Origin of the sequence: Pseudomonas anguilliseptica (assembly GCF_021375795.1) — a bacterium.
Lineage (GTDB): Bacteria > Pseudomonadota > Gammaproteobacteria > Pseudomonadales > Pseudomonadaceae > Aquipseudomonas > Aquipseudomonas anguilliseptica_A.
In genome coordinates this window covers 1-54,825 of the sequence record NZ_JAEIOI010000003.1, presented here as the reverse complement: position 1 = coordinate 54,825, position 54,825 = coordinate 1, and the positions used below count along the sequence as shown (strand labels likewise).

Genomic DNA, 54,825 nt, shown 5'->3' with positions numbered 1-54,825 from the left:
AAGGCTGATGCGACCCGCGATGAGACTCGTCGATTGCAGACCGAAGGCCTATCTAAAGCTGATATCGCGCGTCAGTTAGGCGTTACGGTGAGGACAGTCGAGCGTTATTGGGTCAAGCCTGCCACTCAGAAGTGACTAGGCGGCATTTAAATTGGGTTTCACGTCTTATGCGACATCGTCCGTGTGTTGCTGCGGGAGAGTGCGACAGCTCAAGTGAGTCGCAAACGAGGTGCGGCAATACTCACTGCGTGTCGCGCTTCCGGCAATACGCAGCTCCTTTCTCCGGCCTGAACACCTAATCCCGTACCCGTTTGGGCGGTAGCACAAGCCCATTGGCGTGCTGCCTGGGTGTCGAGCTGCGAGCTAAAGCGCTCGTTTCGTTCCGTCGCAGCAAAAAAGAAACGGTACGCAAAACGGTACGCAAATTTTTTATCGAGCCCATAAACGAAAAAAGCCAGCACGGTGGCTGACCTAAGTCGTTGTTTTATATGGTGGGCCCACACGGACTCGAACCGTGGACCAAAGGATTATGAGTCCTCTGCTCTAACCAACTGAGCTATGGGCCCTCAGAGGCGGGCGGATTATACCGGTGCCTTCTCGGCAGCGCCAACCGAATGGCGCGGGCTGAGGAAGTTTTGTGCGAAGGCGTCCGCATGGATCGCGCGGCTGATGACGAAGCCTTGGATCTGTTCGCAGCCTTCGGCGGCGAGGAACAGTTCCTGGGCTTTGGTTTCCACGCCTTCGGCGATTACGGTCAGTTGCATGCTGCGGCCCAGGGCGATGATGGCGCGCACGATGGCGACGTCGTTGCTGTCATTGGGCAAGCCGCGCACGAAGGACTGGTCGATTTTCAGGGTGTCGACTGGCAGGCGTTTGAGGTAGCTGAGGGAGGAGTAGCCGGTGCCGAAGTCGTCAATGGCCAGCTGGATGCCGAGGTTCTTGAGCTGGAGCAGCAGTTTCAGGGCTTCTTCGGCCTGATTCATGATGAAGCTTTCGGTGATTTCCAGTTGCAACAACTCGGCCGGCAGGTGGTGTTCTTCCAGCAGGCTGGAGATGCGTACCAGCAGGTGCGGTTGGCGCAGTTGTACGCCGGTGAGGTTGACCGACAGCGGGCCGAAGGGCGCGTGTTGCTGCCGCCACTGTTGCATCTGCCAGCAGGCCTGGCGCAGCACCCAGTCACCGAGGGTGATGATCAGGCCGGTTTCTTCGGCCAGCGGGATAAAGCGGTCTGGCGGAATTTCGCCGAACAGTGGGTGGTGCCAGCGCACCAGGGCTTCAGCGCCAATCAGGCGGTTGCTGCTCAGGCAGCGTTTGGGTTGGTAGTAAAGCAGCAGCTGTTCCTGCTCGATGGCGCGGCGCAGTTCACGTTCCAGGGCCATGCGTTCGGTGGCCTGGAAGGTCAGGTCGCGAGTATAGAGCTCCACGCGGTTGCGCCCGCGCGCCTTGGAGCGGTACATGGCGGCGTCGGCGTTCTTCACCAGGGTGGCAACATCCTGGCCATCTTCGGGGTAGCGACTGATGCCGATGCTGGCGCTGATAAACAGTTCTTGCCCGTCGAATTGGAAGGGCTGGTTGAAGCATTCGAGCAGTTTGTGCGCCACCAGTTCGGCGTCGTCTTTCTGTGGCAGGCCGGGCAGCAGGATGATGAATTCGTCGCCGCCCAGGCGTGCGACGGTGTCGATGTCGCGCAGGTGGGCCTTGAGTCGTTCGGCGATGCTCTTGAGCAGCTGGTCGCCGACCGGGTGACCGAGGCTGTCATTGATGTGCTTGAAGCGGTCGAGGTCGATAAACAGCACGGCGCCCATGCGCTGGTCGAGCAAGGCATCTTCGATGGCGGCGCGCAGGCGGGTTTCGAACAGGGTGCGGTTGGGCAGGCCGGTGAGTGGATCGTGGTGGGCCTGGTGATCCAGGCGCGCCTGGGCGTGCTTGAGTGAGCTTATGTCGGCGAAGACCCCAACAAAGTGGGTGATGTGTTCGCTGCTGTCACGCACTGCGCTGATGGTCAGCCATTCGGGGTAGAGCTCGCCGTTTTTGCGTTTGTTCCAGATCTCACCTTGCCAGTGCCCCGAGGCGCTGAGGTTGTGCCACATAGCGGCGTAGAAGGCGCTGTCGTGGTTGCCGGAGGCCAGCAGGCGCGGTGATTGACCGAGGGCTTCGGCTTCGCTATAGCCCGTGATGGTGGTGAAGGCGCGGTTGACTGCGGTGATGCGCTGCTGCAGATCGGTGATCATTACGCCTTCGGCGGTACTTTCGAAGACAGTGGCCGCTTGTTGCAGATTTTCCTGCATCTGCTCGCGTTCGGTGACGTCGCGGGCGATGGTCAGCATGCAGGTTTCGCCTTCGATGGGGATCGGCTGTACTGACATTTCACAGGTGCGCATGTTGCCGTTTCGGGTGCGGATCAGTGCGCGGAAGTCCTTCACGTAGCCGTGCTGTTGCACCTGGGTAATCATCTGCGTGCGGTCATCCGGATTGGCCCAGATGCCCAGTTGCAGGGTTGAACTGTCGGTGGCTTCATCCATGCTGTAGCCGGTGATGCGGCTGAATCCTTCGTTGACGTCGAGCAGCCGGCCATCGCTGAGGCGGGTGATCAGCAGCCCGTCGGGGGAGGCGTGGAAGGCTTTGGCGAATTTGTCTTCTGAGAGTTGCAGACGCTGCTGGGTGTCCTTCAGTTCGCTGATGTCGCGAGCGGCGACGACCAGGGTGCTGTTGTTATCCAGGGTGACTTTCTGCGCAGAGATCAGTGCCGTGAACTGGCTGCCATCGCGGCGGCGGAAGGTGCCTTCGATATTGTGCGAGTTGCCGACAAGCAGTCGCTGCAGAATACGCGGGCCGCTGCCTTGCTCGATCCACAGGTCCAGCTCCGAGGTGGTGCGGCCGATGGCCTCGTTGGCACTTATGCCGAACTGCTGCTCGAAGGTGCTGTTGATGGCCAGCAGGCGACCATCCTGTGCGTTGAGCAGGGCGATAATGTCCGGGCAGTTGTGGAACACCGAGGCGAACTTCTGCTCGGACAGGGCCAGGGCTTGCTCGGTGCGTTTGGTTTCGGTGATGTCGATCAGCAGGCCACGCAGCATCTGCCTGCCGTTTGCAGGCGACAGGGTAATGATGTCGCGCACCCAGACTTCACGGCCATCGGTGGCCAGCATGCGGTAGTCCATGCTGTGGTCGCGGCCAGCCTCGGTTTCGCTGCGGCAATAGTCGAGGGTGCGGCGGGCGTCATCGGGGTGCAGGACGCGCTCGATAAATCCCGGCTGCAGCCAGTCCTGTGCGGGGTAACCGAGCAGTTTTTCCGCCTGGGGGGCGACGTAGGTGAAACGGTAGTCGTGCAAGTCCATCTGCCAGGCAACGGCGTTGAGGCTTTCCACCAGGCCGCGATAGTGTTGTTCGCTGTTGCGCAGCTCATCTTCCAGTGTGGCGCGACGATTCATTTCGCTGCGCAGGCGATGATTGATGCGCAGGATGCTGAAAATGATCAGCAGGGCTGCCAGCAACCCGGGCAGGCCGAACAGCAGCAGGCTGCGCCAGAAGGGTCGCTGATCAATAGGCTCACCCATCCAGCGCTGTTCGATCTCGGCAATCTCAGTGGGCGTAAGCTCGCCTAGCAGTTTGTCGATGATCCCGGCCAGGGTGTCCTGATCCTTGGGTACGGCCATGGCCAGTTGGTAACGGTAGGGGGTTTGCCCACTTATAACGATGCCGTCGAGCTTGAGTTGGCGCAGGTGCCAGACGCTGGAAGCCAGGTCACCCACCATGGCATCAGCCTGGCCGGCGGCCAGGGCCTGTAACGCTGCGGCGACGTTCGGCCGTGGCCAGAGGCGCAGCTCGGGGTGTTTTTCGCGCAGCAGTTCGTGGGTGGCATAGCTGTCAACCACAGCCACCCGTAATCCTTGCAGCTCACGTAGTTTGCGCGGTTGCGGGCCTTGCTCCTGGGTCAGGATGACAATCGGGAAGTCCAGGTAGGGGCGGGTGAAGGTCAGGTACTGGCGGCGCTCCGGTGTGGCCATCAGGCTGGGTAACAGCTGTATCTTGCCGGTTCGGGCATCAGCCAGTACTTCACTCCAGTTGCGTGCGGGTGCGGGTGCGGGGCGTAGCTTGATCGGCAGGCGTTGTTCGAGCAGTGCGACGTAATCGGCAGCCAGGCCTTGGTAGCGTTCGTTCTCGTCGATGAACTCATAAGGCGGCCAGTTGTGATCGACCCCGAGGCTGAGTTCAGGACGTGCTGCTAGCCACGCCTGCTCCTCTGCAGTCAGTTCCAGACTGACTGCGGGCAGGGACCAGCAAGCCAGACACAACAGGAGAGTGGCCGAAACACGCGACATGGGCGGGCTCGTTCTTATGGGCGTGGGAAAAGTGTAGACCTGCCCTGCCGGCCTGGGTAGCTGGCCATAATGCAAAACCCCCGACAGGGCCGGGGGTTCTGGTGTTACTCGTCGAGGAAGGAGCGCAGGTGCTCGCTTCTCGTCGGGTGGCGCAGCTTGCGCAGCGCCTTGGCTTCGATCTGACGAATCCGCTCGCGGGTTACATCGAACTGCTTACCAACTTCCTCAAGGGTGTGGTCGGTATTCATGTCGATGCCGAAGCGCATGCGCAGTACCTTGGCTTCACGTGCAGTGAGGCCGGAGAGTACTTCGCGGGTGGCTTCCTTGAGGCTTTCCACGGTCGCCACGTCGATCGGCGATTGCATGGTGCTGTCCTCGATGAAGTCGCCCAGATGCGAGTCTTCGTCGTCGCCGATCGGGGTTTCCATGGAGATCGGCTCTTTAGCGATCTTCAGTACCTTGCGGATCTTGTCCTCAGGCATTTCCATGCGCTCGCCCAGCTCTTCCGGGGTCGGCTCGCGACCCATTTCCTGCAGCATCTGCCGGGAGATGCGGTTGAGCTTGTTGATCGTCTCGATCATGTGCACCGGAATACGGATGGTGCGCGCCTGGTCGGCGATCGAGCGGGTGATCGCCTGGCGAATCCACCAGGTGGCGTAGGTCGAGAACTTGTAACCGCGACGGTATTCGAACTTGTCCACCGCCTTCATCAGGCCGATGTTGCCTTCCTGAATCAAGTCGAGGAACTGCAGGCCACGGTTGGTGTACTTCTTGGCAATCGAGATCACCAGACGCAGGTTCGCTTCAACCATCTCTTTCTTCGCGCGACGGGCCTTGGCCTCGCCGATCGACATGCGACGGTTGATGTCCTTGATTTCAGCCAGGCTCAGCTCGCACTCGGCTTCCAGGGCAGACAGCTTTTGCTGGCAACGCTGGATGTCGGCTTGCAGGTTACCAATGGCTTCGGCGTACTTGGCCTTGCCCTTGGCCAGTTGCTCGGCCCAGGTCTGGTCAACTTCATTACCAGGGAACAGGCGCAGGAAGTCGGCGCGCGGCATGCGGGCATCACGTACGCAGAGTTGCATGATGGCGCGCTCCTGAGCGCGCAGGCGCTCCAGGGAGCTGCGCACACGCACGACCAGTGCATCGTACTGTTTAGGTACGAGCTTGATCGGCATGAACAGCTCGGCCATGTCTTTCAGCGCGGCATTGCCTTGCTTGCTGTTGCGGCCGTGCTTTTTCAGGGCCTTCTTGGCGAGTTCAAGGGCTTCGCCGATCGCGGTGAAGCGGCGCAGGGCCTCTTCTGGATCCGGACCGCCGTCGCCTTCTTCTTCCTCGTCCTCGCTGTCGCCGTCTTCTTCGTCATCGTCCTTGTCGTCGGCGGCATCACCGTCGCTGGCCGGAACAGGAGCTGCGGCTTCGGCGGGTACGCTGCCGTCATCCGGGTCGATATAGCCGCTAAGGACTTCGACCAGGCGACCACCTTCGGTGGTGACGCGGGTGTACTCAGCCAGGATGCTGTCGACAGTGCCCGGGAAGTGAGCCACTGCACCCATGACTTCGCGGATGCCTTCCTCGATGCGTTTGGCGATTTCGATTTCGCCTTCGCGGGTCAGCAGTTCCACGGTGCCCATTTCACGCATATACATGCGTACGGGGTCGGTGGTGCGGCCGATATCGGTTTCAACGGCCGCGAGTGCGGCAGCGGCTTCTTCAGCAGCTGCTTCGTCGGTGTCGGCTTCCGCCAACAACAGGGCGTCCGCATCCGGAGCACTCTCGAATACGTTGATCCCCATGTCGTTGATCATGCGGATGATGTCTTCCACCTGTTCCGGATCGGAAATATCCTCCGGCAAGTGGTCATTGACCTCCGCGTAAGTCAGGTAACCCTGCTCACGACCGCGGCTGATCAATTCTTTCAAACGAGACTGCTGTTGCGCTTTTCCGGACATAACACCCTATCCACTGAAGGTCTTGGCGGGCAAAAAACAAGCCGCGGATTATACCCGAGTAACACCCCTAAGCGCCAGTTGGACTCGGGATTACCGGTGATGCATTACGGCTCAGCAAGCTGCGCAGCTGATCTTTCTCTTCTGCGCTCAACTCGCTTTGACGGGCTTTGCGCAGCAAATGTTCCAGGCTGCGCTCGCGTTGGCGGGCTACAAGACTAGTTATAGTGTCGAAAAACTGTTGTTCAAGGTTGTCGGCCGAAATCAGCCATTCCTTTTCTGCCAGGGCGCGCAGCAGGCGGCCCTGTTCCGTGCCGTGCCAGCGTGCAATCAGTTGCAGCGAGCGCAGTCTGGGGTTCTTTTGCAGGGCGCCGAGCAGGGCGACCAGCAGTTGGGCGTAGGTGTCGTCTTCGGCAGCGAAGTGGCTGACATCCTCGACCTTCTGCGCCAGTTGCGGGTGGTGCAGCAGGGTGCGCAGGGCGCTCAGGTGCGGTGATTCAACGCTGACAGCGGTGTGCGGTGCGCGTGGGGCAAAATCGCCCTGGCCCTTTTTGCTCCATTTGCCGCCGTCTTTCTTCCAGTTTCCTTTGCCTGGGTTGCGCTCGAAGGTTGGCGCAGGGCTGGGGTTTTCGTATTCGTTGTTGTGTGGCTCGACATCGTAATAGGCGCTGTCGGGGATGTCGGCGTAGTTCGGGTGATCGCTCGGTGGTGCGCTGTTGTGGTTGGGCTGGCTACTGCGTGCGCCGGGTGCCATTTGTTGCAGGGCTTCGCCGGACAGGCCGGTGATCTCGCTCAGGCGCTGACGCATCAAGGTGCGCAGGTTGTTGCCGGGGATCTTGTCGATCAGCGGTGCGGCGAGGGTCATCAGGTGCGCTTTGCCTTCCAGAGAGCGCGGGTCGGCTTCTTCGCTGAGTTGCTGGAAGAAGTAATCGGCCAGGGGTTGAGCGTGCTGGTTGATGCGTGCGCGGAAGGCGTCAGTGCCTTCGCTGCGTACCAATGTGTCGGGGTCTTCGCCGTCGGGCAGGAACAGGAAGCGCGCGCGGCGGCCGTCCTGCAGGTTCGGCAGGGTGGCTTCGAGGGCGCGCCAGGCGGCGTTGCGTCCTGCTGCGTCGCCGTCAAAGCAGAACAATACGCTGGGCACCAGGCGGAACAGGCGCTTGAGGTGTTCTTCACTGGTGGCGGTGCCGAGGGTGGCCACGGCATTGCGCAGGCCTTGCTGGGCCAGGGCGATGACGTCCATGTAACCTTCGACCACCATGATTTCGTCGAGGTCGCGGTTATGTTTGCGCGCCTCGAACAGGCCGTACAGTTCCTGGCCTTTATGGAAAACCGGGGTTTCCGGGGAGTTCAGGTATTTCGGTTTTTCGTCGCCCAGTACTCGGCCGCCAAAGGCGATCACGCGGCCACGGCTGTCGCGAATCGGGAACATGATGCGGTCGCGGAAGCGGTCGTAAACCCGTTTGGTTTCGGCGTTTTCGATCAGTAGGCCGGCATCGATCATGGCCTTCTGTTGCAGGCTGTCGCCCCCAAGCTGTTTGAGCAGGTTGTCCCATCCGGGCGGGGCGAAGCCCATGCCGAAGTCGCGGGCGATCTCGCCGGACAGGCCGCGACCTTTAAGGTATTCAATTGCGGCTTTGCGCTGCGGGTGGCTTTTCAGCGCTTGTTTATAGAATTCGGTGGCGGCGGTCAGTAACGGGTAGAGCGGTGAGTCAGTGGGTTGTCGCGGTTTGTTGCTGCGCGTGCCTTCCTCGCGCGGTATTTCCATGCCGGCGCGTTTGGCCAAGTCCTCGACGGCCTGGAGAAAATCCAGTTGGTCGTGATCCATGACAAACCCCAGGGCGTTGCCGCCGGCGCCGCAGCCAAAGCAGTAATAGAACTGCTTGTCCGGGCTGACGCTGAACGAGGGGGTTTTCTCTTTATGGAAGGGGCAGCAGGCGGTGTAGTTCTTGCCGGCCTTTTTCAGCTGGATGCGCGAAGCGACCACATCGACGATGTCGGTGCGGTTGAGCAGGTCATCGATAAAAGACTGTGGGATCAGGCCGGCCATAGGCGCTCAGAATACTGTTATGCGCTGGGGCAGAACAGGTCAGGGCAAAAACTAAAAGACTCCGGTCGTCACCCGAAGGTGGCGCGGAGTCTAAAAGCGAAACCCGGCCGAAGCCGGGTATCAGGCAGTGCGCGTGTAACTAGCGGTGGGCGTTAGCCCGCTGCTTAGTACAGGCGAACGCTGCGGCGCTGCTCGCGCTGCACTTTCTTGGCGTGACGCTTAACAGCAGCAGCTGCTTTGCGCTTACGCTCGGAAGTCGGCTTTTCGTAGAATTCACGGCTGCGAACTTCAGCCAGAACACCGGCTTTTTCGCAGGAGCGCTTGAAACGACGCAGAGCTACGTCGAAGGGTTCGTTCTCTTTAACTTTGACGGCTGGCATCCAGGGCGTACCTTCTTTATTACCGGGGGTAACGTTGCTCCTGGCATTAGGCGCTGGAGAACGTAGGTTTTTAAGGGTTGCGGATGTTACCGCCTCATCGCGAGGAATGCAAAGCCTCTGATCGAAAAGCGCTGGCCGGCTCGCGTCAGCGGCCATTATCATGCGCGCCTTCGAAGTTGCACACATTACTACAAGGCACTGCCCATGCTGGTTCTGGGATTGGAAACCTCCTGCGACGAAACCGGTGTCGCACTGTATGACAGCGAGCGCGGCCTGCTGGCGGACGCGCTGTTCAGTCAGATCGATCTGCACCGTATCTATGGTGGCGTGGTGCCCGAATTGGCCTCGCGCGACCACGTCAAACGCATGCTGCCGTTGATCCGTCAGGTGCTCGACGAGGCGGGAAAGGACAAGGCTGACATCGACGCCATCGCCTACACCGCAGGCCCTGGCCTGGTCGGTGCGTTGCTGGTTGGCGCTTCCTGTGCGCAGGCGCTGGCCTTTGCTTGGGGGATTCCGGCGCTGGGCGTACACCATATGGAAGGCCACCTGCTGGCGCCGATGCTGGAAGAGCAACCGCCGGCCTTTCCGTTCGTCGCCTTGCTGGTTTCAGGCGGGCATACCCAGCTGGTGCGTGTGGATGGCATTGGCCAGTACCAACTGCTCGGCGAGTCCCTGGATGATGCGGCAGGTGAGGCCTTCGACAAGACGGCCAAACTGATGGGCTTGCAGTACCCCGGCGGGCCGGAGATTGCCCGGTTGGCGCTGAATGGCACGCCGGGGCGCTTCAAGTTCCCCCGACCGATGACTGATCGACCGGGGCTGGAATTCAGCTTCAGTGGTCTGAAGACCTTTACCCTGAATACCTGGCAGCAGTGCCAGGCTGAAGGGGACCATTCCGAGCAGACTCGTTGTGATATCGCCTTGGCATTCCAGCAGGCGGTGGTCGAGACCCTCACCATCAAATGCAAACGTGCGCTCAAGCAGACTGGGCTGAATAACCTGGTGATTGCTGGTGGTGTGAGCGCCAACAAGGCGCTGCGTCAGGCGCTGGAGCAGATGCTCGCCGAGTTGAAGGGGGCGGTGTTTTATGCGCGGCCGGCGTTTTGCACGGATAACGGCGCGATGATCGCCTATGCCGGCTGTCAGCGTTTGCTGGCGGGGCAGCACGAAGATCTGGCGATCAAGGTGCAGGCGCGCTGGCCGATGGAGCAACTGCCAGCGCTATAAGCGGTGGCATGATGAGCCAGATTCAGGTTGGGCGTTAGAAATGCCGCTCACGGCCGGCGAACAGATCGCGTAAATTGCCGCGATGGCGCCAGACGATCAACCCGGTGAGGGCGCACATCGGCAATAAGGCTGCTGGTTGTTGCCAGGCCAGCAGTGGCAGGGTCAGCGGCGTGGCAATTAGTGAGGCCAGCGAGCTGGTACGGGTCAGTGCGAATGTCAGGGCCCAGGCAGCGAGTGCCAGCAGGGCGGCCGGCGGGTAGAGGCCGAGCAGCATGCCGGCGGCAGTGGCCACGCCCTTGCCGCCCTGGAAGCGAAAATACACCGGGTAGAGATGGCCGATCACGGCGGCGAGGCCGATCCAGGCCTGCTGTTGAACGTCGAGGCCGAGCAGGTTGGCGGCCAGTACGGGCAATAAGCCTTTGCACAGATCGCCGAGCAGCGTGAGGATGGCCAGGCGTTTGCCGGCGACGCGCAGCATGTTGGTGGCGCCGGGATTCCCCGAGCCACTGGCACGCGGATCCGGTCCGCCGGCCAGGCGGCTGAGCAGAATGGCGAAGGACAGCGAGCCGAGCAGGTAGGCGAGGGTCGCCAACAGCCAAAACATGGTATCCATTCCGGGCGAGGGAGCCCTGATTCTAACTAGGTGCGACAGCCTTGTCGTGCCACGGAGAGCGTGCTTGGACACAGTTTTTATTGAGGGTCTGGAAGTCGACACGGTGATTGGTGCCTACGACTGGGAGCGCACCATTCGCCAGTGCCTGCGTCTGGACCTGTACCTGGGCTGGGACAACCGCCCAGCTGCTGCGGGTGATGACCTGGACAAGGCGCTGGATTACGCCCGCGTGTCGCAACGCATCCAGGCGTTCGCCAGCGAATCGCAGTTCATTCTGGTGGAAACCTTTGCCGAGCGACTGGTTGAGTTGCTTATGGCTGAGTTTCAGATTCCCTGGGTGCGGCTCAAGCTGACCAAGCCCGGCGCCGTGCCGGCGGCCAGTGGTGGGGTGGGCGTGGAGATCGAGCGCGGATGTCGCTAACTCCCGTTCTGCTTGGCATGGGCAGCAATATCGGCCGTGAGGCGCACCTGTGCGCCGGCTTGGAGGCGCTCGCCGGGCTGCTCAGCGAGATGCGCTGCTCGCCGGTGTTCGAAAGTCAGGCGGTCGGCATCAAGAGCGGGCCGTTCTTCAATCTGGTGGTGGCCGGCTACAGCGAGTTGCCATTGGGCGAGCTGGACCGCCGGCTGAAATTTATCGAAGCCGATAACGGCCGCTATGCGCCTGAACGCAAGGGCCTGCCGCTGGATATCGACGTGCTGCTGTACGGCGATCTGGTCGGCAATTTCGATGGTCTGATCCTGCCGCGTGCGGAAATTCTGAAAAACGCCTTCGTTCTCTGGCCGCTGGCTCTGCTGGTGCCAGATACCCTGCACCCGGCGCAGCAGCGCAGCTTTGCCGAGCTGTGGCAGGCGGCGCAGATTGACCAGCAGTTGTGGCCGGTGGCGTTCACCTGGCGTGAGCAGCAGCTGACGCCGCCCGCGCTGTGTGCCGAGTTCCCCGCCAACCCCTGATCAGGGCGTGCTGACGATAATCGCCACGCGGCGGTTTTCGCTGCGTCCTTCGGCGGTGTTGTTGTCGGCAATTGGTTTGCTCTGCCCGAGGCCGCGGGTGGTAATCAGTCGCGCATCCATCCCTGCGCCTTGCATCACGGTCGCCACTGTCTTGGCCCGGCGCAGCGACAACTGTTCGTTGTAGGCCGGCTGGCCGACGTTATCGGTGTGGCCTTCCAGGCGTACCTGCTGAATGCCGACGCCAAGCAGCGCCTGGGTGATTTTGGTCAATTGTGTGGTGCTGGCACTGGATACCACCTCGGAGTCGGTGTCGAACAGCACCTTGCCGGAAAGTCCCAGTTCCCAGCCGTCCTCGGTCCACTGGAATCCGTGGCTCTTGAGCAGGGCGACCTGTTCGGCGCTGAGGCCCTTGGGTGTGCTCTGGCACCCGCTGAGGAGTGCCACGCCGAGCGCGCTGATAAAGATCAATCGCAATAAGCTGCGCAAAGTGAAGCTCCTTGTTTACTGGGGCAGAGGATCTTGGCTTTTGGCCATGGTGCGTCCGCCCTGGCTGCGTTTGGCGTGGTACATGGCGACATCCGCCTCATGCACCAGCGCTTCGGGGTTGTCGGCATGCTCTGGGTACAGCGCGATGCCGATGCTCAGGGAGGTGGTGATGCTGCCGCCTTCGGGCAAGGCGATGGGGGCGTGCATGCTGTCGATGATCTTGTCGGCAATCAGCACGGCATCGTCTTCGTGATGAATGGGTTTGAGCAGCACGGCGAATTCATCGCCGCCCAGGCGGGCGACGGTATCGCCTTCGCGCAGTTGTGCGCGTAGGCGCTGGGCAATGGCGATAAGCACGGCATCGCCAGCGGCGTGCCCTTGCTGGTCGTTGATTTCCTTGAAGCGGTTGCTGTCGAGAAACAGTACGGCCATTTGCGTCTGGCTATCGCGGGCTTCACGCATGGCGCCAAGCAGGCGAGACTCGAAGAAGGCGCGGTTGGGCAAGCCAGTCAGCGCGTCGTGGCTGGCCTGGTGCGCCAGTGAGGCGTTCTCGCGCTCCAGCAGGTGCTGCCAGGCTTCGAGTTGATCGAGCAGGGCGTTGAAGTCTTCGGCCAGCTCGTTGAGGTCGGCGATATGGGTGGCCGGCACGCGCTGGTTGAACGTGCGGTCCACGGAAATGCTGTGCGCCACCTCGGACAAGTTGCGCAGTGGGCCGGTGATGGCACGCTGGATGCGTTTGGAACCGTAGGCCGCGCCCAGGGCGCTGAGCGCCAGGCTGGCGAGCAGGCCGAGTAGGCCAAAGAACAGGAAGCGCAACAGGGTGGTGCCCTGGCCACGAAGGTGCAGCGCGCCTATCTGCTGGCCCTGGTAGGTGATCGGCTGGACGACAATCTCCGGCAGCAGCAGGCGGGCAATCGACTGTTCGGCGCTGCTGAGCATGCTGTTGCTGGGGGTATCCAGGCTGGCGAGCAGGTTGCCGGTATCGTCGAAGACCGCCACCGCTGCGATTTCTTCGGTCTTGCAGATCTGCTCCAGGGTTTCCTGTATGGCCACGCGGTCGTTGAACACCACGGCGGCTTCCAAGGTGTAGGCCAGCGAACGGGCAATCAGTTGCAGGTTGTGGCCGGCATAGGTGCTCAGCGCCAGTAGGCTGACCAGGGTCAGCGACAGGCCGGTCAGGCCCATGGCCAACAGGGCCACGCGCAGGTGGGCGTGATGCAGGAGGCGGCGCAGGCTTGGGCGCTGCTGGGCGGCTTGTGGCTTTCTGCGGTTCATGGCTGCGGCCCTGCGCGTTTGCCCAGTTGCAGCACGTTGGGGTGAATGCGGATGCCACTTCGCGCGACGGCATCGAGGTTGACCTTGAAGGCGACATGCTCATCGCTGATGTTCAGGCAGAACAGGCTGCCCTCGCTGCAGGCTTTGCTGCTTTCGCTGATGGTCAGGATAGGTTTACCGACCAGGCGGTTGAACAGTGCGAGGCGCTGATTCTCCTCAATCACGCCGAGGTATACGGCGTCGCACTCGGTTTCCAGCTGCGGGCTGTCTACCAGCAAGCGGCGCACCTGTACCGGCTGGCGCGATTCCAGTTCGTGGTTTTGCCACAGTTGGTCGGTGTATTCGGTTGGCGCAATCACGCACAGGCGCAGGGTGTCGTGCTGCTGAGGCCAGCGGGCGTAGCTGAGGATGCCGTGAACCACATGGGCAACCTGATTGGCGCGCAGAGTGGCACTGTCCGGTGTGGCCGCTTCGGCGCGAGCCAATGCCGGCAGGAATGCGAGCAGTACACTACAGAGCAGATGTCGAGGTGTGCGCATAAACAGAATACGGGTCAGGTACAAAGTGAAGGTCTCCGGCGTGGCCTGTTCAGTGCTTGTGTGCCGTACGGGTTGGGTGCACAAGCAGGCTCTTGTTGAGTAAAGCGCATACGCTTAGATTTTGGCGTCAAAATTTATGCGTGATTGGGCTGGAGGCCTAGTGCTGCAAGGGCTCCAGCCTAACAGTGTGTTGCGCGGAACGCTACGTTCGAGGGTGTGCCTGGCAGAATTGCTGCACTGCCTGCAGACGTTCTTCCTGCAGGGCGTTGCCCAGTTCGGCGCCTTGCAGGCCACGAGCCAGCAACGGCTGTACGGCCACTGCCCGCGCGGCATGCATGGCAGCGCGCAGGTAGTCCGCTTGTGGGTAGGGCCGTTGCTCCAAACCGAGGCGGCCGCGGGCGTCCATCTCGCAGGCGGCGATAAACTCTTCAAAACGCTGCGGGCGGCGGAACACGTCGAAACCTTGCAGCAGCTTGAGCAAGGTCGAGGGTTTGAGTTCCAGGGCGCGGTGGCCGTGGGTGTGGAACTCGCCGACCTGTAGAGCCAGTTCCTGACAATCCTTGGGCGCCTTGCAGCGTTGGTTGATCGCCCGGATCAGTTTCAGGCCCTTGTGTTCATGGGCGATGTGGCGTGGCCACTCGGCCTCGGGCGTCAGGCCCTTGCCGACATCGTGCAGCAGGCAGGCCCAACGCACCGTCAGCGGTTGTTGGTGTTCGGCGCACTGGCGCAACACGCTGAGGACATGCACGCCGGTGTCGATTTCCGGGTGATGGGCCGGTGGCTGTGGGATGCCGAACAGCACGTCGACCTCCGGCAGCAGAACGCGCAGCGCGCCGCAGTCGCGCAGCACCTGAATAAATACATCCGGGCGCGGTTCCATCAGCGCGCGGGAGATTTCCTTCCAGCTGCGTTCCGGCGTCAGCGCCGTGAGTTCGCCGGATTCGCTCAGTTCACGCATCAGCGCCATGGTTTCTGCGGCCACGCTAAAACCCAGGGGCGCATAGCGGGCGGCAAAACGGGCGACGCGCAGCACGCGCAGCGGGTCTTCGGCAAAGGCCGGGGAGACATGGCGCAACAGCTTGGCGGCCAGGTCTTGCTGGCCGCCGTAGGGGTCGATCAGTGTGCCGTGATCGTCCTCGGCCATGGCGTTGACGGTCAGGTCGCGGCGGATCAAATCCTCTTCCAGGGTGACTTCTGGACTGGCGAAGAAGGTGAAACCGCCGTAACCGCGCCCGCTCTTGCGTTCGGTGCGCGCCAGGGCGTATTCCTCGCCTGTCTGCGGGTGCAGGAACACCGGGAAGTCCGCGCCTACCGGACGGTAGCCCAATTCAAGCATCTGCTCGGCGCTGGCGCCGACCACGACCCAGTCGATCTCGCTGACCTCGCGGCCCAACAGGCGGTCGCGCACAGCGCCGCCCACTTTGTAAATCTGCATGGCTCATCCTCCGTTGTGCAGAGCATAACGGCTGGATGCCGGGGTTGTCCGGTTAGTGCTGTGGCTTGGTGACGTTCTGAAGGGGGCTGGATTGCACTGGCTACGGGCTGGCCGTGGGAATCTGCTGCAGGAGTGCTTGGGTGGCGCGCTCGAGCAGTTCGGCGCTGTCTTTGGCCGGGCTCAGGCCGGTGCTGACCAGGCCCTCCCAAAGGGTTTGCTGTTCTGGGGTCGTCAGGCGGATGCGTAGGGTACCGGTTTCATCTCGCAGACGATGGATCGCCTGGTAGGGGCCGAGTGGAGTGGGCGGGGCTGCGTCGACCTTGAAATCCAGTGGGCTCTCCTGCACGGCCAGCCAGTAATAGACCTGAATTTCTGCTCTCGGGCTGGCTTGGTAACCGCGGTTGCTCAGGCCTTCGCGCAGCAGTTGCTCAAGCTGTTCATAGCGCTCGGCAAAGGGTACGTCACCCTCTACCGCCTGCTCGGCAGCGATCAGGCTGAAGCTGCGTTTACTTGCCAGTTCGGCGCTGGCGGGGGTCAGGACCTGGGCGCGCGGTAGCTGGCTGCTACAGGTGGCCAGGGCCAGGCACAGCAGTAACACGGTAAACAGGCGCATCAGCAGACTCCCGGTTGCTCTGCTGCGCATGCTGGTGTTCGACATGGTGCCTGCGCAACCGATCAAATGGGCGGAATCATCAGATCGAGGCGTGGGTAGTCGTTGTCATGCTCGTTCTCATGTTTGGGCGGCACGTGCTGGGTGCTGATCAGTTGTTCGCCCTGATAGATCTCCAGGTGGATGTTGAAGCTCCACAGACGGTGCAGGTGCTTGAGCACTTCCTCGGTCGAATTGCCCAACGGTTTGCGGTCATGCTGCTGATGGCGCAGGGTCAGTGAGCGGTCGCCGCGCCGATCAATGCTCCATATCTGCACGTTGGGTTCGCGGTTGCCCAGGTTGTATTGCGCCGCCAGGGTTTCGCGGATGCTGCGATAGCCGGGCTCGTCATGGATAGCAGGGACGTACAGTTCGTCTTTCTGGTCGTCGTCGAGAATGCTGAACAGCTTGAGGTCGCGGATCACCTTGGGCGACAGGTACTGCAGGATAAAACTCTCATCCTTGAAGCTGGTCATGGCGAACTTCAGGGTGCTCAGCCAGTCGCTGCCGGCAATGTCGGGGAACCAGCGGCGATCTTCTTCGGTGGGTTCTTCGCAGATACGGCGGATGTCGCGGTACATGGCAAAACCCAGGGCATAGGGGTTGATGCCGCTGTAGTAGGGGCTGTCGAACGGCGGCTGGTAGACCACGCTGGTGTGCGACTGCAGAAACTCCATCATAAAGCCGTCGGTGACCAGGCCTTCGTCGTACAGGTCGTTCATCAGGGTGTAGTGCCAGAAAGTGGCCCAGCCTTCGTTCATCACCTGGGTCTGGCGCTGCGGGTAGAAGTACTGGGCGATCTTGCGCACGATGCGAATGATCTCGCGCTGCCAGGGCTCCAGCAGCGGCGCGTGTTTTTCCAGGAAGTACAGGATGTTTTCCTGCGGTTCGGCAGGGAAGCGCTTGCTGTCTTTGCCATCACCTTTGCTGGCGCTTTTCGGGATGGTGCGCCAGAGGTCGTTAATCTGCTTCTGCAGGTGTTCTTCACGATCCTTCATGCGCCGCCGTTCCTCTTCGGCGGAGATCGGGTAGGGGCGTTTGTAGCGGTCGACGCCGTAGTTCATCAGGGCGTGACAGGAATCCAGTAGGTCTTCCACCGCATCGATGCCGTGGCGCTCCTCGCACTGCATGATGTACTGCTTGGCGAACACCAGGTAATCGATGATCGAGCTGGCGTCGGTCCAGGTGCGGAACAGGTAGTTGCCCTTGAAGAAACTGTTGTGGCCGTAGCAGGCATGTGCAATCACCAGGGCCTGCATGCAGATGGTGTTTTCTTCCATCAGGTAGGCGATGCACGGATCGGAGTTGATCACGATCTCGTAGGCCAGGCCCATCTGTCCGCGCTTGTAGCCTTTTTCAGTGCTGAGGAAGTGTTTGCCGTAGGACCAGTGGTGGTAACCCAGCGGCATGCCCACTGAGGCGTAGGCATCCATCATCTGTTCGGCGGTGATCACTTCGATCTGGTTGGGGTAGGTGTCCAGCGCATAGCGCTCGGCGATGCGCGCGATCTCCCGGTCGTACTGACGGATCAGTTCAAAGGTCCACTCCGAGCCAGTGGAAATCGGTTGGCGCTTCTTGTCTTTGCTGTTGCTCATGTCACGAGCCTCCGCTGGAACAGGTCGCGGAATACCGGGTAGATGTCGCCGGCCGACACCAGCTGCTGTTGGGCAAAGGTGTCGGCGAAGGCTTCGCTGACCTGCTCGTACTCGAACCACAGCGCCTGGTGCTCGCGCGGGGTGATCTCGACGTAGGTGAAGTACTGCACGAACGGCATGATCTGCTTGATCAGGATATCCCGGCACACCGGCGAGTCGTCATTCCAGTTGTCGCCATCCGACGCCTGGGCGGCGTAGATATTCCATTCGTTGATCGGGTAGCGCTCGGCCATGATCTCCTGCATCAGCTTGAGCGCACTGGAAACGATGGTGCCGCCGGTTTCGCGCGAGTAGAAGAACTCCTGCTCGTCCACTTCGCGGGCACTGGTGTGGTGACGGATAAACACCACCTCGATCTTGTCGTAGTTCCGTTTGAGGAACAGGTACAGCAGGATAAAGAAGCGTTTGGCGATGTCTTTGGTCGATTGGGTCATCGAGCCGGACACGTCCATCAGGCAGAACATCACCGCTTTCGAGCTGGGGTTGGGTTGCTTGACCAGCAGGTTGTATTTGAGGTCGAAGGTGTCGAGGAAGGGCACACGCTTGATCCGCGCACGCAGTTTGCCGACTTCTTCTTCGAGTGCTTGGATATCGCTGAGGTTGTCTGGCTGCTCCAGCTTCAGGCGCTCCAGTTCGGCCTGGGCGCTTTTGAGCTTGTTGCGGCTGCTGCCGGACAAGGCAATGCGACGGGCATGGGCCGAGCGCAGAGTGCGCACGATATTGATGCGCGACGGGTTGCCTTCATTGCTGATACCGGCCCGCACATTTTTGAAGGTGTCGCTGCCGGTCAGGTGGCGCTTGATCAGATTGGGCAGTTCTAAATCCTCGAACATGAAGTCGAGGAATTCCTCCTGGGTGATCTGGAAGACGAACTCGTCCATGCCTTCGCCGGAGTTGCTGGCCTTGCCTGCGCCTTGTCCGCCGCCACCGCCTTGCGGGCGGGCAATCTTCTCGCCGGTGGTGAATTCGCGGTTGCCGGGGTGCACGGTGGTCTGGCGACCACCGCGGCCGTGGTGCAATACCGGCTCGTCGATATCGCGACCGGGGATGCTGATCTGTTCGCCGTGCTCCATATCGGTGATGGAGCGGCGGCTGACCGCTTCTTCCACGGCCTTCTTGATGTGGTCACGGTAGCGCCGCAGGAAACGCTGGCGGTTTACCGTGCTCTTGTTCTTGCCGTTCAGGCGGCGGTCGATCACATGGCTCATAACTGCCCTCCGTGCACTGCAGGCATCAGGCGCAAGCGCTGGCAGAGCACGTTGCCGCGCTCTGCGCTGCTCCCTGGCCGGTTGCGCCAGGCCGCTTTATTGCGATTTACGAACCCGCAGATACCACTCGGACAACAGGCGCACCTGCTTGTCGGTGTAGCCGCGCTCGACCATGCGAGTGACGAAGTCGTTGTGTTTCTGTTGATCCTCCTTGCTCGCCTTGGCGTTGAAGCTGATAACCGGCAGCAGGTCTTCGGTGTTGGAGAACATTTTCTTCTCGATCACCACGCGCAGCTTCTCGTAGCTGAGCCAGGTGGGGTTCTTGCCATTGTTGTTGGCGCGGGCGCGCAGCACGAAGTTGACGATCTCGTTGCGGAAATCCTTCGGGTTGCTGATGCCTGCGGGTTTCTCGATCTTCTCCAGCTCCTCGTTGAGGGCCACGCGGTTGAGAATCTCGCCGGTTTCCGGGTCGCGGTATTCCTGATCCTGAATCCAGAAGTCGGCGTACAGCACATAGCGGTCGAAGATGTTTTGCCCGTACTCACTGTAGGACTCGAGGTAAGCGGTCTGGATTTCCTTGCCGATAAACTCGATGTAGCGCGGCGCCAGGTACTCCTTGATAAAGCGCAGGTAGCGCTCGCGGGTTTCGGCGGGGAACTGTTCCTGCTCGATCTGCTGCTCCAGCACATACAGCAGGTGCACCGGGTTGGCCGCGATCTCGTGGGGGTCGAAGTTGAACACCTTGGAGAGAATCTTGAAGGCGAAGCGGGTCGACAGGCCGTTCATGCCTTCATCGACACCGGCGCTGTCGCGGTATTCCTGAATCGACTTGGCCTTGGGGTCGGTGTCCTTGAGGTTTTCGCCGTCGTAGACGCGCATCTTCGAGTAGACGTTGGAGTTTTCCGGCTCCTTCAGGCGGCTGAGCACGGAGAACTGCGCAAGCATCTTCAGCGTATCCGGCGCACAGTGGGCCTTGGACAGCGAGCTGTTGATCAGCAGCTTGTCGTAGATCTTGATCTCGTCCGACACGCGCAGGCAGTACGGCACTTTGACGATGTAGATGCGGTCGATGAACGCCTCGTTGTTCTTGTTGTTACGGAAGCTGTGCCATTCCGACTCGTTGGAGTGGGCCAGCAGGATGCCGCTGTAAGGGATCGCGCCGAGGCCTTCGGTGCTGTTGTAGTTGCCCTCCTGGGTGGCGGTCAGCAGCGGGTGCAGCACCTTGATCGGTGCCTTGAACATCTCGACGAATTCCATCAGGCCCTGGTTGGCCCGGCACAGCGCGCCCGAGTAGCTGTAGGCGTCGGCGTCGTTCTGTGGGTATTCCTCGAGCTTGCGGATGTCCACCTTACCGACCAGCGCGGAGATGTCCTGGTTGTTTTCGTCGCCCGGCTCGGTCTTGGCCACGGCGATCTGGTTGAGGATCGACGGGTACAGTTTGACTACGCGGAACTGGCTGATATCGCCGCCGAACTCTTGCAGGCGCTTGGTGGCCCAAGGCGACATGATGCTGTTGAGGTAGCGCCGGGGGATGCCGTAATCCTCTTCGAGGATGGCGCCGTCTTCAGCGTCGCTGAACAGGCCCAGTGGCGACTCAAATACCGGCGAGCCTTTGATGGCATAAAACGGCACCTTTTCGATCAGGTTTTTGAGTTTTTCCGCCAGCGAGGATTTACCGCCGCCTACCGGGCCGAGCAGGTAGAGGATTTGCTTCTTCTCTTCCAGACCTTGAGCGGCATGGCGGAAGTAGGAAACGATCTGGTCGATGCACTCTTCCATGCCATGGAAGTCGGCAAACGCCGGGTAACGGCGAATCACCTTGTTGGAGAAAATTCGCGAGAGTCGTGGGTCGGTTGAGGTATCGAGCAGTTCCGGCTCACCGATGGCCAGCAACAGGCGCTCGGCTGCCGAGGCGTAGGCGCTGCGATCCTGTTTGCACAGCTCGAGGTACTCCTGGAGGGAAAACTCCTCCTGGCGAGTCGCTTCGAAACGTTGTTGGAAGTGGCTGAATATGCTCATGACTTCACCTCGCTCGATGCGCAGAGCCGGTGCGGGTTCGGTCAGGCGCTTGGTAGCCCCGGTGCGGATGCCGCCGGGTAAAACCCCCAGAACACCTAATAATCTTGGAACTTGTCCAACGTCTGCTGCGCGTCGGCCCTGCTGCGTTAAGAACAGACTCGGAATGCTCATTTACATCAGTAAACTCCGCTTCCTCGCCTGTTCTTGCCCTGCATGACTCTAGCTCGCGAGACCTTGAACAGGTTCTTACCGATGGCCCGATGCCGTTTGGCCGGCTCTACCTTGTTTTGGATGGCCTGAGCTAAAGGATAGTTCGGAATCAGCGAGGTCAAGGGCCGAGCAACGATAACAGGATATTGCTGCTGCTCGGCAATGCCCGGCAGGCCACAGCTGGCGCGGCCTGGGCGTGGAGAAAATTATTCTTCCGAGCTGTGTGCGGTGTCGTTAGGGAAGGTTGTGCGCCACAGTTCGAAGCCGCCATCAAGGCTGTAGACGTCGCTGAAGCCCTGGCTGACCAGATAGGTCGCCGCGCTCTGGCTGGAGTTGCCGTGGTAGCAGGTGACGATCAGTGGTGCGTCGAGATCGGCCTGAGTGATAAAGGCGTGCAGCGAGTGATTGTCGAGATGCTGCGAGCCGCTGATGTGTCCGGCGGCAAAGCTTTGTGGATCACGAATGTCGACCACCACTGCGCCTTGCTGACGCAATGCCTGGGCCTGCTCGGGGGGGATGCGTTTGAACTCGCTCATGCTTGCTCCTTACAGTCGCAGCTGTATTTCTCGCCGCTATCGATATTCATCAGGGTCATGCTCGCGCCCCATACACAGCCGGTGTCCAGGGCGATCACGTCAGGCTCTGGGGATTGTCCTTCGAGTGCCGCCCAGTGGCCGAAGATAATGCGCTGGCCGCGGGTCTTGCGCTGTTTGTAACTGAACCAGGGGGCGTAGCCGGCAGGGGCGCTGCCGACACCTTCCTTGCTTTTCAGGTCGAGGGTGCCATCGGCCTTGCAGAAACGCATGCGGGTGAAATAGTTGGTGATCACCCGCAGGCGCGTCACACCCTGTAAATCACCGTCCCATTTGGCGGGCTCGTTACCATACATACCGTCGAGAAACAGCGGCAGGCGCGCGTCGTCGCGCAGGGCTTCCTCCACTTCAGCAGCGCGCTTGAGCGCTTTGCTCATGTTCCACTGCGGCGGAATGCCGGCATGTACCAGGGCGGTGTCACGAGCTTCGTCGTAATGCAGCAGCTTTTGCCGGCGCAGCCAGTCGAGCAGGTCGGCGGCATCCGGCGCGTCGATGATTTCGCGCAGGGTGTCGCCTTTCTTCAAACGCTCGATATTGTGCGCCACGGCCAACAGGTGCAGGTCGTGATTACCCAGCACGCAGGTCAGGACACTGCGCATGCTGTAGAGAAAGCGCAGCGTCGCCAGCGACTCAGGGCCACGGTTGACCAGGTCACCGACCAGCCACAGTTTGTCCTGTGCCGGATCAAACGCCACACGTTCAAGCAGGCATTGCAGGGGTTTCAGGCAGCCTTGCAGGTCGCCGACGGCATAGGTACTCATTAGTGTAACGAGCCCGGCACCGCGAGACGGAAGGGCGCGATCACAGCGTCAAAGCGTTTGCCGTCTTCGGCGAGCATCTGGTAGCTGCCCTGCATGATGCCCACGCGGGTGGTCATCACTGTGCCGCTGCTGTAGGTGTGGCTGGCACCGGCTTCGATCAGCGGCTGCTGACCGACTACGCCGGCACCGCGGACCTCCTGCACACGGCCATCACCATCGGTGATGACCCAGTGGCGGGACAGCAGCTTGGCCGGCAATTCGCCGTTGTTGCTCACCGTAACGGTGTAGGCGAAGGCAAAACGGTTCTGTTCCGGCTGCGACTGCTCCGGCAGGTAGCGGGTCACGACGCTGACGTCGATGTGGTAACGCGGATCGCTCATGCGTAATTAACTCGGTAGGCAGAAACCAGTCTAGCCACTGTCAGGCGGTGTTGGTGTGCTCAGCCAGTTGATCTGCCAGGCGTACAAATGCCGCGAGATCCAGCTGTTCCGGGCGCAGGGTGCCATCAACCCCGGCGGCCTCGATGGCCTCAGCAGGCAGCAGCGCCTTGAGGGTGTTGCGCAGGGTTTTGCGGCGTTGGTTGAACGCTTCGCGCACCACGCGCTCAAGCAGGCGGTGATCCTTGGCGGGATGCGGCAGGACCTCGTGCGGCACCAGGCGGACGATGGCCGAATCGACCTTCGGCGGCGGATTGAACGCACCCGGACCGACATTGAACAGGTGCTCCACGCGGCAGTGGTACTGCACCATGATCGACAAGCGGCCCCAGTCGCCACCACCCGGTTCTGCGGCCAGGCGCTCGACCACTTCCTTCTGCAGCATAAAGTGCATGTCGCGAATCAGGGGGGCGTTATCCAGCAGGTGGAAGATCAGCGGCGTAGAAATGTTGTACGGCAGGTTGCCAACCACGCGCAGGCTGTGCGGCGCGGCCTGCAACTGGGTGAAGTCGAACTTGAGGGCGTCACCCTGATTCAACCGGAAGCGCGGGTTGTTGCCGAACTGACCTTGCAGGATAGGCACCAGGTCGCGGTCAAGCTCGATCACGTCGAGCTGCGCGCCGCTGTTCAGCAGGCCCTCGGTCAGCGCGCCCTGGCCTGGGCCGATTTCCAGCATGTGCTCGCCTTCACGGGCGTGAATAGCGCGCAGGATGCGGTGAATCACCCCGGCGTCATGCAGGAAGTTCTGGCCGAAACGCTTGCGCGCGCGGTGTTGGTATTCGGACATGCAGCAGCTCCAGGCTTCACGCCAGTGGCGTGAGGCGAATGTAACGCGGGTAGAAAGCCCGGCAGTTTAACAGCATTGGCGGCTTGCACCCTGTGCCGGCCTTGGCCATCAGCGGCTTTTCAGCTGGCTGGCAGCCATTTCATAGGCGGTTTGCAGGGCAACCTGCAGGCTGCCGCAGTCGATCTGGCCCGTGCCGGCCAGGTCCAGCGCAGTACCGTGGTCGACCGACGTGCGGATGATCGGTAGGCCTAACGTCACGTTGACCGCTGCGCCGAAGCCCTTGTACTTGAGCACTGGCAAGCCCTGGTCGTGGTACATCGCCAGCACCGCATCGCAATGCCCGAGATGTTTGGGGGTGAACAGGGTATCGGCCGGTAGTGGACCGATCAACTCGATACCCTCTGTGCGCAGCTGCTGCAGGGTCGGCTCGATAATTTCAATTTCTTCACGGCCCAGGTGGCCGCCTTCACCGGCATGCGGGTTGAGACCGCAGACCAGAATACGCGGGCGAGCGATGCCGAATTTCGTGCGCAGGTCGTGGTCAAGAATGCGCGTGACTCGGCTGAGGCGCTCGGGGGTGATGGCGTCGGCCACATCCTTGAGTGGCAGGTGCGTGGTCACCAGTGCTACGCGCAGGCCATGGGTGGCGAGCATCATCACCACCTGTTCGGTGTGGGTCAGCTCGGCGAGAAACTCGGTGTGCCCGGAGAAAGCAACCCCGCCCTCGTTGATCACGCCCTTGTGCACCGGGGCGGTAATCATCCCGGCGAAGTGGCCGTCGATACAGCCTTGACCGGCACGGGTCAGGGTTTGCAGCACGTAGTGAGCATTCTCCGGGTTCAACTGGCCGGGGCTGGCCGCTGCGGCCAATGGCGTGTCCCAGACATACAGACTGCCAGCAGGCGCTGCCTGGGTCGGCCAGGCTTCTGGGCCGACATTGATCAGCTCAATGTCTAGCCCTAGCGCCTGGGTACGCTCAGTCAGCAGATCGCGGCTGGCAATGGCGATCAGGGCGTGCGGCTGCGCCTCACGAGCCAGTAGCAGGCACAGATCGGGGCCTATGCCGGCAGGTTCACCAGGGGTCAGGGCAAAGAGGCGGGCAGTGGTCATCGGCAGGCTCTCGTGTATCAAGCGGGGGATCAGTGGTCTTGGTGGCTACATTATGCGTCGCTGTATGGGCGCAGCGCAGAAAAAAGCCCGGTTATGCGTGGGCATGAACCGGGCTTGATCTGCTGCTTCGCGAGGACGCGTGCCTGTCAGAGTTTGGTCTCGACGTAGGCTTCGTCGCGGATTTGCCGCAGCCAGGCTTGCAGCTCTTCATCGTACTTGCGGTTGCGCAGTACGGTCATGGCTTGCTGCTCGCGGAACTGTGCGCTGCTATCCGTGGCGCGACGGCCCATAACTTCCAGCACGTGCCAGCCATACGGGCTCTTGAACGGCTTGGACAGCTCACCTGCCGGCGTGTTGTTCATCACTTCACGGAATTCCGGTACCAGGGCGTTAGGGTCGATCCAGCTCAGGGTGCCGCCATTGAGTGCGGAACCCGGGTCTTCGGAGAAGTTCTTCGCCAGTTCGGCAAAGTCTTCGCCGGCCAGGATGCGCTGGTAGAGGCGCTCAACCAGGCGTTTGGTCTCGGCCTCACTGCGGATTTCGCTGGGCTTGATCAGGATATGACGCACGTTGACTTCGTCGCGCACCTGATTGCCGCCACCGCGTTTCTCCAGCAGCTTGAGCATGATGAAACCGCCAGGCGTGCGCATTGGTTCGGTGACCTGACCGACCGCCAGGGCGCTGATCATGGCATCGAACGGTGGCGGCAGCTGGCCGGCCTTACGCCAGCCCATCTCGCCGCCTTCCAGTGCGGTTTCGCTGGCCGAGCGGGCAATCGCCAACTGAGCGAAGTCAGCGCCCTGTTGCAGTTGCTGATACAGCTCGCGGGCTTGACGGTCAGCCGCCTGGATATCTTCCGGAGAAGCACCTTCGGTAACTGGAATCAGGATGTTGGCCAGACGGAATTCTTCCGACAGCTGCATTTTGCCCATGTCCGAGGCGAGGAAGTTCTGCACTTCCTGGTCGGTGACCTGAATACGTTCAGCTACACGGCGCTGGCGTACGCGGCTGATGATCATCTCGCGACGCACCTGGTCGCGCGCATCATTGTAAGACAGGCCGTCTGCCGCCAGGGCGGCGCGGAACTGCTCGATGCTCATGCCGTTACGCTGAGCGATGGTGCCAATGGCCTGGTTCAGCTCTTCGTCGGTGATGCGGATGCCGGAACGCTCACCGATTTGCAGCTGGATATTCTCGATGATCAGGCGTTCCAGCACCTGCTGGCTCAGTACATGCTCAGGCGGCAGTGCGGCACCGCGCTGGGCAATGGTCTGCTGCACTTCACGCAGGCGTGAATCGAGCTGGCTCTGCATCACCACGTCGTTATCGACAATCGCTACAACGCGGTTGAGCGGTTGTACTTCAGCCTGTGCCGCAGTACCCAGAAACAGCGCGCCCAACAGCAGCGGGCGCACGCAATCAGAAAGCTTTGTCTTCACGTTCACGATAACCTTGAATGCCTTGGTCGAGGAAAGTCTCAACTTTATTGCCGACTACACCACCCAGACCTTTGAGCACGATCTGCAGGAAAATACCGCGGTCTGCCTGGTCGTTACGCGACGGCTGCAGGCTCACTTCGTCGTAGTCGATCCAGTAGCGGTTGATCAGGCGCAGTTTCCAGCAGCAGCTGTCGTACTCGAAGCCGGCAAAGGCTTCCAGTGTACGGTCGCGGCCGTAGTCGTACTGCCAGCGAGAGATCACGCTCCACTGCGGCACAATGGGCCAGATGACCGAGAAATCGTGCTGGCTGATCTTGTAGTAGTCCTTGATGTATTCAGGTGTGCCGGGGGTGCCGTAGTCGCCACCGCCCACGACCCAGTTACCACTGGCTTCGTCATAACGCACGCTGTCATTGCGGTAGCGATAACCGGCGTTGACCACCTTGTTCGGGTTGTCTTCAGGCTGGTAGTGGAACATCGCACTGCCGGAGCGTGTGCTGCCGCTGTCCGGATCCCAGTTGAAATCCGAGGAGAAACGCCAGTCGCGGTTAAAGCGATAGAGGTACTCGAGGGCGTACGGCGATACCGAGGCGGTTGCATCACCGCGTGTGCGGTAGTCGATGCCCGGCATCTGCACTTTGCGGTCTTCGAAATAGACGGCCTGGCCGATGCTGAAGCGCTGGCGTTCGAAGCCATTCGGTTCGATCCAGCGACTGGTTACGCCCAGCGACAGACGATTTTCATCACCGATACGGTCCTTGCCCGAAAAGCGGTTTTCACGCCATAGCGAGGAGTAGCTGAAGGTGCTTTCGCTGGTGTCGAAGACGGGAATATCGGTCTGATCTTCTTCTGGTACATACAGGTAGAACAGCCGAGGCTCTAAGGTTTGGCGGAACTGCTGGCCGAACCATTGGGTGTCGCGATCAAAATACAGGCCGCTGTCCAGGCTAAACATGCCAACGCCACGGTTTTGACTGCCTTTGTATTCTTGCTCATTCAGCAGAGTATTTTTGCCTTGTTGATCCAGGCTCAGGTCATAACTGGTTTGTAGGTACTTGACCTGCGGTGTGACATAGCCCCAGCTCCAGTTCAGCGGAAGGCTGACGGCTGGCTCAACATGCATGCGCTCGCCATTGGCACGAGCAAGACCGCGTAAGCGTTCGTCATACCAGTCTTCTAGTAGGCCGTTTTCATCTGAAAACTGGCCACTGCGCAAGTTACGATCAAAGCGAACATATTCAGCGCCATAGCTGAAGTTCAGCCCCGCAGGCTCGTAAGGCAGTACGCCTTCGAGTGTCAGCTGTGGCAGACGGTTGTACGGGGTGATATCGGTGATATTGGCCAACTCGTAAGCGTGCGCATTCAGGCGTGCGACGTAGCTGTCACCACGGTAGGTCAGGGTGCCGCGCTGGTTGACATAGCTCGTGGAGCTTATGCCCAAATCACTGTCCAGATCTTGGAAGTAGTACGGGTCGCTGATGTCGGTGTAGTCAACCTCTGCCAGCAGGCGCGAGGTCAGGCCGGTCTTGTGCTGCCAGCTGTACATCCAGCGCTGGTCTTCGTACTCGGACTGCAGCTTGCGGTCGTCGTTGCTGTCGTCCAGGTAAGCGGCGCCGAACTGGCCTTCGCTGTTCTTGGTGAGGTAGCGGAATTCGCCTTCCATCAGCAAGCCGCGGTCGCTCATGTAGGTCGGGTACAACGTGGCGTCGTAGTTCGGGGCCAGGTTGAAGTAGTAAGGCGTTTGCAGGGTCAGGCCATTGTCGCTGGAGCTGCCGATGCTGGGTGGCAGGAAGCCGGACTGACGACGATCATCGATTGGGAAGTAGATATACGGTGTGTAGAACACCGGAATATTCTTCACCCGCAGGGTCACGTTGGTCGCGGTACCGAACCCGGTGGCTGGGTTCAGAGTGATGTTGTTGCCCTTCAGGTGCCAGGCGTTGCTGCCAGGTTCGCAGCTGGTGTAGGTGCCGTCTTTCAGGCGGATGATCGCGCTTTCTTCGCGTTTGGCGTAGAGCGCGCTGCCGCGAATATGGCTCTTGTGCAGAACGTATTCAGCGTTATCGACCTTGGCTTCGCCGTTGTCCAGTTGCAGCTCGGCGCGGTCACCCACTACCAGCATGCCCTGGTCGCGCAGGCGTACATTGCCGACCAGCTCACCACGGTTTTCTGCCTGGTGTAGGTTGGCTTCGTCTGCCTCGACCTGCATGCCAGCCTGACGCAGAACTACATCACCGGCGAGGGTGGCAACCTGTTGTTCCTGCTGATAGCGCGAAGCCTTGGCTGAGACGAACATCGGCGCTTCGTCCATCGGCGTCTTGTCGTCCATGCCCGGGCGAGTCGGCTCTACATACGCACCGGCGCAGTAAGGGCCGGCTTCTGCCAGCTGGGCGGCGGTGAGGTTCTCACGCGGTACCCAATCAAGGTGGCTGTAATCAGCGCTGCGTGAGGTCAGGCCTTTGCCACGGCTCTCGGTAACCAACGTGGTTTGCGCTGCTTGGCTCTTGCCAGGTTCAGTTTTGCCATCAGCCGCCTTGCTGCTGGCAACCGAATCACGTTGTACTGGCCGGGCGGGCAGTGCAGCATTGCTGGCTTTCGGGGCGCATGCCCAGCCGCCGGTGGCGGAAACCTGGCAATCATACTGCTCGGCAGCGACAGCAAAAGGGACGGCTACAGGCTGTAGCGCCAGAAGGCTGCCAGTGACCAGTAGAGGGAATTTTTTACGAAACGCGGGGTATTTTACTGCCATCTTATTTTTTCCGGGCTTCCTGCGCGCCATTGGCCCTGAGGCCGCACGCCTCTCGATGGGCTTGAAAAGATGCTGGATAATAAAGCATGACCCGCGCAACGGCTAGCGCCGTCGGAGACCTTGTAATGCCTGATGAAGATGTACGCCTGAAACTCCTCGAAAACTGGCTGGATCAGCAGCTGCCTGGGCTGTTTGCCGAGCAGGGCTGGGGCGCTGTGCCGGCTGCCAGCCTGACGTCGGCCAGCAGTGATGCCAGTTTTCGCCGCTATTTTCGTTGGCAGGGGGCTGGGCGCAGCCTGATTGTGATGGATGCGCCACCGCCGCAGGAAGATTGCCGGCCCTTCGTCAAGGTGGCCCAGTTGCTGGCTGAAGCACGGCTCAATGTGCCGCAGATTCTCGCCGCGGACCTTGAACGCGGCTTTTTGCTGCTCAACGACTTGGGGCGGCAGACCTATCTGGATGTGATCAACGAAGGCAATGCGGATGAGCTGTTCGCCGATGCCATGCAGGCACTTCTGGCTTTCCAGCAGTTACCGATGAGCACGCCGTTGCCCAGCTATGACGATGCCCTGCTGCGCCGTGAGCTGCAGCTGTTTCCCGAGTGGTATGTGCAGCGGCACCTGGGAGTGACGTTGACGGCTGCGCAATTGACGCTCTGGCAGCGCGCCAGTCAGTTGCTGATCGACAGTGCTCTGGCGCAGCCCAAGGTGTTGGTGCACCGTGACTATATGCCGCGCAACCTGATGTGCAGTGAACCGAACCCCGGCGTGCTGGATTTTCAGGATGCGGTCTACGGCCCGGTAACGTACGACATCACCTGTCTGTTCAAGGATGCCTTCCTCAGCTGGCCTGAGGCGCGTGTACGCAGCTGGCTGGAGCAGTATTGGCAGCAGGCGCTTGCTGTCGGTGTGCCGGTTCAGCCGCAGCTTGAGGATTTTCTGCGTGCCAGCGACCTGATGGGAGTGCAGCGTCACCTCAAGGTGATCGGCATCTTTGCGCGCATCTGCCACCGCGATGGCAAGCCCAAGTACCTGGGCGACGTGCCGCGTTTCTTCTCTTATATAGACGCGGTGCTGGCGCGGCGTCCTGAGCTGGCCGAACTGGGTGAACTGCTTGCCAGCTTGCCGCAGGAGCCCGCATGAAGGCGATGATTCTGGCGGCAGGCAAAGGTGAGCGCCTGCGGCCGCTGACTCTGCATACACCGAAGCCGCTGGTGCGTGCCGCTGGCGTCCCGCTGATCGAGTACCACGTGCGCGCTCTGGCGGCCGCCGGGTTTACCGAGTTGGTGATCAACCATGCCTGGCTCGGGCAGCAGATCGAGGATTACCTGGGTGACGGCGCGCGCTTTGGTGTGCGCATCGCCTATTCCGCAGAAGGCGAACCGCTGGAAACCGGCGGTGGAATTTTTCAGGCCCTGCCGCTGCTTGGCGATAAACCCTTTGTGCTGGTCAATGGCGATATTTTCACCGACTACCCCTTTGCCCAGTTGCGCCGCCCGTTAAGCGGTTTGGCTCACCTGGTGCTGGTGGCTAACCCGACGCACCATGCGGGCGGTGATTTCTGCCTGCAGGGCGGCCAGGTCAATGATGCTCAGGCGGGGGAATGCAACTTGACCTACAGCGGGCTGGCGGTACTGTCGCCCGCGTTGTTTGCCGAGTGTCAGCCGGGGGCGTTCAAACTTGCGCCCTTGCTGCGCCAGGCCATGGCTGCGGGCCAGGTCAGCGGTGAGCAGTTTGCCGGGTGCTGGGTGGATGTCGGCACCCATGAGCGCCTGGCTGAAGTCGAGCGACTGCTTGAGGCGCGAGCTTAGGATGATTTGGCCTGCCACTTTGCTGGGTGCTGTTGCCGGGCTGGCGGTGGCCAGTATTCCCGGCGCGTTGCTCGGTGCGCTGCTCGGTCAGGTGCTGGATCGGCGCTTGCGGCTGCAGTCCTGGGCGGCGCTGCGTGAACGTCTGGGCGGGCGTGCAGCGCCGAGTGATGAGTGGCTGTTGTTTGTACTGCTCGGGCGGTTGGCGAAAAGTGCCGGGCGTGTGCTGCCTGCACATATCCAGCAGGCGCGGGCAGAGATGCAGCGACTGGGCTTGAATGCCGAAGGGCAGCGCCGGGCGATTGAAGCGTTTGCGCAGGGCAAGACCGGGCGTGACAGTCTGCGAGGGCCGTTGCGTCGTCAACAGGCGCGGGCTGAAACCTTGCTGCGTGCCTGCTGGCGTATGGCTTGGGCCGATGGTCAGGTCAGCCAGGCGGAGCGTGAGCTGATCATGCTTTGGGGCAAGTGGTTGCAGGTGGCGGCCGCGACCCAGGCGCAATTCAGTGATGCCTATGCGCCGCAGCAGGGGCCGCTGGCGCCCACGGCCAGCAATGCTTATCAGCGCGCGCTGAACCTGCTGAATGTGGCTGCCGAGGCTGAGCCAGCGCAGATCAAGCAGGCGTATCGGCGTCTGCTCAGTCGCCATCATCCCGATAAGTTGGCCGGTAGCGGCGCCAGCCCGGAGCGGGTGCGTGAGGCCACGGAGCGCACCCGTGAACTGCATCAGGCCTATGACCTGATCCGCCAGCGTCACGGTTTTCGCTAGGCCTTCAGTGGTATGCCGCGCGCTGCGTGACTGATTACTTCGCCTGCACTTTTAGGCTCAGCCAGCCTTTGATCCGCCGATAAAGCTGTTCCTGTTCGGCTTCGCGATTGCCCGGCAGTGCCTTCATGGCCACCTGGATATACGCCGGATGTTTCTGCCGTTTACTGGCCTGTGAGCGCTTCAGTGCTGCCTGGCGGTCAGCGACCTGATCCTTGTAGTAGAAGTCGCCTGTGGCCAGTTGCAGTTGTGGAATCAGTTCATCCAGCGGCGGCGTGAAACCGGCGGGCAGTTCGGCGGCGACCAGCAGCAGGTTGCTGACCTTGGCCGGCTTGCGTTCGGCCAAGTAACGCGCGGCCCAGTACGCGCCGCTGCCATGGCCGAGCAGGACGATGGTCTTCGCCTGTTGCTGCTCGGCAAAGCCAATACTGGCCTCAATGCGCGCCAGGACGCGTTCGGCATGTGCCTTCTGCCGCTCTTCCAGGCTTGGCGTTGCGCTCGCAGTGGACGTGCTATCGGCAGCTGCGGCTGTATCCGTTTCGGCTGGCGCTTCAGTTTGTGCGGCGTCGCCGGCAGGTGCGCTGTCGGTATTGGCTGGCGTGTCTGTTGCGGCCGATGTTGCTGATTCCGCAGTGACGTCACGCAGGGGCGGCGCATCGCCGTTAGGGTCCGGTAGGGTCAGGCTGAGGCTGTGCCAGCCACCATCGGGCAGCTTGCGGCGCAGTGGGCCAACGCCCTGCGGCCAGTCGGCATTCTCATCATCGCCCGGCACGAGAATCACCGCGCCGCTGGGCTCGGCGACATTGGCCGGTAGCCAGAGGGCCAGAAAGCTTTCATCGCCCCCCTTCAGTTGCTGCTGTTCCTTTTGTTCCAGGCGTTGCTCCAATGCGGTGGCTTCCACTTCGCTGCGCTCGGGCAAGGGTGCGCGCGTTTCGGTGGTGGGTTCGGCGGGGGCGGCATCGTTTGTGCCTGGAGCATCGGGCGCGGGTGTGGGCTCTTCCGCATGCAGTGGGCTGGTCGATAACAGCAGGCTCAAGGCCAGTGCGGCAGGGCGCAAAAACATGGGGCTCTCCAGCGAATATCGGGTCTCAGCAGCCTAGCTGTTCCTGCCGGTGTTTGTCAGGTGCTTCACGCGCGCGCCAGGCCTTGGATCGGGCTGGTACAATGCGCGCCTTCCGTGAATACCACCGAGGTGCGTCATGCAACCCTTCGCCATTGCTCCGTCGATTCTGTCTGCCGATTTCGCCCGCCTGGGTGAGGAAGTGGACAAGGTGCTCGCCGCCGGTGCCGACATCGTGCACTTCGATGTGATGGACAACCACTACGTGCCGAACCTAACCATTGGCCCGATGGTCTGCGCCGCGTTGCGTAAGTACGGCATCACCGCGCCGATTGATGCGCACCTGATGGTGCAGCCGGTGGATCGCATCATCGGCGACTTTATCGAGGCCGGTGCCAGCTACATCACCTTCCACCCGGAAGCCTCGCTGCATATCGACCGCTCGCTGCAGCTGATCCGCGACGGCGGCTGCAAGGCTGGGCTGGTGTTCAACCCGGCCACCCCGCTGGACGTGCTCAAGCACGTGATGGACAAGGTCGATATGATCCTGCTGATGAGCGTTAACCCCGGTTTCGGCGGGCAGAAATTTATTCCGCATACCCTGGAAAAGCTCAAGGAAGCCCGTGCACTGATCGATGCCTCTGGCCGCGAGATTCGTCTGGAGATCGACGGTGGGGTGAATGTGCAGAACATTCGCGAGATCGCTGCGGCAGGTGCCGACACCTTTGTCGCCGGCTCGGCGATCTTCAATCAGCCGGACTACAAAGCGGTGATCGACGCCATGCGCGCTGAACTGGCTCAGGCTCGCGGATGAGTCTGCTGCGCGAGCTGTTCCAGGGCGAGTTACCGCGCCTGGTGATGTTTGACCTGGACGGCACCCTGGTGGATTCGGTGCCGGATCTGGCCGCAGCCATCGACAAGACTTTGCGCGACCTGGGCCGACCGGCTGCCGGTGTGGTGCAGGTGCGCAACTGGGTCGGCAATGGCGCGCGGGTACTGGTGCGTCGCGCTCTGGCGGGTGGCTTGCAACATGAGCATGTCGATGAGGCGCTTACCGAGCAGGCGCTGGATTTGTTTATGCAGCATTACGCCGACAACCATGTACTGACCGAGGTTTACCCCGGCGTGCGGCCGGTGCTGGACTGGCTGCGCGAGCAGCAGATGGAAATGGCGATTGTCACCAACAAGCCCGAGCGCTTTGTCGCACCGTTGCTCGATGAGAAAGGCCTGGGCGGCTATTTCCGCTGGATTGTCGGCGGCGACACCCTACCCCAGCAGAAACCTGATCCGGCGGCGCTGCTGCATGTGCTGCAGTTAGCGCGGGTCGAGGCTGCTCAGGCGCTGTTTGTGGGGGATTCCCGCAATGACGTGCTTGCAGCAAAAGCGGCAGAGGTGCAGTGCGTAGCCCTGAGTTATGGCTACAACCACGGCCGGCCGATTGCCGAGGAAAACCCGGCGTATGTGCTCGATTGCCTGAGCGGCCTGCTGCGTCCTACCGAGCCCGCGCTTTTGCCGGGTCTTGCGGGTTGATTCGCTTCCGGCCCTGCGCTAGTGTGGCCGGAGTTCAATCCCGCCTGAATTAAGAGAGTTTCGTGGTGGTCACCTGCACGCGCTGGTCGGCAAGCACCGACATGAAAATCATCAAGGCCCTGGCCCGTTGGCGCTGGCGCCTCTGACCTGATCCTGGCCGCTACGGCGGCGCGTCTGCACTCGACCGTTTTAACCTCAAGCCACGAGGCTGCTCATGACCCGCGAAGAATTTCTGCGTTTAGCCGCTGCCGGCTATAACCGCATTCCTGTTGCCTGCGAAACCCTGGTGGATTTCGACACCCCGCTGTCCATCTACCTGAAACTGGCCGACGAGGCCAATACCTACCTGCTGGAATCCGTGCAGGGCGGCGAGAAATGGGGGCGTTACTCCATCATCGGCTTGCCAGCACGTACCGTGCTGCGCGCTTATGAGCATGACGTGACCATCAGCGTCGACGGTGTCGAAGTCGAGCGTCATCACTGCGAAGACCCACTGGCCTTTGTCGAGCAGTTCAAAGATCGCTACAAGGTGCCGACCCTGGCCGGCTTGCCGCGCTTTAATGGTGGTCTGGTCGGTTACTTTGGCTATGACAGCGTGCGCTACGTCGAGCCCAAACTGGCCAAGGGTGTTAACCCCGATGCCTTGGGTACGCCGGATATCCTGCTGATGGTGTCCGATGCAGTGGTGGTGTTCGACAACCTGGCGGGCAAGATGCACGCCATCGTACTGGTCGACCCGAGCGAGGCCGATGCGCTGGAGCAGGGCCAGGCGCGCTTGCAGGAAATTCTGCACAAGCTGCGTCAGCCGATCACTCCGCGCCTGGGCGTGGACCTGGCCGCGCCGGCCGCTGCAGAGCCGGACTTCGTTTCCAGCTTCAAGCGCGATGACTACGAAAATGCAGTCAAGGCGATCAAGGAGTACATCCTGGCGGGCGATTGCATGCAGGTGGTGATCTCGCAGCGCATGTCGATTCCGTTCAAGGCCGCGCCGATTGATCTTTACCGCGCGCTGCGTTGCATCAACCCGACGCCTTATATGTACTTCTTCAATTTCGGCGACTTCCATGTGGTTGGCAGTTCGCCGGAGGTGCTGGTGCGCCTGGAAGATGGTCTGGTCACCGTGCGCCCGATTGCCGGCACGCGTCCGCGTGGTGCCAATGAGGAAGCTGACCTGGCCCTGGAAGAGGATCTGTTGTCCGACGCCAAGGAAGTCGCCGAGCACCTGATGCTGATCGACTTGGGCCGCAACGATGTTGGTCGTGTGGCCAGTACCGGCAGCGTCAAACTCACCGAGAAGATGGTGATCGAGCGTTATTCCAACGTTATGCACATCGTCTCCAACGTCACCGGTCAACTGAAGGAAGGCCTGACGGCGATGGACGCGCTGCGCGCCATTCTGCCGGCCGGTACCCTGTCCGGCGCGCCGAAGATTCGCGCCATGGAAATCATCGATGAGCTGGAACCGGTCAAGCGTGGTGTCTACGGCGGCGCCGTGGGTTACCTGGCGTGGAACGGCAATATGGATACCGCCATCGCCATCCGTACCGCGGTGATCAAGGACGGCGAACTGCACGTGCAGGCCGGTGCCGGCATCGTCGCCGACTCGGTGCCGGCCCTGGAGTGGGAGGAGACGCTGAACAAGCGTCGCGCCATGTTCCGTGCTGTAGCGCTTGCCGAGCAAACCGTTCCTGACCTGTCCAAGCGCTGAGGAGTCCCGCCATGCTTTTGATGATCGATAACTACGACTCCTTCACCTACAACGTGGTGCAGTACCTGGGCGAGCTGGGTGCCGACGTCCACGTGATTCGCAATGACGAGCTATCCATTGGCGAAATCGAGGCGCTTAAGCCCGAGCGTATCGTTGTCTCGCCTGGGCCGTGCACGCCAACTGAAGCCGGGGTGTCCATTGAGGCCATCCTGCACTTTGCCGGTAAGCTGCCGATTCTCGGCGTATGCCTGGGGCACCAGAGCATCGGCCAGGCTTTCGGTGGCGATGTAGTTCGCGCCCGTCAGGTGATGCACGGCAAGACCAGTCCGGTGTTCCATCGCGACCTGGGCGTCTTCGCCGGCCTGAACAACCCGCTGACCGTGACCCGCTACCATTCCCTGGTGGTCAAACGCGAAACCCTGCCGGATTGCCTGGAGGTCACTGCGTGGACGCAGCATGAGGACGGCTCCGTGGATGAGATCATGGGCCTGCGCCACAAGACCCTGCATATTGAGGGCGTGCAGTTTCACCCTGAGTCGATTCTCACCGAGCAGGGCCACGAGCTGTTTGCCAACTTCCTCAAACAACAAGGAGGCCAGCGCTGATGAATATCAAGGAAGCCCTCAACCGAGTGGTCAACCAACTCGACCTGAGCACCGAAGAAATGCAGGACGTCATGCGCGAAATCATGACGGGCCAGTGCACGGATGCGCAGATCGGCGCTTTTCTGATGGGCATGCGCATGAAAAGCGAGACCATCGACGAGATCGTCGGTGCCGTTTCGGTCATGCGTGAGCTGGCCAGCCATGTGCACCTGCAGACCCTCGATCATGTGGTCGATGTGGTCGGCACCGGTGGCGATGGCGCGAATATTTTCAACGTCTCCACCGCAGCGAGCTTTGTGGTTGCGGCTGCAGGCGGCAAGGTGGCCAAACACGGCAATCGTGCCGTCTCCGGTAAGAGTGGCAGTGCCGACCTGCTTGAAGCGGCGGGGATCTACCTGAGCCTGACCCCTGTACAGGTGGCGCGTTGCATCGAGAGTGTTGGTGTCGGCTTTATGTTTGCCCAGGTGCATCACTCGGCGATGAAGTATGCCGCTGTGCCACGTCGTGAGCTGGGCCTGCGCACCCTCTTCAATATGCTCGGCCCGCTGACCAATCCGGCCGGGGTCAAACACCAGGTGGTGGGCGTGTTCAGTCAGGCGCTGTGCCGGCCGCTGGCCGAGGTGCTCAAGCGCCTGGGCAGTCAGCACATTCTGGTGGTGCATTCGCGCGATGGGTTGGATGAATTCAGCCTGGCGTCGGCGACCCATGTCGCTGAGCTGAAGGATGGCCAGATCAGCGAATACGAAGTGCTGCCGGAAGACCTCGGGCTGAAGAGCCAGAGTTTGGTTGGCCTGGCGGTGGAAAGCCCGGAGGCCTCGCTGGCACTGATTCGTGATGCCCTGACGAAGCGCAAGAGCGAAGCTGGGCAGAAAGCGGCCGACATGATTGCCCTGAATGCCGGTGCGGCGGTGTATGCGGCGGATCTGGCGAGCAGCCTTAAGCAAGGCGTGCAGCTCGCCCATGACGCCTTGCACACCGGCTTGGCCTGGGAGAAGTTGCAAGAGTTGGTGTCCTTTACCGCTGTATTCAAAGAGGAGAATGCCGGGTGAGTATTCCAACCGTTCTGGAGAAGATTCTCGCGCGCAAGGCTGAAGAAGTCGCCGCACGCCGCGCCGTTGTTTCGCTGGCCGAGCTGGAGCAGCAAGCCCGCAGCGCCGACCCGGTGCGCGGCTTTGCCGAGGCGCTGATCAGCCAGGCCAAGCGCAAACAGCCGGCAGTGATCGCCGAAATCAAAAAGGCCTCACCGAGCAAGGGCGTATTGCGTGAGCATTTCGTGCCGGCCGAGATTGCCCAGAATTATCAGGCCGGCGGTGCCACCTGCCTGTCAGTGCTGACCGATATCGACTTCTTTCAGGGCGCGGATCGCTACCTGCAAGACGCCCGTGCGGCGTGCTCGCTGCCGGTGATTCGCAAGGATTTCATGATTGACCCGTACCAGATCGTCGAAGCCCGCGCTCTGGGCGCAGACTGTGTGCTGCTGATCGTCTCGGCGCTGGAAGACGCACAGATGGCCGAGCTGGCCGCGACGGCCAAAGCCTTTGATCTCGATGTGCTGGTGGAAGTGCATGACGGCGATGAGCTGGAGCGTGCCTTGAAAACCCTGGATACGCCGCTGGTGGGGATCAACAACCGCAACCTGCACACCTTCGAGCTGAGCCTGGAAACCACCCTCGACCTGCTGCCACGGATTCCCCGTGACCGTCTGGTGGTGACCGAGAGTGGCATCCTCAACCGCGCCGATGTCGAGCTGATGGAAATCAGCGAGGTGTATGCCTTCCTGGTCGGCGAGGCGTTTATGCGCGCCGATAATCCAGGGGCTGAGCTGGAGCGTCTGTTCTTCCCGGAGCGCAAGCGGGTGATCGCAGCGCCTGATGTGGACTGAAAGCACCACGACATAAAAAAGCCGACGCATGCGTCGGCTTTTTTATGGCTATCGCAGGCGGCTCAGCGTGTGCCGAACACCACCATGGTCTTGCCTTTGACGCTGACCAGGCCCTGTTCTTCCAGAGCCTTGAGCACGCGACCGACCATCTCGCGCGAGCAGCCGACGATACGACCGATTTCCTGACGGGTGATCTTGATCTGCATGCCGTCAGGGTGGGTCATGGCATCGGGTTGTTTGCACAGGTCCAGCAGGGTGCGCGCAACGCGTCCGGTGACGTCGAGAAAGGCCAGGTCGCCGACCTTGCGCGTGGTGTTGCGCAGGCGCTCGGCCATCTGGCTGCCCAGGGCATAGAGAATGTCCGGGTCCTGCTGGGTGAGTTCGCGAAACTTGGCATAGCTCAGTTCCGCCACTTCGCACTCGGTTTTGGCGCGCACCCAGGCGCTGCGTTCTTTTTCGGCGCCGTCCTTTTCGAACAGGCCCATTTCACCGAAGAAATCCCCGGCATTGAGGTAAGCGATGATCATTTCCCGACCATCATCGTCTTCGATCAGGATGGTGACCGAACCTTTGACGATGAAGAACAGCGTTTCACAGCGATCGCCTGCATAGATGATGGTGCTCTTTGCGGTGTAGCGGCGGCGGTGACAGTGCGCGAGTAGTTTGTCGAGATTTTTTATTTTAGGTGTGAGGGTAATAGCAACCATGCCCGAATCCCGAATTTATAAAAGTAAGCCGTTGTCTGGCTGGCGTTTCTAATAATAGTTATCCGTACAAGTGTGCCAGCAATCCATCGCGAGCTTAACAAACACTCCAATACTAGGTGTGGAATTGCGACCTGGCTATCACAAGCAGAGGGAACTTGTGCGTAACAGGTGTGCACAGCGGTCGGCAAAAGCGCTGTGCTAAGCTGCCTTCCTTTTTTAGCAGCGGAGCCTGGGTAATGAAAGCGCGTATTCAGTGGGCCGGTGAAGCCCTGTTTATCGGAGAGTCGGGCAGCGGCCATGCGGTGGTGATGGACGGCCCGCCGGAGAGCGGTGGCCGCAACCTGGGTGTGCGCCCGATGGAGATGGTGCTGATCGGTCTGGGCGGTTGCAGCAACTTTGATGTGGTCAGCATCCTGAAAAAATCCCGCCAGGCGGTCGAGAGCTGCGAAGCCTTTCTCGAAGCCGAACGCGCCACGGAAGAACCCAAGGTGTTTACCAAGATCCACCTGCATTTCGTGGTCAAGGGTCGTGGGTTAAAAGAGGCCCAGGTCAAGCGTGCGGTTGAGCTGTCGGCCGAGAAGTACTGCTCGGCTTCGATCATGCTGGGCCGCGGCGGGGTTGAGATCACCCATGACTACGAGATTGTCGAACTGGGCGAGTAACTCGGTACGATCTCTCAGGAATGGAAAAGGGCACCTAGGTGCCCTTTTTTGTGCCGCTGATTTAGCCTTACACGCGGTAGGTGGTGCTGGTCATGACCTTGGCCAGCAGGCTCATGCCGAACTTTACCGGTGCCGGGAAGCGCAAACCGCCGGCGTCCAGTGCGTTGCAGGCGTGCTGCTCTTCATCGACACGCATCTGCTCAAGAATCGCCCGGGATTTCTGGTCTTCCTGCGGAATCTGCTGCAGGTGATCGTCCAGATGTTTGACCACCTGGTCTTCGGTGGCAGCGACAAACCCCAGGCTGACCTTGTCGCTGATCAGCCCGGCCGCAGCGCCGACACCGAAAGACAGGCCGTAGAACAGCGGATTGAGAATGCTCGGTTGGCTGCCCAGCTGACGGATGCGCTGTTCGCACCAGGCCAGATGGTCAATTTCCTCATCGGCGGCATGCTCCATCGCCTGGCGTACCTGCGGCAACTTGGCGGTCAGCGCCTGGCCCTGGTACAACGCCTGGGCGCAAACCTCACCGGTATGGTTGATGCGCATCAGCCCGGCCACATGCTGGGCCTGGCGCTCGTCCAGTTCGGCCTCCGGCTGCACGATCGCCGGTGACGGCCGTGTCGGCTGGCCGCTGAACGGCAGCAGGGTGCGCAGGGCCGCATCGGCTTGCAGCAGCAGGCGATCAACAGGTGAGAAGTGACGTTCGCTGGCCATAAGGACCTCCGGCGATGATGACGGCGTTCAGTTTACTCTACACGCGCCAGAAGGTCTGTTGACGTTTCGTCGCAGCCTCGTACGCATTGGTTTCAGGGCAGTTCGCGTAGCACGCGAAACCCCAGGGCGTAGTCCTTGTGCTGTGGCTGCTTCATGTCGCGCTGGCTGCTGCGCAGGTAGGTCGGGCCGCTGTTCCAGGCGCCGCCTCGGACCACGCGCGGGCTTTGATCCAGCAACCCGGCGCTGTGTTGTTCGCTGCCGTCGAAGGGACTGGCGAAGCGCGAGGCGGTCCATTCCCAGACATTGCCGGCGGTGTCGTGCAGGCCGAAGGCATTGGCTGGAAACTGGCCGACGCGCTCGGTCTTGCTCTGGATTAGCCGCGAGGTGGCGCAGCCGCGGCAATGCGCGCGCGGTTGCGTTTCCGGGCTGTCGAGCTGCTCACCCCACCAGTAATAGCTGGTGCTGCCGGCGCGGGCGGCATATTCCCATTCGGCTTCGGTGGGCAGGCGATAGCGCTGCCCGGTGACTTTTGACAGCCACTGGCTGTAGGCATGGGCCTGGTGCCAGGACACATGGATCACCGGTCGTTGTGCCGACAGGCCCCAGCCTTCGTTATCCGGCATCGGCGTGGCCGTGGCTTCGGCGTATTGCTGCCAGTCGCTGAACGTCACTTCATAGCGCCCGATGGCGAAGGGTTGGCTGATTTCGATCGGCGTGAGCGGGCGTTCGTTATGGTTGCCGCGGCCACTGTGGTCGCCAAGCAGATAGCGCCCGGCCGGCACCACAACCAGCTGCGGACCTTGCTGGCCTTGGGGTAAGGTGTCGCTAAACACCTTGCCCGGCGTGTCTGCGTGCGCGGAGTTGCCAATCAGCAGGGTGAGCAGGCTCAGCGCGCCGAGTAAGGTGCGACTCAACCCGGCGGCCATGCCATCTGCCGTTGTCCGAGTACATGCATATGGATGTGGTGCACGGTCTGGCCGCCCAGGTCATTGCAGTTCATCACCACGCGAAAGCCTTCCTCGCAGCCTTGCTCCTTGGCCAGGCGCTGGGCGGTGAAGAGAATATGCCCGGCCAGTGGCGTGTCAGCGGCGCTCAGGTCATTGAGGGTGCTGATGTGCTTTTTCGGGATCACCAGAAAGTGCACCGGTGCCTGTGGGCCAATATCGTGAAAGGCCACCACCTGATCATCTTCATAAAGCTTGCGCGCAGGTATTTCACCAGCGACGATCTTGCAAAACAGACAGTCCATGGACAGTCCCCAGGCCATTCAAAAGAGGGCCGAGTTTAGTGGACAAGGAGTGTGGGTGAAAAACGATATTCATGATCTGGGTCTGGTGTTGGACTCCAAGACCAAGCTGGTGCTGATCGAGTCCTGGGATGAGCCGCGGGTGCTGGAAACCCTGACCGGTCTTGCCGTGCGCCGTGGTCTTGGCTTGCAGGTGTGGTCGGTAACCGAGGGGTTGCAGCGTGTGGGCTATTCCATTCAGGAGCCGGTCGACAGCGCTACCCTGGAGCCGGAAACCGCGCTGCGCCTGATCAAGGCGGACACACAGCCGACGCTCTATGTGCTGTGCGATCTGCATCCGTTTCTTGAGGACAACCCCAAGCTGGTGCGTCTGCTCAAGGAAATCGCCATGAGCGAGTCGCCCAGCAAACCGACGCTGGTGCTGGTCTCCCATGCCTGCAAACTACCGCCCGAGGTGCAGCGCTATGCCTCGCGCTTCAGTCTGGCGCTGCCTTCCGAGGAAGAGCTGCTGGCCATCGTGCGTGACGAGGCTACCGGTTGGAGTGCGCGCAACCGCAATGCTCGGGTGCGCACCGATAACCGCACCTTGCAGCAGGTGGTGAAAAACCTGCGTGGTCTCAGCCATGCCGAAGCGCGTGCGCTGGCGCGCAATGTGATCTGCGATGACGGCGCGATCACTCAGGAAGACCTGCCGGAGCTGAACAAGACCAAATTCAAGCTGCTCGATCTCGATGGCGTGCTGAGTTTCGAGTACGACACCGCACGTTTCGCCGAGGTCGGCGGGCTGAGCAATCTCAAGCGCTGGCTGTGTGAGCGGCAGGGCATCTTCCTAGAGGGCAAAGGCGTCGATCTACCCAAGGGTGTGCTGCTGGTTGGGGTGCAGGGCGGTGGCAAGAGCCTGGCCGCCAAGGCCATCGCCGGCCTGTGGGGCTTGCCCCTGCTGCGTCTGGATTTTGCCTGCCTGTACAACAAGTTTTTCGGCGAAACCGAACGCAACCTGCGTGAAGCCCTCAAGTTGGCTGAACAGATGGCGCCCTGTGTGCTGTGGATGGACGAGATCGAGAAGGGCCTGGCCAGTGGTGACCATGATGGTGGCGTCAGCCAGCGCGTACTCGGCACCTTGCTGACCTGGATGGCCGAGCGCAAGGCGCCGGTATTTATGGTGGCCACGGCCAACGCGATTTCCCGGCTACCGCCGGAGCTGATGCGCAAGGGGCGCTTCGATGAGCTGTTCTTTGTCGACTTGCCGGACGCAGCAGTGCGGGCCGAAATCTTCCGTATTCACCTGGCGCGGCGTGAGCTGGAGGTGACTGAGTTTGATCTGGCTCAGCTGGCCGCCGCTTGCGATGGCTTTTCCGGCGCGGAGATCGAGCAGGCGGTGGTCAGTGCCCTGTATGCCGCGCAAGCGCAGCAACAAACGGTCAACCAGGCATTGCTGCTGCAGAGCATTCAAGGCACTGCGCCGCTGTCGGTGGTGATGGCCGAAGACCTTGCTGCCCTGCGCGCCTGGGCGGACGGCCGTACGGTCAATGCCGGCTAGCTAGGCTGCCGGCTTGCCGAACTGGCGATTCAGTCGTGCGCTGATCCGGCGGACCAGCCAGCGCGGTGCCAGGCGCGGGCTGAGGGCGAGCAGGCGGTTGCGCCAGCCCGGGATGATGATCGCGCGATTCTTCTCCAGGGCTTTAACCGTGATCAGTGCCACTTCTTCGCAGCTCATCATCAGTTTGCTGCCTTGCAGGGCTTTGACGTCCATGCTGGCTGTGCGGAAGAACGCACTGCGAGTGGGGCCTGGGCAGAGCACGGAGACTTTCACGCCGTCGGCTTTCAGCTCCTCGCGCAGGCCTTCGGAGAAATGCAGCACATAGGCTTTGCTGGCGTAGTAGTTGCTCATGCCAGGGCCTGGCTGAAAGCCGGCGACCGAGGCGACGTTAAGAATCTGCCCGCTGCCCTGGCCGGCCATGATGGTGCCGATGGCATGACACAGGCGCGCCAGGGCCAGGATATTCAGCTCGATCAGTTGCTGCTCACGCGCCCAGTCCTGAGCCACGTAAGCGCCCGAGGTGCCGATGCCGGCGTTGTTCACCAGCAGATCGATACTGCGCTCGCCTTGCTCCAGCTCATGCAGCAGGCCACTGACCTGCAGCGGCTGGCTGAGGTCGCAGACGCGGAACAGCACCTCTACGGAAAAACGCTGGGTCAGCTCGCAGGCAATGCTTTCCAGCGCATCGCGCTGGCGCGCCACCAGAATCAGGTTGCGGCCACGCCGGGCCAGGGCTTCGGCCAATGCCAGGCCAATACCGCTGGAAGCTCCGGTGATAAGCGCATAACGGGTCATAGGATTCTCCGGGAAGGGGCCTTTCGACCCCTCGCACCGTGCAAGGTTGCGTCTTAGGCGGCAGCGTCTGCATAGCCCATATAGGCGGGCAGGGCGATGGCCGCGATGATGCCGACGACGATCAGGGCGATCCACAGCAAGGCAAGGACTTTCACCGCCGTGCTGTTGGGCGGTGGCGGTGGGCCGAAGCGGTTAGCCTCAGTGCTACCGGGGATGATGAACATCAGCAGCGAGAACACTCCGCCAACCACCGGTACCAGGGTGATCAGCAGTAACCAGCCTGACCAGCCGATATCGTGCAGGCGCTTCACCCCGAACATGATGCTGATCACGGCAACGGCGATACCGGCGATAACCATCAACAGGCCGCCGAGTATTTCCGACGCGGCAAAGAAACCGGCGGCGATGCCGAACACAGGCATACAGGCCAGTATCAAGACCAGTGACCAGGCCAGGTAGCGCAAGCGGCCGATCCGTCCTTCGATGCCTATCACCTTCAGCTCGCCAAATTCGGGCAGGCTTTCCGCCACAGTGGCTTTGGGCGTGGCATAGGGGCTACTGGGCGCAGGGCTGACCACTTCTGGCGGATTTTCTGCGAGCAGAGCCTGGCGAGCGATAAATTTCTCGATAACGATGCCGCATGCCGAGCACTCAATGGCTTTGGCTTGCTGATGGCCGCATTTGGGGCAGGTCATCTGCGCGTTGTTGACTGATTCGCTATCGGGGGCGCGGTGATCATCGGTTTCCACCAGGCTCAGGCTGGCGGCGAAGTCCTGCTCCTTGCGCACCTTGGCACCGGCGCTTTGCAGGGCCTTGAGGTACTGATCCGCTTCGTTCTCGCTGAGGTCGCGTTTGAGATCGACGGCTTTGCCGATAAACAACGAGTGGATGCGCGTCAGGTCACTTTTGAACAGGCGGGCGAGATTTTCCTGGGTGGCTTCCAGGCTGGCGTCTGGCATCAACTCGCCGTTGAAGACAATCTTGTAGCGGGCTTGGGTCATGTTGGCGTCCTTGTCGGTGCCAGGATGGAGTTGCGCTACAGACTAGCCGGCCTGCAGGCCCGTAAACAAGCCGCTTTGCCGGCAAATATGTGCGTCCCTAGAGGTGTTTCACGCTCTGCCGTGCGCCGCCCAGCTGCCGACCAGGCGGCCATTGCGCAGCAGCACAAGCTGATTGAACAGCTCGAACAGCCCCTCCGAGCGTTGCGGGCGCAGGAATACCCAGTCATCGACCTGCAAGCCTGTGCCGAGGGAGCCGATCAGCCGCTCCTGGTTGGCACTGCGGCCATACAGCGCGTCATAGCTGAGCCCGGCTGGTGAAACCGGAGTGGCTGGCCACTGTCCGCCATACAGGTAGTACGTCTGCTGACGGTTACGATCCCAGCGTTGCAGCAACGGCTGTGCCGAGTCGAGAAACGGCAACTGCCCAGGCAATGCCTTGAGCACCGGGCTGGCGACCCACAAGGCTGGCTGCAGGTCGCCGAGCAAGGGGCTGTCGAAGTCGCTGGGTTTGAGTAGCGCGGAGCCCACCGCCACCTCATTCAGCGGTGTGGCGAGGCGTGTGTGCAGGGCATAGGTCAGGCTGCCGGCACCATTGAGCAGCGGTTGCGCCGGCCACAGCTCGCTAAAAGTGGCAGCACTGGCAATAAAGGCCTGGTAGCGCGCTGCGCTCTGGGCGAAGGCAGTGTCTTGGTTGACCCAGAAGGGCGTATGGGCCAGGTGTGCGTCATAGCCCATCAGGCCACGGATGTGCAGCAGATTCGGAGTGCCGCGCAGCCAGTTGAGTGCACTGCCGAGTGCTTCTGGTGTGGCAAAACCGCCGCGCGCCAGGCCGATGTCGATCTCGAAGGCAATTTGCAGCGGCTGGTTGAGGGCATTGGCCAGGGCGGCGTATTCCTGCAGGCGCGTTTGGCTGTCGATCAGCCAGGTCAGCTGCCTGGCCGGGACGAACCCGCTGCCTTGTGGCAGTTGCTGGTAGAAACTCAGTGCCGCCGCCTCGGGCAAGGGCTTGCCGAGCAGCAGGTCGGCCTGGGGGAAGTTCACCGCGAGCTGATTGATCTGCGGCTGGTGAAACACCATAAAGCGCTGCGTGCCGAGCTTCTTGGCCAGGTATTCCAGCAGGCCGATAGAGGCCAGGGACTTGGCCACCAGACGCAACGGCAATTGGTTGCCGAGTTGGTTGGCGAGCCGCTCGGCATTCTGATCCAGGCGCGCCAGGTCAACCACCAACAGGGGGATGCCGCCGCCCTCACGGCGTAACAGCTGGTTAAGCGCGGCGAAGTAGGGCGAGTGCGGCTGGCCAAGGTCGCTCGGGCGCAGTGCCCAGCCGGCCAGCAGCCCGAGCGCGCCGAGGCCGAGCAGGCTGCGTCGCTTCATCGCGCCCAGCGTTGTTGCAGTTGCTGGCTGCTTGTGAGGGCCGCGCGGTATTCGTTGTCGAGGCGGGTGATCAACTGCTCGACGCTCGGCAGGTCGCGGATATTGCCGACACCCTGGCCGGCCGACCACACGGTTTTCCAGGCCTTGGCTTCTTCATCCATGGGTTTGAGTTTCTCGCCGTAATTGACCTCGCCCTTGTTCTGCAGCTGCTTGAGGTCGTAACCGGCCAGCTCCAGGCTCTGGCGCATAAAGCTCGCCGGCACGCCAGAGACCGCCGGGGTGTGGATGATGTCGGCGGCTTTGGCGTCGAGGATCATCTGCTTGTAGGCGGGCGATGCGGCGTTTTCCTGGGTGGCGATCAGGCGGGTGCCGAGGTAGGCCAGGTCGGCGCCGAGCAGTTGCGCTGCGAGTATCTCGTGGCCCTGGTTGAGGCAGCCGGCGAGCAGCAGGGTTTTATCGAAGAATTGACGGATCTCGGCGATCAGCGCAAACGGGCTCCAGGTCCCGGCGTGTCCGCCGGCGCCGGCGGCGACTGCAATCAGGCCATCGACCCCTGCTTCGGCGGCTTTCTCGGCATGCCGGCGGGTGGTCACGTCGTGGAACACCAGGCCGCCATAGCTGTGGACGGCATCCACCACTTCCTTCACCGCGCCCAGGCTGGTGATCACAATCGGTACGCGCTGCTCGACGCAGATCGCCAGATCCGCCTGCAGACGCGGGTTGCTGCCATGCACGATCAGGTTGACCGCATAGGGCGCCGCGGTGTCGCTGCGGCCGGCCTCGATCTCTTCCAGCCAGTCTTTGAAGCCACTGCTCTCACGCTGGTTGAGAGCCGGGAAGCTACCGACGATGCCATTGTTGCAGCAGGCCAGCACCAGTTGCGGGTTGGACACCAGAAACATTGGTGCGGCGACGACGGGCAGGCGCAGGCGTTGTTCGAGCAGGGCAGGCAGCGACATGCAGTAATCCTCTTGATGGAATTAGAAGGGGCGAACCACGACCAGAATGACAATGCCCAGCAGGGCCAGCACGGGCGCTTCATTGAACCAGCGGTAGAACACATGGCTGCGCTGGTTTTCGCCCCGGGCAAAGGCCTTGAGTTGGGCGCCACACATAAACTGGTAGATCACCAGCAGGGCCACCAGGCTCAGCTTGGCGTGCATCCAGCCCTGGCTGAAGTAGTAGCTCGGGTTAAGGCTGATCAGCCACAAGCCCAGGCCAACGGTAAGAATCAGTGAAGGCCACATGATGCCGCGATACAGCTTGCGCTCCATGATGCAGAACCGCTCGCGACTGATCTCGTCCGTGCTCATGGCGTGGTAGACGAACAGGCGTGGCAGGTAGAACAGGCCGGCGAACCAGCAGACCATGGCGATGATGTGCAGGGCCTTGAGCCACAGATAGAGCATTGTTCGAACTCGTTGCTGAAAAGTGCCCCGATAGTAGTGGGCATGACTGCCGCCGTCATCACTGGCGGTTGGCCCCTGGCCGAAGCGGCCGTATCATCGGCAGCTTTCCAATGGTGGTATTGCAGAGGGGCAAGTGATGATCAAGGTCGGAATCGTCGGCGGCACGGGTTACACCGGTGTCGAGCTGTTGCGTTTGCTGGCGCAGCACCCGCAGGCACAGGTCGAGGTCATCACCTCGCGCTCCGAAGCCGGCATGCGTGTCGACGAGATGTACCCGAACCTGCGCGGTCATTACGACAGTCTGGCCTTCAGCGTGCCGGACGTGGCCACCCTGGGTGCCTGTGATGTGGTGTTCTTCGCTACGCCGCACGGTGTGGCCCATGCACTGGCCGGCGAGTTGCTGGCCGCTGGCACCAAGGTGATCGACCTGTCAGCCGACTTCCGCCTGCAGGATGCCGATGAATGGGCCAAATGGTACGGCCAGCCCCACGGTGCGCCGGATCTGCTGCCTGAGGCAGTCTACGGCCTGCCCGAAGTCAACCGCGAAGCCATCAAACAGGCGCGCCTGATCGCCGTGCCGGGCTGTTACCCGACGGCCGCGCAACTGGCGCTGATTCCGCTGCTGGAAGCCGGCCTTGCCGATACCACGCAAGTGATCGCTGACTGTAAGTCGGGTGTCAGCGGTGCCGGCCGTGGTGCCAGCGTCGGCTCGCTGTTCAGCGAAGCCGGCGAAAGCATGAAAGCCTATGGCGTGAAGGGCCATCGGCATCTGCCGGAAATTCGCCAGGGCTTGCGCCGGGCGGCGGGTAAGGATGTCGGGCTGACTTTTGTGCCGCATCTGACACCGATGATTCGTGGCATCCATGCCACCCTGTACACCACGGTGGTTGACCGCTCGGTGGATCTGCAGGCGCTGTTCGAACAGCGCTATGCCAATGAGCCTTTCGTCGATGTGATGCCGGCCGGTAGCCACCCGGAAACCCGCAGCGTGCGCGGGGCCAACGTCTGCCGGATCGCCGTGCACCGTCCGCAGGATGGCGACCTGGTGGTGGTGCTCTCGGTAATCGACAACCTGGTTAAAGGCGCTTCCGGTCAGGCCGTGCAGAATATGAACATCCTCTTCGGCCTCGATGAGCGCTTGGGGCTGTCGCACGCAGCCTTGCTGCCCTGATGGCGGGCTGGGAGGTTCGCCTGCACGACCCGGCGCGCGCTCGGCGCGTGCGCGTGTTCGTCGTGCTGCTGGTGCTGTGTATCCCGCTGGCCTTTTATGCCGGTAGCTTTTGGCAACAGCAGCGCCAGCCCGCTGTGCAGGTGGAGCCAGTGAGCGTGGCAGTACGCGATGAGCAGTTGCTGCGTGAGGTGGACGAGTTGCGCCAGCGTCTGGTGGTACTCAGCAGTGCCGAGAAGGTTAGTCAGCAGGCCAATGAGCAAAGCCGTCTGAGCATCAAGCTGCTGGAGGAGCAAATCTACAAGCAGCAGCAGGACCTGGCGTTCTACAAGGGCGTACTGGCTCCGGCCAGTCGCCGCGAAGGACTACGGATCAAGACCTTTGAGCTGCAAGCCACGGACAGACCCGAGCATTTCCGCTACAAGATACTCCTGAGCCGCGTGGGGAAAGGCGAAACGCCGCTGGAAGGTCAGCTGCAGGTCTCTATAGTGGGCAAACAGGGTGAGCAGGATGTCACGCTTGAGCTGGCGGCGCTGACTGCTGGCTTGCCAGACGCGCTGCCTGGGCAAGCAATTGCCTTTGCCTTCAAGCACTTTCAGGCCATCCCCGAGGCCGGGCGTTTTGCCGAGTTGAAGTTGCCTGAGGGCTTTATCCCGCGAGAAATCAAGGTGCGTGCTGAGGTGCAGGGCGAAAAGCCGCTGCTGCGCACGTTCAAGTGGAACAACGAGGAGTAACTGTTCCTTATGTGGAATAAAGACAAGACGCGCCCTGATGTGCAGCGTTTCGCCGGCAAGACCAGTCTGATCGCGGTAGGCGCCGAGTTGCATGGTGATCTGCGATTTCAGGGTGCAGTACAGGTCGACGGTCAGGTGCATGGCAATCTGCTGGCCAGTGAAGGCATGGTGCGCATCAGTGTGCAGGGCCGGGTTGAAGGTGAGATCCGCGCCCCCCATATCGTGATCGACGGTGAGGTCATCGGCGACGTCCACGCCAGCACGCATCTGGAACTCGGTTCGCGTGCGCGGGTGCGCGGCAATCTCTACTACGCCCTGATGGAAATGGCCATGGGGGCGCAGATCGAAGGGCGCCTGTGCCGCTTGCAGGACGAGGCGCGACCGCTGGAGCTGCCCCAACCGCAGGATGCCGCACAATAGTTGACCGCTTTTCTAGGGTAAGCGGATAATGCCGCTCAGAACGCAGTATGGCGCGTAGCGCCGGGAGTTAATCAGCATGAGCGTCGAAACCTTCACCCCCAGTGCGATGCAATTTACGCAGGGTGCGGCGAACAAGGTGAAGAGCCTGGTCGATGAAGAAGGCAACCCGCGCCTGAAGTTGCGCGTGTTTGTCACGGGAGGCGGCTGTTCCGGCTTCCAGTATGGTTTTACCTTCGATGAAGAGGTTGCCGAGGATGACACCATCATCGAGCGCGAGGGTGTGAGTCTGGTGGTTGATCCGATGAGCTTCCAGTACCTGGCAGGCGCTGAAGTCGATTATCAGGAAGGGCTGGAAGGGTCGCGGTTTGTCATCAAGAACCCCAACGCCACCACCACTTGCGGTTGCGGTTCTTCGTTCTCGATCTGATTCAGGTGGTTCACTGCAACGCCGTGCCTTGAGCACGGCGTTGTCGTTTCTGGCTGTTGGGTTGTGCCTCGATCAGGCGGGGTAGATCGCACCGAGAACCCGCAGGCCGCGTGCGCCCGTGACGCTGGGACGGTTGCCCGGAATACCCTCCAGGCAACAATGCGCCAGCCAGGCAAAGGCCATGGCTTCTACCCAGTCGGCGGGTACGCCCTGTTCATCGGTGCTGCTGACCTGGCACTGCGGCAGCAGCTGGGCCAGGCGCTGCATCAGCCTGTGATTGTGCGCGCCGCCGCCGCAGACCAGCAGCCGCTCGGTATTCTGTTGGGCGGCTTTGAGCGACTCGGTGATGCTGATCGCCGTCAGCTCCAGCAGGGTGGCCTGCACGTCCACTGCGGCCAAGGCTGGCAGGGTTTGCAGTTGTTGATCCAGCCAGTCCAGGTTGAACAGCTCACGGCCTGTGCTCTTCGGGCCTTCAGTCTGGAAGTAAGGGTTGCTCAGTAGCGTCTGCAGCAGGTGCGGCTGCACCTGGCCACTGGCGGCCCACTCTCCGTGCTGGTCATAGGTTACGCCTTGATGGCGTTGTATCCAGGCATCCAGCAGCGCGTTGCCCGGCCCGCAGTCGAAGCCACGCACTGGACGCTCAGGCTCCAGCAGGCTGAGGTTGCTGAAGCCGCCGATGTTGAGAATCGCGCAGATACTCTTTGGGCTTGCAAACAAGGCCTGATGAAAGGCCGGAACCAGCGGCGCGCCCTGGCCGCCAGCAGCCACATCCCGGCGGCGAAAATCACTGACTACGCAGATGCCGGTTAGCTCGGCCAGCAATGCCGGGTTGCCGATCTGCACAGTAAACCCTCGCGCAGGCTCATGGCGTACGGTCTGGCCATGGCTGCCGATGGCGCGAATACGCTGCGTGGCGATGCCGTGTTGCTTGAGTAGGTTGTTGATGCCCTGCGCGGCGAGGTGCACCCACTGCTGCTCGGCGACAGCCGCGCGGGCTAGCTCATCTGCACCAGGGGCGCACAGGCTGAGCAGGTCGCTGCGCAGCGTGTCGGGCATGGGCAGGTAGTGGGTGCCGAGCAGCTGGGTCGTGTCGGTCTGCTCAATCAGCGCGATGTCCAGTCCGTCGAGGCTGGTGCCGGACATCACGCCCAGGTAGAGAGGCATGGTTCAGCGCTGGTTGTTGAGGGCGAGCATGGTGGACTTTTCTTTGTCCATTTGTGCCATCAGAGGTTTGCTCAGCTGCATAAAGCGTGCTTTCTCGCTGCTGGCAATCGGGTCGGCCATCGGCAGTTTCTGGCTCAGTGGGTCGACGTGCACACCGTTGACCTGGAATTCATAGTGCAGGTGCGGTCCGGTAGACAAACCGGTAGTGCCGATATAACCGATGATCTGCCCTTGTTTGACGTTGGTGCCGCTGCGAATCCCTTTGGCAAAACCGTTCATGTGGGCATACAGGGTGCGATAGCGCTGGCCGTGCTGGATGATCACCGCATTGCCATAACCGCCATGCCGGCCGGCCAGGGTGATGCGCCCGTCGCCGGCGGCCTTGATCGGTGTACCACGCGGTGCGGCGTAGTCCACACCCTTGTGAGCGCGAATCTTGTTCAGCACTGGGTGACGACGGCCGGTGGAGAAGCGTGAGCTAATCCGGGCGAAATCTACCGGCGTACGGATAAAGGCTTTGCGCATGCTCTCGCCATTGGCGTTGTAATAGCTGCTGATGCCTTGTTTGTTGGTGTAACGCACGGCGGTGTAAGTCTTGCCGCGGTTGATAAAGCGTGCGGAGAGGATATTGCCTGTGCCGACCTGTTTGCCGTTGACCACTTTCTTCTCGTAGATCAGCTCGAACTCGTCACCCTCACGAATATCCATGGCGAAGTCGATGTCGTAGCCGAATACGTTGGCCAGATCCATGGTCAGGTTGTGCGACAGGCCTGCACGCTTGGCCGAGAGAAACAGTGAGCTGTTGATTACGCCGTGGGTGTAGGTGGTCTGGATTTCAGGTTTGACCAGCTCGCGCTTGAAACTGAAGCCCTTTTCGTTCTTGGTCAGAGCAATGCTTTCCAGGTCGCTGAGTTTGCTGTGCAGGCTTTCCAGCTGGCCGTCAGCACTCAGGTTGAACTCCAGAGCTTGGCCCACCTTAAGGCGCGTCAACTGCTTGGCTTCTTTACTGCTGTTGAGCACGGCGTGCAGGACAGTTGCGCTCAGGCCGACCTTGGCAAACACCGTGGACAATGTATCGCCATTCTCGACGCGAACAACGCGGTGAAGTGGGTCGGTTTCCTGAGATTCTTCAGGTTGGCTGGCTTGCAGCTCATCTTGGTGTGAGTCTGCCGCGCTGCTCGCGAAAGGGGATTCGTTAGGGGCAAGGCTCAGTGAATTAGCGGATTCGGTGTCATTCTGCTGCTCGGAATACTCGGCACCATTGTCCAGCTCAAGGTTTATAAAGGTCTTTTTAGCTTCTACTTCACGGGTGGGGAAAACCAGGAGGGCTAGGCTCAGTAGGGCGGCGACGCCACTGGCTGCCAAGATATGGCTTTTCGGATACAGAGGCGGCGCTTTAGTTGTAGAGGTCATAGGCTGCTTTTTGACTTTGAAAAGATGAAAAGAAAAATAGATAAACAAAATGATGAATATGCAGTAACTGTATAAAATATAACCAAATCGCTAGCTAGGCAACCCCGGTTGTCGCGCGCTGGTCTTAGCGTCGGTGGGTGGTGGGCAAAACTTGTGATTTGTCTGCGATCTTGTATGGTTGGTTCCCTTTTGTTTTGAGTGGTCGTGAGTCCTGTCATGAAGTCGGTTGAAGAGCAGTTGGCGCTGATCAAGCGTGGCGCGGAAGAGGTTCTGGTTGAGGCCGAGCTGGTTGAGAAACTCAAGCGTGGTCAGCCGCTGCGCATCAAGGCGGGCTTTGATCCGACCGCCCCGGACCTGCACCTTGGGCACACTGTGCTTATTAATAAGCTGCGCCAGTTTCAGGAGCTGGGGCATCAGGTGATTTTCCTGATTGGTGACTTCACTGGAATGATCGGTGACCCCAGCGGCAAAAGCGCGACTCGCCCGCCGTTGACCCGTGAGCAGGTGTTGGAGAATGCCGAGACCTACAAAAGCCAAGTGTTCAAGATCCTCGATCCGGCGAAAACCGAAGTCGCCTTCAACTCCACCTGGATGGATAAGATGGGGCCGGCTGACTTCATTCGTCTGACCTCGCAGTACACCGTGGCGCGCATGCTTGAGCGTGACGACTTCAGTAAGCGTTACTCGACCAATCAACCGATTGCTATCCATGAGTTCCTCTATCCGCTGGTGCAAGGCTATGACTCGGTTGCGCTGCGGGCGGATGTCGAGTTGGGTGGTACTGACCAGAAATTCAACCTGCTGATGGGGCGTGAGTTGCAGCGCTCCTATGGGCAGGCGTCACAGTGTATTGTCACCATGCCGCTGCTCGAAGGGCTGGATGGTGTGAAGAAGATGTCCAAGTCGCTGGGTAACTACATTGGTATCCAGGAGTCGCCGGGCGTTATGTACAACAAGTTGGTGTCCATGCCGGATGCGCTGATGTGGCGCTACTTTGAGTTGCTCAGCTTCCGCTCCATGGATGAGATTGAGCAGTTCAAGCGTGATGTCGAGCAGGGCGCCAACCCGCGCGATATCAAAATTAAGCTGGCTGAAGAGATTGTGGCGCGTTTCCATGGCGAAGAGGCCGCGCTCAGTGCGCACCGTTCAGCGGGAAATCGCATGAAGGATGGGGAGCTGCCTGACGACTTGCCGGAGATCGAGGTGCTGTCCGTTGAGGATATGCCGATCGCTGCACTGCTGAATAAAGCTGGGTTGGTAAAGAATGCGGCGATGGCGCGTGATCTGCTGGGTTCTGGCGGTGTGCGTGTCGATGGCGAGGTCGTAGATCGCTCCTTTATATATAAAGTGGGCGCGGTACATGTTTGTCAGGCAGGTAAGAAAGCGTTCGCGCGGATTACGCTTAAGTCGGAGTAGTCTTTCTGCTGACTGCTGCGCGTTTGGTTCGGCAAAGCCGTTGAAGCGTCAGCTTCAACGGCTTTGTCGTTTCTGCAGGCGACGCGGTGCTTGGCTTGTTGCGCAGGCTTTTGCTGGGTGTGAAACAAAAGCGCAATATTCGGTTGACCTTGGATTTTCTGTCCCTATAATGCGCAGCTCTTCAGGCGTAAGCGGCCCCTTAAACTTCTTATAAAACAAGAAGTTATATTTAAAATAGGGCTTGCAAAGCAGCGAAAGCTGCGTAGAATGCGTCACCTCTTCAGGTGGTGATGTTTGAGTCTGAAGAGGTTCGGTCGGGTAGATCGACAGCGGTAAAAGAGGCGGTTGACAGTGGTTTGAAACGCTGTAGAATTCGCCTCCCGCTGACGAGAAGCTAGAAGTTGATCGAAAGCGCAAGTGGTTGAGATTGAAAAG

The 54,825-nt window shown here is 61.0% G+C and carries 53 protein-coding genes and 1 tRNA gene (1 of these 54 only partly in view); 20 read left to right on the top strand and 34 right to left on the bottom strand.

What is annotated here, in order from left to right:
- A protein-coding gene (locus tag IOD17_RS11690; RefSeq protein ID WP_017675687.1) for a helix-turn-helix domain-containing protein crosses the window boundary here: on the top strand, window positions 1–135 show its 3' end. The gene continues 333 nt to the left of window position 1, outside the view; the window shows 135 of its 468 coding nt (coding positions 334–468); its start codon lies beyond the left edge, outside the window; it ends in the stop codon at window positions 133–135.
- A gap of 354 nt (window positions 136–489) precedes the next feature.
- Here IOD17_RS11690 and IOD17_RS11685 read toward each other — a convergent pair.
- From IOD17_RS11685 to rpsU, 5 genes are all read right to left on the bottom strand, one after another.
- Window positions 490–566: transfer RNA gene (locus tag IOD17_RS11685), tRNA-Ile, on the bottom strand.
- A gap of 15 nt (window positions 567–581) precedes the next feature.
- The gene (locus IOD17_RS11680) at window positions 582–4,322 is read right to left on the bottom strand and encodes a bifunctional diguanylate cyclase/phosphodiesterase (RefSeq protein ID WP_233685276.1); all 3,741 of its coding nucleotides are present in this window, start codon (window positions 4,320–4,322) and stop codon (window positions 582–584) included.
- A gap of 104 nt (window positions 4,323–4,426) precedes the next feature.
- Window positions 4,427–6,274, bottom strand: coding sequence for an RNA polymerase sigma factor RpoD (gene rpoD, locus IOD17_RS11675; RefSeq protein WP_233685275.1), 1,848 nt, complete (start codon window positions 6,272–6,274; stop codon window positions 4,427–4,429).
- 67 nt (window positions 6,275–6,341) lie between these two features.
- Complete coding sequence (gene dnaG, locus IOD17_RS11670) at window positions 6,342–8,318, bottom strand: DNA primase (RefSeq protein WP_233685274.1); 1,977 nt, start codon at window positions 8,316–8,318, stop codon at window positions 6,342–6,344.
- 164 nt (window positions 8,319–8,482) lie between these two features.
- Window positions 8,483–8,698 carry a 30S ribosomal protein S21 gene (gene rpsU / locus IOD17_RS11665; protein WP_003296736.1) on the bottom strand — a complete coding sequence of 72 codons (216 nt, stop codon included), beginning with the start codon at window positions 8,696–8,698 and terminating at the stop codon, window positions 8,483–8,485.
- Window positions 8,699–8,902: 204 nt separating this feature from the next.
- Here rpsU and tsaD point away from each other — a divergent pair, with 204 nt between their 5' ends.
- Window positions 8,903–9,928 (top strand): tRNA (adenosine(37)-N6)-threonylcarbamoyltransferase complex transferase subunit TsaD, encoded by a 1,026-nt coding sequence (gene tsaD, locus IOD17_RS11660; protein WP_233685273.1) that lies wholly within the window; start codon window positions 8,903–8,905, stop codon window positions 9,926–9,928.
- A gap of 34 nt (window positions 9,929–9,962) precedes the next feature.
- Here the strand turns inward: tsaD and plsY are convergent, their stop codons facing one another.
- Window positions 9,963–10,532, bottom strand: coding sequence for a glycerol-3-phosphate 1-O-acyltransferase PlsY (gene plsY / locus IOD17_RS11655; protein ID WP_233685272.1), 570 nt, complete (start codon window positions 10,530–10,532; stop codon window positions 9,963–9,965).
- A 73-nt stretch (window positions 10,533–10,605) separates the two neighbouring features.
- Here plsY and folB point away from each other — a divergent pair, with 73 nt between their 5' ends.
- Together folB and folK are read left to right on the top strand one after the other, a co-directional pair.
- On the top strand, window positions 10,606–10,962 hold the full coding sequence (folB, locus tag IOD17_RS11650; protein ID WP_233685271.1) for a dihydroneopterin aldolase: 357 nt from the start codon (window positions 10,606–10,608) through the stop codon (window positions 10,960–10,962).
- The gene (gene folK, locus IOD17_RS11645) at window positions 10,953–11,492 is read left to right on the top strand and encodes a 2-amino-4-hydroxy-6-hydroxymethyldihydropteridine diphosphokinase (protein ID WP_233685270.1); all 540 of its coding nucleotides are present in this window, start codon (window positions 10,953–10,955) and stop codon (window positions 11,490–11,492) included. The genes folB and folK overlap by 10 nt, the downstream gene beginning before the upstream one ends.
- On the opposite strand, the gene IOD17_RS11640 is transcribed toward folK, so the two are convergent.
- The 15 genes from IOD17_RS11640 to IOD17_RS11570 form a co-directional block, all read right to left on the bottom strand.
- Window positions 11,493–11,978: an OmpA family protein gene (locus IOD17_RS11640; RefSeq protein WP_233685269.1), complete on the bottom strand. Its 486-nt coding sequence runs from the start codon at window positions 11,976–11,978 to the stop codon at window positions 11,493–11,495.
- A 15-nt stretch (window positions 11,979–11,993) separates the two neighbouring features.
- On the bottom strand, window positions 11,994–13,253 hold the full coding sequence (locus IOD17_RS11635) for a diguanylate cyclase domain-containing protein (RefSeq protein WP_233685268.1): 1,260 nt from the start codon (window positions 13,251–13,253) through the stop codon (window positions 11,994–11,996).
- Entirely contained in the window at window positions 13,250–13,792 is a 543-nt protein-coding gene (locus IOD17_RS11630) for a YfiR family protein (RefSeq protein WP_418904271.1), read from the bottom strand. The genes IOD17_RS11635 and IOD17_RS11630 overlap by 4 nt, the downstream gene beginning before the upstream one ends.
- 202 nt (window positions 13,793–13,994) lie before the next feature.
- Window positions 13,995–15,227 carry a multifunctional CCA addition/repair protein gene (locus IOD17_RS11625; RefSeq protein WP_233685266.1) on the bottom strand — a complete coding sequence of 411 codons (1,233 nt, stop codon included), beginning with the start codon at window positions 15,225–15,227 and terminating at the stop codon, window positions 13,995–13,997.
- Window positions 15,228–15,327: 100 nt separating this feature from the next.
- Entirely contained in the window at window positions 15,328–15,840 is a 513-nt protein-coding gene (locus tag IOD17_RS11620) for a DUF4136 domain-containing protein (protein WP_233685265.1), read from the bottom strand.
- Window positions 15,841–15,902: 62 nt separating this feature from the next.
- On the bottom strand, window positions 15,903–17,471 hold the full coding sequence (locus IOD17_RS11615; RefSeq protein ID WP_233685264.1) for a SpoVR family protein: 1,569 nt from the start codon (window positions 17,469–17,471) through the stop codon (window positions 15,903–15,905).
- Window positions 17,468–18,739, bottom strand: coding sequence for a YeaH/YhbH family protein (locus IOD17_RS11610; protein ID WP_233685263.1), 1,272 nt, complete (start codon window positions 18,737–18,739; stop codon window positions 17,468–17,470). The genes IOD17_RS11615 and IOD17_RS11610 overlap by 4 nt, the downstream gene beginning before the upstream one ends.
- Window positions 18,740–18,835: 96 nt before the next feature.
- Complete coding sequence (locus tag IOD17_RS11605; protein ID WP_233685262.1) at window positions 18,836–20,758, bottom strand: PrkA family serine protein kinase; 1,923 nt, start codon at window positions 20,756–20,758, stop codon at window positions 18,836–18,838.
- 416 nt (window positions 20,759–21,174) lie between these two features.
- A complete protein-coding gene (glpE, locus tag IOD17_RS11600; RefSeq protein WP_233685261.1) occupies window positions 21,175–21,504 on the bottom strand; it encodes a thiosulfate sulfurtransferase GlpE in 330 nt (109 codons plus the stop codon).
- A complete protein-coding gene (locus tag IOD17_RS11595; RefSeq protein ID WP_233685260.1) occupies window positions 21,501–22,322 on the bottom strand; it encodes a symmetrical bis(5'-nucleosyl)-tetraphosphatase in 822 nt (273 codons plus the stop codon). The genes glpE and IOD17_RS11595 overlap by 4 nt, the downstream gene beginning before the upstream one ends.
- Window positions 22,322–22,702, bottom strand: coding sequence for a Co2+/Mg2+ efflux protein ApaG (apaG, locus tag IOD17_RS11590; RefSeq protein WP_233685259.1), 381 nt, complete (start codon window positions 22,700–22,702; stop codon window positions 22,322–22,324). The genes IOD17_RS11595 and apaG overlap by 1 nt, the downstream gene beginning before the upstream one ends.
- Window positions 22,703–22,742: 40 nt before the next feature.
- Window positions 22,743–23,546 (bottom strand): 16S rRNA (adenine(1518)-N(6)/adenine(1519)-N(6))-dimethyltransferase RsmA, encoded by an 804-nt coding sequence (gene rsmA / locus IOD17_RS11585; protein WP_233685258.1) that lies wholly within the window; start codon window positions 23,544–23,546, stop codon window positions 22,743–22,745.
- A 108-nt stretch (window positions 23,547–23,654) separates the two neighbouring features.
- The gene (pdxA, locus tag IOD17_RS11580) at window positions 23,655–24,656 is read right to left on the bottom strand and encodes a 4-hydroxythreonine-4-phosphate dehydrogenase PdxA (RefSeq protein ID WP_233685257.1); all 1,002 of its coding nucleotides are present in this window, start codon (window positions 24,654–24,656) and stop codon (window positions 23,655–23,657) included.
- A gap of 146 nt (window positions 24,657–24,802) precedes the next feature.
- Complete coding sequence (locus IOD17_RS11575) at window positions 24,803–26,101, bottom strand: peptidylprolyl isomerase (RefSeq protein WP_392541680.1); 1,299 nt, start codon at window positions 26,099–26,101, stop codon at window positions 24,803–24,805.
- A complete protein-coding gene (locus IOD17_RS11570; protein ID WP_233685255.1) occupies window positions 26,076–28,844 on the bottom strand; it encodes an LPS-assembly protein LptD in 2,769 nt (922 codons plus the stop codon). Before IOD17_RS11570 ends, IOD17_RS11575 begins: the two co-directional genes overlap by 26 nt.
- Window positions 28,845–28,969: 125 nt before the next feature.
- On the opposite strand from IOD17_RS11570, the gene IOD17_RS11565 reads away from it, so the two are divergent.
- From IOD17_RS11565 to IOD17_RS11555, 3 genes are read left to right on the top strand one after another with little or no spacing between them, the layout of a single operon-like run.
- Window positions 28,970–29,986, top strand: a complete 1,017-nt coding sequence (locus IOD17_RS11565; protein WP_233685254.1) for an aminoglycoside phosphotransferase family protein — start codon at window positions 28,970–28,972, stop codon at window positions 29,984–29,986.
- Complete coding sequence (gene murU / locus IOD17_RS11560) at window positions 29,983–30,654, top strand: N-acetylmuramate alpha-1-phosphate uridylyltransferase MurU (RefSeq protein ID WP_233685253.1); 672 nt, start codon at window positions 29,983–29,985, stop codon at window positions 30,652–30,654. The genes IOD17_RS11565 and murU overlap by 4 nt, the downstream gene beginning before the upstream one ends.
- 1 nt (window position 30,655) lies before the next feature.
- The gene (locus IOD17_RS11555; RefSeq protein WP_233685252.1) at window positions 30,656–31,417 is read left to right on the top strand and encodes a TerB family tellurite resistance protein; all 762 of its coding nucleotides are present in this window, start codon (window positions 30,656–30,658) and stop codon (window positions 31,415–31,417) included.
- Between the two features lie 34 nt (window positions 31,418–31,451).
- Here the strand turns inward: IOD17_RS11555 and IOD17_RS11550 are convergent, their stop codons facing one another.
- Window positions 31,452–32,477, bottom strand: coding sequence for an alpha/beta hydrolase family protein (locus tag IOD17_RS11550; RefSeq protein ID WP_233685251.1), 1,026 nt, complete (start codon window positions 32,475–32,477; stop codon window positions 31,452–31,454).
- Window positions 32,478–32,613: 136 nt separating this feature from the next.
- Between IOD17_RS11550 and rpe the strand changes: the two genes are divergently transcribed.
- From rpe to trpC, 6 genes are all read left to right on the top strand, one after another.
- On the top strand, window positions 32,614–33,288 hold the full coding sequence (gene rpe, locus IOD17_RS11545) for a ribulose-phosphate 3-epimerase (RefSeq protein ID WP_233685250.1): 675 nt from the start codon (window positions 32,614–32,616) through the stop codon (window positions 33,286–33,288).
- Window positions 33,285–34,004, top strand: a complete 720-nt coding sequence (locus IOD17_RS11540; protein WP_233685249.1) for a phosphoglycolate phosphatase — start codon at window positions 33,285–33,287, stop codon at window positions 34,002–34,004. Before rpe ends, IOD17_RS11540 begins: the two co-directional genes overlap by 4 nt.
- Window positions 34,005–34,218: 214 nt before the next feature.
- Window positions 34,219–35,712 (top strand): anthranilate synthase component I, encoded by a 1,494-nt coding sequence (gene trpE / locus IOD17_RS11535; protein WP_233685248.1) that lies wholly within the window; start codon window positions 34,219–34,221, stop codon window positions 35,710–35,712.
- Between the two features lie 11 nt (window positions 35,713–35,723).
- The gene (locus IOD17_RS11530; protein WP_233685247.1) at window positions 35,724–36,317 is read left to right on the top strand and encodes an aminodeoxychorismate/anthranilate synthase component II; all 594 of its coding nucleotides are present in this window, start codon (window positions 35,724–35,726) and stop codon (window positions 36,315–36,317) included.
- The gene (gene trpD, locus IOD17_RS11525; protein WP_233685246.1) at window positions 36,317–37,366 is read left to right on the top strand and encodes an anthranilate phosphoribosyltransferase; all 1,050 of its coding nucleotides are present in this window, start codon (window positions 36,317–36,319) and stop codon (window positions 37,364–37,366) included. Before IOD17_RS11530 ends, trpD begins: the two co-directional genes overlap by 1 nt.
- Window positions 37,363–38,199 carry an indole-3-glycerol phosphate synthase TrpC gene (gene trpC / locus IOD17_RS11520; protein ID WP_233685245.1) on the top strand — a complete coding sequence of 279 codons (837 nt, stop codon included), beginning with the start codon at window positions 37,363–37,365 and terminating at the stop codon, window positions 38,197–38,199. The genes trpD and trpC overlap by 4 nt, the downstream gene beginning before the upstream one ends.
- A 62-nt stretch (window positions 38,200–38,261) precedes the next feature.
- Here trpC and crp read toward each other — a convergent pair whose 3' ends face one another.
- Window positions 38,262–38,906 (bottom strand): cAMP-activated global transcriptional regulator CRP, encoded by a 645-nt coding sequence (gene crp, locus IOD17_RS11515; protein WP_108488573.1) that lies wholly within the window; start codon window positions 38,904–38,906, stop codon window positions 38,262–38,264.
- Window positions 38,907–39,142: 236 nt separating this feature from the next.
- Here crp and IOD17_RS11510 point away from each other — a divergent pair, with 236 nt between their 5' ends.
- Window positions 39,143–39,568, top strand: a complete 426-nt coding sequence (locus tag IOD17_RS11510) for an OsmC family protein (RefSeq protein WP_233685244.1) — start codon at window positions 39,143–39,145, stop codon at window positions 39,566–39,568.
- Window positions 39,569–39,635: 67 nt separating this feature from the next.
- Here the strand turns inward: IOD17_RS11510 and coq7 are convergent, their stop codons facing one another.
- The 3 genes from coq7 to IOD17_RS11495 form a co-directional block, all read right to left on the bottom strand.
- Window positions 39,636–40,283, bottom strand: coding sequence for a 2-polyprenyl-3-methyl-6-methoxy-1,4-benzoquinone monooxygenase (gene coq7, locus IOD17_RS11505; RefSeq protein ID WP_233685243.1), 648 nt, complete (start codon window positions 40,281–40,283; stop codon window positions 39,636–39,638).
- Window positions 40,284–40,375: 92 nt separating this feature from the next.
- On the bottom strand, window positions 40,376–41,209 hold the full coding sequence (locus IOD17_RS11500; RefSeq protein ID WP_233685242.1) for a formylglycine-generating enzyme family protein: 834 nt from the start codon (window positions 41,207–41,209) through the stop codon (window positions 40,376–40,378).
- On the bottom strand, window positions 41,194–41,532 hold the full coding sequence (locus tag IOD17_RS11495; RefSeq protein ID WP_233685241.1) for a histidine triad nucleotide-binding protein: 339 nt from the start codon (window positions 41,530–41,532) through the stop codon (window positions 41,194–41,196). The genes IOD17_RS11500 and IOD17_RS11495 overlap by 16 nt, the downstream gene beginning before the upstream one ends.
- A gap of 55 nt (window positions 41,533–41,587) precedes the next feature.
- Between IOD17_RS11495 and IOD17_RS11490 the strand changes: the two genes are divergently transcribed.
- Entirely contained in the window at window positions 41,588–43,069 is a 1,482-nt protein-coding gene (locus IOD17_RS11490) for an AAA family ATPase (protein ID WP_233685240.1), read from the top strand.
- Here the strand turns inward: IOD17_RS11490 and IOD17_RS11485 are convergent, their stop codons facing one another.
- The 5 genes from IOD17_RS11485 to hemJ form a co-directional block, all read right to left on the bottom strand.
- Entirely contained in the window at window positions 43,070–43,864 is a 795-nt protein-coding gene (locus IOD17_RS11485; protein ID WP_233685239.1) for an SDR family NAD(P)-dependent oxidoreductase, read from the bottom strand.
- A gap of 53 nt (window positions 43,865–43,917) precedes the next feature.
- Complete coding sequence (locus tag IOD17_RS11480; protein ID WP_233685238.1) at window positions 43,918–44,865, bottom strand: DUF805 domain-containing protein; 948 nt, start codon at window positions 44,863–44,865, stop codon at window positions 43,918–43,920.
- A 108-nt stretch (window positions 44,866–44,973) separates the two neighbouring features.
- A complete protein-coding gene (locus tag IOD17_RS11475) occupies window positions 44,974–46,239 on the bottom strand; it encodes an alanine racemase (RefSeq protein WP_233685237.1) in 1,266 nt (421 codons plus the stop codon).
- The gene (locus IOD17_RS11470; protein WP_233685236.1) at window positions 46,236–47,198 is read right to left on the bottom strand and encodes an NAD(P)H-dependent flavin oxidoreductase; all 963 of its coding nucleotides are present in this window, start codon (window positions 47,196–47,198) and stop codon (window positions 46,236–46,238) included. The genes IOD17_RS11475 and IOD17_RS11470 overlap by 4 nt, the downstream gene beginning before the upstream one ends.
- A gap of 21 nt (window positions 47,199–47,219) precedes the next feature.
- Window positions 47,220–47,648, bottom strand: coding sequence for a protoporphyrinogen oxidase HemJ (gene hemJ, locus IOD17_RS11465; RefSeq protein WP_233685235.1), 429 nt, complete (start codon window positions 47,646–47,648; stop codon window positions 47,220–47,222).
- 136 nt (window positions 47,649–47,784) lie between these two features.
- Here hemJ and argC point away from each other — a divergent pair, with 136 nt between their 5' ends.
- From argC to erpA, 4 genes are all read left to right on the top strand, one after another.
- Entirely contained in the window at window positions 47,785–48,819 is a 1,035-nt protein-coding gene (gene argC / locus IOD17_RS11460; protein ID WP_233685234.1) for an N-acetyl-gamma-glutamyl-phosphate reductase, read from the top strand.
- The gene (locus IOD17_RS11455; protein WP_233685233.1) at window positions 48,819–49,550 is read left to right on the top strand and encodes a DUF6776 family protein; all 732 of its coding nucleotides are present in this window, start codon (window positions 48,819–48,821) and stop codon (window positions 49,548–49,550) included. Before argC ends, IOD17_RS11455 begins: the two co-directional genes overlap by 1 nt.
- Window positions 49,551–49,559: 9 nt before the next feature.
- On the top strand, window positions 49,560–49,970 hold the full coding sequence (locus IOD17_RS11450; protein WP_233685232.1) for a bactofilin family protein: 411 nt from the start codon (window positions 49,560–49,562) through the stop codon (window positions 49,968–49,970).
- A gap of 76 nt (window positions 49,971–50,046) precedes the next feature.
- Window positions 50,047–50,397, top strand: a complete 351-nt coding sequence (gene erpA, locus IOD17_RS11445) for an iron-sulfur cluster insertion protein ErpA (RefSeq protein ID WP_233685231.1) — start codon at window positions 50,047–50,049, stop codon at window positions 50,395–50,397.
- 72 nt (window positions 50,398–50,469) lie between these two features.
- Here the strand turns inward: erpA and IOD17_RS11440 are convergent, their stop codons facing one another.
- Together IOD17_RS11440 and IOD17_RS11435 are read right to left on the bottom strand one after the other, a co-directional pair.
- Window positions 50,470–51,561 (bottom strand): anhydro-N-acetylmuramic acid kinase, encoded by a 1,092-nt coding sequence (locus tag IOD17_RS11440; protein ID WP_233685230.1) that lies wholly within the window; start codon window positions 51,559–51,561, stop codon window positions 50,470–50,472.
- A 3-nt stretch (window positions 51,562–51,564) separates the two neighbouring features.
- Complete coding sequence (locus tag IOD17_RS11435) at window positions 51,565–52,974, bottom strand: peptidoglycan DD-metalloendopeptidase family protein (RefSeq protein ID WP_233685229.1); 1,410 nt, start codon at window positions 52,972–52,974, stop codon at window positions 51,565–51,567.
- 216 nt (window positions 52,975–53,190) lie between these two features.
- On the opposite strand from IOD17_RS11435, the gene tyrS reads away from it, so the two are divergent.
- Window positions 53,191–54,390 carry a tyrosine--tRNA ligase gene (tyrS, locus tag IOD17_RS11430; protein ID WP_233685228.1) on the top strand — a complete coding sequence of 400 codons (1,200 nt, stop codon included), beginning with the start codon at window positions 53,191–53,193 and terminating at the stop codon, window positions 54,388–54,390.
- A 54-nt stretch (window positions 54,391–54,444) separates the two neighbouring features.
- On the opposite strand, the gene IOD17_RS11425 is transcribed toward tyrS, so the two are convergent.
- The coding region (locus IOD17_RS11425; protein WP_233685227.1) for a hypothetical protein at window positions 54,445–54,825 on the bottom strand (381 nt) is incomplete at its 5' end.

Excerpts from the sequence above, each read along its gene's own strand:
- IOD17_RS11680 (WP_233685276.1), bottom strand. The coding sequence starts at position 4,322 with ATGTCGCGTGTTTCGGCCACTCTCCTGTTGTGTCTGGCTTGCTGGTCC.
- rpoD (WP_233685275.1), bottom strand. The coding sequence starts at position 6,274 with ATGTCCGGAAAAGCGCAACAGCAGTCTCGTTTGAAAGAATTGATCAGC.
- dnaG (WP_233685274.1), bottom strand. The coding sequence starts at position 8,318 with ATGGCCGGCCTGATCCCACAGTCTTTTATCGATGACCTGCTCAACCGC.
- rpsU (WP_003296736.1), bottom strand. The coding sequence starts at position 8,698 with ATGCCAGCCGTCAAAGTTAAAGAGAACGAACCCTTCGACGTAGCTCTG.
- tsaD (WP_233685273.1), top strand. The coding sequence starts at position 8,903 with ATGCTGGTTCTGGGATTGGAAACCTCCTGCGACGAAACCGGTGTCGCA.
- plsY (WP_233685272.1), bottom strand. The coding sequence starts at position 10,532 with ATGTTTTGGCTGTTGGCGACCCTCGCCTACCTGCTCGGCTCGCTGTCC.
- folK (WP_233685270.1), top strand. The coding sequence starts at position 10,953 with ATGTCGCTAACTCCCGTTCTGCTTGGCATGGGCAGCAATATCGGCCGT.
- IOD17_RS11635 (WP_233685268.1), bottom strand. The coding sequence starts at position 13,253 with ATGAACCGCAGAAAGCCACAAGCCGCCCAGCAGCGCCCAAGCCTGCGC.
- IOD17_RS11630 (WP_418904271.1), bottom strand. The coding sequence starts at position 13,792 with ATGCGCACACCTCGACATCTGCTCTGTAGTGTACTGCTCGCATTCCTG.
- IOD17_RS11625 (WP_233685266.1), bottom strand. The coding sequence starts at position 15,227 with ATGCAGATTTACAAAGTGGGCGGCGCTGTGCGCGACCGCCTGTTGGGC.
- IOD17_RS11620 (WP_233685265.1), bottom strand. The coding sequence starts at position 15,840 with ATGCGCCTGTTTACCGTGTTACTGCTGTGCCTGGCCCTGGCCACCTGT.
- IOD17_RS11615 (WP_233685264.1), bottom strand. The coding sequence starts at position 17,471 with ATGAGCAACAGCAAAGACAAGAAGCGCCAACCGATTTCCACTGGCTCG.
- IOD17_RS11610 (WP_233685263.1), bottom strand. The coding sequence starts at position 18,739 with ATGAGCCATGTGATCGACCGCCGCCTGAACGGCAAGAACAAGAGCACG.
- IOD17_RS11605 (WP_233685262.1), bottom strand. The coding sequence starts at position 20,758 with ATGAGCATATTCAGCCACTTCCAACAACGTTTCGAAGCGACTCGCCAG.
- glpE (WP_233685261.1), bottom strand. The coding sequence starts at position 21,504 with ATGAGCGAGTTCAAACGCATCCCCCCCGAGCAGGCCCAGGCATTGCGT.
- IOD17_RS11595 (WP_233685260.1), bottom strand. The coding sequence starts at position 22,322 with ATGAGTACCTATGCCGTCGGCGACCTGCAAGGCTGCCTGAAACCCCTG.
- apaG (WP_233685259.1), bottom strand. The coding sequence starts at position 22,702 with ATGAGCGATCCGCGTTACCACATCGACGTCAGCGTCGTGACCCGCTAC.
- rsmA (WP_233685258.1), bottom strand. The coding sequence starts at position 23,546 with ATGTCCGAATACCAACACCGCGCGCGCAAGCGTTTCGGCCAGAACTTC.
- pdxA (WP_233685257.1), bottom strand. The coding sequence starts at position 24,656 with ATGACCACTGCCCGCCTCTTTGCCCTGACCCCTGGTGAACCTGCCGGC.
- IOD17_RS11570 (WP_233685255.1), bottom strand. The coding sequence starts at position 28,844 with ATGGCAGTAAAATACCCCGCGTTTCGTAAAAAATTCCCTCTACTGGTC.
- IOD17_RS11565 (WP_233685254.1), top strand. The coding sequence starts at position 28,970 with ATGCCTGATGAAGATGTACGCCTGAAACTCCTCGAAAACTGGCTGGAT.
- murU (WP_233685253.1), top strand. The coding sequence starts at position 29,983 with ATGAAGGCGATGATTCTGGCGGCAGGCAAAGGTGAGCGCCTGCGGCCG.
- IOD17_RS11555 (WP_233685252.1), top strand. The coding sequence starts at position 30,656 with ATGATTTGGCCTGCCACTTTGCTGGGTGCTGTTGCCGGGCTGGCGGTG.
- IOD17_RS11550 (WP_233685251.1), bottom strand. The coding sequence starts at position 32,477 with ATGTTTTTGCGCCCTGCCGCACTGGCCTTGAGCCTGCTGTTATCGACC.
- rpe (WP_233685250.1), top strand. The coding sequence starts at position 32,614 with ATGCAACCCTTCGCCATTGCTCCGTCGATTCTGTCTGCCGATTTCGCC.
- IOD17_RS11540 (WP_233685249.1), top strand. The coding sequence starts at position 33,285 with ATGAGTCTGCTGCGCGAGCTGTTCCAGGGCGAGTTACCGCGCCTGGTG.
- trpE (WP_233685248.1), top strand. The coding sequence starts at position 34,219 with ATGACCCGCGAAGAATTTCTGCGTTTAGCCGCTGCCGGCTATAACCGC.
- IOD17_RS11530 (WP_233685247.1), top strand. The coding sequence starts at position 35,724 with ATGCTTTTGATGATCGATAACTACGACTCCTTCACCTACAACGTGGTG.
- trpD (WP_233685246.1), top strand. The coding sequence starts at position 36,317 with ATGAATATCAAGGAAGCCCTCAACCGAGTGGTCAACCAACTCGACCTG.
- crp (WP_108488573.1), bottom strand. The coding sequence starts at position 38,906 with ATGGTTGCTATTACCCTCACACCTAAAATAAAAAATCTCGACAAACTA.
- IOD17_RS11510 (WP_233685244.1), top strand. The coding sequence starts at position 39,143 with ATGAAAGCGCGTATTCAGTGGGCCGGTGAAGCCCTGTTTATCGGAGAG.
- coq7 (WP_233685243.1), bottom strand. The coding sequence starts at position 40,283 with ATGGCCAGCGAACGTCACTTCTCACCTGTTGATCGCCTGCTGCTGCAA.
- IOD17_RS11500 (WP_233685242.1), bottom strand. The coding sequence starts at position 41,209 with ATGGCCGCCGGGTTGAGTCGCACCTTACTCGGCGCGCTGAGCCTGCTC.
- IOD17_RS11495 (WP_233685241.1), bottom strand. The coding sequence starts at position 41,532 with ATGGACTGTCTGTTTTGCAAGATCGTCGCTGGTGAAATACCTGCGCGC.
- IOD17_RS11485 (WP_233685239.1), bottom strand. The coding sequence starts at position 43,864 with ATGACCCGTTATGCGCTTATCACCGGAGCTTCCAGCGGTATTGGCCTG.
- IOD17_RS11480 (WP_233685238.1), bottom strand. The coding sequence starts at position 44,865 with ATGACCCAAGCCCGCTACAAGATTGTCTTCAACGGCGAGTTGATGCCA.
- IOD17_RS11475 (WP_233685237.1), bottom strand. The coding sequence starts at position 46,239 with ATGAAGCGACGCAGCCTGCTCGGCCTCGGCGCGCTCGGGCTGCTGGCC.
- IOD17_RS11470 (WP_233685236.1), bottom strand. The coding sequence starts at position 47,198 with ATGTCGCTGCCTGCCCTGCTCGAACAACGCCTGCGCCTGCCCGTCGTC.
- hemJ (WP_233685235.1), bottom strand. The coding sequence starts at position 47,648 with ATGCTCTATCTGTGGCTCAAGGCCCTGCACATCATCGCCATGGTCTGC.
- argC (WP_233685234.1), top strand. The coding sequence starts at position 47,785 with ATGATCAAGGTCGGAATCGTCGGCGGCACGGGTTACACCGGTGTCGAG.
- IOD17_RS11455 (WP_233685233.1), top strand. The coding sequence starts at position 48,819 with ATGGCGGGCTGGGAGGTTCGCCTGCACGACCCGGCGCGCGCTCGGCGC.
- IOD17_RS11450 (WP_233685232.1), top strand. The coding sequence starts at position 49,560 with ATGTGGAATAAAGACAAGACGCGCCCTGATGTGCAGCGTTTCGCCGGC.
- erpA (WP_233685231.1), top strand. The coding sequence starts at position 50,047 with ATGAGCGTCGAAACCTTCACCCCCAGTGCGATGCAATTTACGCAGGGT.
- IOD17_RS11440 (WP_233685230.1), bottom strand. The coding sequence starts at position 51,561 with ATGCCTCTCTACCTGGGCGTGATGTCCGGCACCAGCCTCGACGGACTG.
- IOD17_RS11435 (WP_233685229.1), bottom strand. The coding sequence starts at position 52,974 with ATGACCTCTACAACTAAAGCGCCGCCTCTGTATCCGAAAAGCCATATC.
- tyrS (WP_233685228.1), top strand. The coding sequence starts at position 53,191 with ATGAAGTCGGTTGAAGAGCAGTTGGCGCTGATCAAGCGTGGCGCGGAA.